This is a genomic window from Candidatus Defluviilinea gracilis (assembly GCF_057138825.1).
The window spans coordinates 1-43,670 of record NZ_DBNHEF010000005.1 but is presented as its reverse complement, the minus strand read 5'-3'; the positions used below and the strand labels follow the sequence as shown (position 1 = coordinate 43,670).

The window sequence follows — 43,670 nt, the reverse complement described above, 5'->3', positions numbered from 1 at the left end:
TAAGTGATGTTACGCAGTAGGGCTCGTAATGCGAGATTTATCTCGCCTTTCAGGTTATTCTTGTGCAAAAGCGACATGAATGTCGCGTTACGGAGACCAGACTGGCTTCAACTGCGTAACATCAGTTGGTTAAGCCAGTACGCGTTCTTCATGTACCGACAATTGGACCTGCCCAAGGATCTCCGCGATTTTTTCGCCCGCTGTGCCATCGCCAAAGATCGGCGGCTGGACAGACGGCGGCGCGAACGAATTCCATTCGTGGACGATCGCCTCCACATCCACGCCGACCAGTTTGTTCCAACCGGCGCCGACGGTTTCCGTCCATTCGGTTTCGTCGCGCAGGGTGAGGCACGGCTTTTGCATGAAATAGGCTTCGCGTTGCACGCCGCCGGAGTCGGTGGCGATCAGGCGCGCGTTCTCTTCCAATACCATCATGTCATAATACCCGACCGGCTCGATCAAGCGGACATTGCCGCCAAATTGCTCGTCGAGTTTTGCGAGCGCGCCGCGTGTGCGCGGGTGGACGGGGAAGATCACCGTCTCGCCGACCCGGCTCAAGGCGCGGACGATATTCGTCAGGCGGGCGGGGTCGTCGGTGTTGGCGGCGCGATGGACGGTGACCAAACTGTACGAAGCGGGAGCCAGCCCGAGGTCCGAAAGAACCGTCGATTTTTGTCGCGCGAGCGGACGGTTGGCGAGGTTCGCATCCAGCATCACATCTCCCACCCAAAAGACGTTCTTGGCGATGCCTTCGTTGGCGAGTTGCCGCACGGCGGTCTGGCTTACGCAAAAATACGCGGAGGATAATTGATCGGCAACGAGACGGTTGATCTCTTCGGGCATGCGGCGGTCGAAACTGCGCTCGCCCGCTTCGATGTGAACAGTCGGGATGTGTAGTTTGCTCGCCACGAGCGCGCCCGCCAGGGTGGAGTTCGTGTCGCCGCGGACGATGACCACATCCGGCTTTTCGTGGAGGACGATCTCTTCGAATCTCACCAGGATTTCGGCTGTTTGCCCCGCGTGCGAGCCGGAGCCCACTTCGAGGTTGTGGTCGGGCGCGGGGATACCGAGTTCGTCGAAAAAGGTCTGCGACATTTTATAGTCGTAGTGTTGACCGGTGTGGACAAGGATTTCACGGTGGTGTTTGCGAAGCGCGCGGCTCACAGGCGTTGCTTGAATGAACTCGGGGCGCGCCCCAACGACGGATATGATGTTCATGGCGTCCTCTGAAATTGTCGGAGTAGGTGAGGCCGGGTTTTCAAGATGCGTTGGGCAAGTTCTGCCAGCGCCAGCCCGGCAAAGGGGATCAAGACGGCGTCGACCGGCAAGCGGTAGCGGATCAACGTCCACGTGAGGATGTGCACGCCGGAGTAGACGACGGCAAAGAGCATGAGCAGTCCTTGCGGCGAGAAGAGCAGGTTGAGGAAACGATTCCCTTGCGCGCCGGTATTGGCTTTGACGCTCAACCATAAACCGTATAGCATGAACGGCAGGAACAGCCCGAAACTTCCGATGCGGGAAATGTTGCTCAGCGTGGACGAATCGGCTGAATACCAGAACATGAAATATGGCGGAATGCGACTCAACGACAGCAACAGGTATCGTCCGGGGTCGTCGGTGACGAATTGGATGCCGCGTTTGAGGAGTTCCTGGTCGAGCGCGGCTTCGTCGAGAGAACGGACTTCCTCGGGGATCATTTCTTGATAGGTTTCGGTCGGCAGGATGGGGATGAATTTTGTCCCATGGATGGGGTGGTTGCCCCAGAAGAAGGCGTACCCGGAATTCGTGTTGAGCAGGACAAACCTATCGAAGCGCGAGTAATTGTACAACGAGGCTGGCAGGATGAAGGCGATGGTCAGCAGGATGGAGACGAGGCTGGGGAGCAGAGGCAACTCGACCCGGCGGCGGATACGGACGATCCATATCCAAAGAAACAGGAAGGGGATGAAAAGCAGAAAGACCTGCCGCAGTAGAACGGTGATGCCCAGCGAGATTCCCAACGAGACGCCGAGGTTGGTATCCAGTTTTCGATCGAGGTTTTCAGATAATCGAATTCCAAAATACAGGCTGAACAAAATGGCGGTGATGTAGAACGGCTCGGTCATGAGCGCCGCGCCGTAGTAGAAAAAATAGACATACACGGCAGTGATGCCCGCCGCAACCAAGCCGACGGTTTTGGAAAATAGTTTTTCACCGATGTGAAAGGTGATGTACGGGTGCAATACGCCGACGATGACCGCTTGCGCGATGCGCGCGGCGAGCGGGTGCGGACCGAATAGGATATAGACCAACGAGAGGTAGAGTGTGTAGAGGAAACTCCAATGCGCGGTGGGCGCGTCGGCGGGCGTGATGGGCCACCACAATTCGCCGAAGGAAAACCCGTGTCCGCCGACAACGCGCAAGGCAAGGTTGTGATAGGAGACCTGGTCGAAGATGCCGGGCAGAGCCACGACGGTATCGCCCATGGCAAGCGCGATCGCCACGCGCAAGAGGACCGCCACCGTGAGGATGAACGGCAAGGGTTGCGCGGCAATCTTTTGCAGAATGTTTTTGGTTGCTGTTGGTGTCATTCTTCGTAAATCTTTTTCATGGCAGAGAGCGCCGCTTGCCAGTCATATTTCGTTTCCGCAAGTTTCCGTCCGTGAACGGATAGTTTTTCCTGTAAGGACGGATCTTCCAACAGTTGGATGACCCGGTTCGCAAAATCGTCCGCTTTGTCGGCGACGATCACGTCGCTTTCCAACTCGGCTTGAATGCCTTCCAACCCGATCGTGGTGGTGACCACCGGCATGGCGTAGGCAAACGCTTCGAGGATTCTCACGCGCATCCCGCCTCCCGCGCGAACGGGGACAACCATCAATGCGCTCTCCGCCAGATACGGAGCCAGTTCGGGAACATAGCCGGTTACGTTCACGCTCCCCGAATTGCGAGCCTGAAATTCGAGAAAATCTTGCGGCGGGTTTTTGCCGATGATGGTCAGCGTTGCCTCTGGCACTCGTTTCTGAACCAGCGGGAACACTTCGTTGAAGAACCAACGGATGCCATCCGCATTGGGCGGGTAATGCAGGGTGCCCAGGGTGACGATATTGTTCGAGGCAGGCTTGCGCTTGACCGGCGTCAACTGTTGCGTATCCACCGCGATCGGGATGGTGGAGATCGGCGCAAGTTTGTCACCGGGTTTTACTTTTGAGAAGCGCAACGCTTCTTCGAGCCCAGCCCGGTCGACATCGGTCACCGCCAGCACATGGTCGACCGTTTTGAGGAATTCGCCTTCATACCGTTTGACGCGCTGCGCTTCGACTGCCAGGAGGGGTTTCAAGAACCAGCGCGCATTTTCGCGCATCCGCTCGACGATGGACCAAACAGCATTGTGAGCGTCGAAAATCACTTTCGGTTTTTTCTTCGGCGCGGTTTGCGCGGCGCGAAGTCCGAACTGTACCATCGTCAACTGGTCGGCGTGGATGAAATCGAATTCGCCCTGTCGCGCCAGATTGGTCACTTTCTCCTGCATGGCTGGCAGATCGTCGCGTTCAACGAGAAACGGGCGTCCGGTGAGATAACTGCGGATCATGTACCCGATGTCTGCCGCGCGCGACCGTCGAATCGGCACCGCGTGGACCGCCTCGCAAACTTCAGCCAGCGCGGGCAGGTGCGGCTCTTCTTCTGGACGAACGAAGGAAACCAAAGTTACAGAATGACCCTGCCCCGCTAAAAATCGCAACACGTGCCAGGTCTTCACTTTGGGACCCGCGTCTGGGGGGAACGGAACAATTTGGGTTAGGAAAAGTATGTTCATAAGGTGTGATTAAAATTTTGCCACAGAGTCCGCAGAGATTCTGAGCCTACACACTCAGCGCGCTCTGCGATCCCTGTGGCTTGAATTCAAAAAATGGTACTGCTCACTTCAAATTAAGACACAACGCCATCACATCGATGTTCGAGCGTAATTCCTTCTTCGCCTGGTCGTTCTTCGACGGGATGACCAAGCCCACCACCCACACGAGCAGCTTCACCAGGCTCATCAAGAAGAACAACACGCGCAAGAAGAAAGCGCTGACAAAACCATAATTCTTCTTGTAGAACATCATCTTGCCGCGATAGACCATCTTGCGCCGCTTCCAACGATCCATGCTCCTGCCGCCGAAGTGAACGATGGAGGAATTCGGCAGGAACACAACCTTCCAGCCCGCCTTGTTCAAACGGTATTGCAGATCCGCTTCATCGCCATAAATGAAATAACCTTCATCGAGCAGTCCGATCTGATCCAGCGCCGCTCGCCGCACCAACAAACACGCCGAACTCATCCAGCCGGTCTCTTTGATCTCCTGCGCATCGCCATGCGAAGGATACCCGGTCCACAACAACTCGCCGATGCGCGTGACGATCAGGAATTCTTCAAGCAGGGTCGAAAACGGCGCAAACCCCGATTGGAACGAACCGTCCGGGTTCAACAACCTTCCCGCTGTTGCGCCAGCCCTGGGGTGGGCATCCAGATACTCCACCAGCACATCGAGCGCGGGAGCGTTCACAAGCGTATCGTTGTTGAGCAATAATACATGACGACCGTTCGTCTCTTCGATCCCCTGGTTGCTTGCTTTGCCCAACCCGACGTTCCCCGCATTCTGGATCACCTTCACTTGCGGGTACTTTTCCGCCAGCATCTGCTGACTTCCGTCTGTTGAGCCGTTATCCACCACCACCACATCGAACGAACTCTTCAGCCCGCCTTCGTAGAGCGATTTCAAACACGGATCGAGGTACGCCTTGTTATTCCAGCACACCAACACAATGGACATATCCACGACCTGTTCGCCGCTTCCCTCCCCGACCTGTGGCTTGCTTTCCATACCCGGCATTTATTCCTCCCCTCGGTATTTCTTGTCCATCTCGGCGATCTCATCGTACGTCCCGAGGTCGATGTACGTCCCATCTTCGAGATGGACGCCTTTGAACTTCATTCCAAGAGATATGGCGTCGTTCATGATCTTTGCAAAATCCGAGATGCCTTCCTCGAACACACATGTATGCAGATACTCGGTGAACTTCGGGCGCCAGATGACGCATCCCCACATCTCTGTGAGATCGGTCTGTTTTGGCTTGTCCACGATCTCAGCGACTCGTCCATCCTCGCCATGGCGAACCATGCCGAATTTTTCAGGGCGGTCGGTGGTGAACATGCCGAATAACACGTCATCCTCCGGCGAGGCGGCTTCATAGACTCGCTTGAAAATATCGTTCGGTTTCATGAGCGTATCTGCCATGCCGAAGAAAACGGTTTTGCCTCTGATGAGGTGGTACGCCGAATCCAACGCGTGCGCCAGCCCCGGCGAGGTGGATTTGGTCTTGCCCTCGACCACTTCCTGAACCACATAACTGATATCGCATCCGAAGCGCATCCCGCTCCCGAAGTATCCCATCAATTGATGCTTGGTCTCGTTTACGACAAACACAATGTGTTTGAGACCGGCGTTGACGAGGTTATCCACCACAAATTGCGAGATCGGCTTATAGTGATTATTGCGGATGACCGGGTATAACTCCTTTGGGTACGGTAAACCCAGCCGAACTCCCTTCCCCGCGGCGGGGATCAATCCAATCAAATCTTCCATGCAAGCCTCCCGTATTAGGTAAGTTTATTTTCCTTGCGCATTTGTTCGATGGCAACCAACCCCCCAAAGAAGATCCACGGCAAGATGCTGGCGCGGAACCCATCCAAGCCGATATTGTAGGCGAACGGCAACAGCCAATCCACCAGATATGCCGCCATCACACAGGCCGCCACGCCCGCCAGCACGCCATAAGCGTAAGCCCGCGCAAAACCATCTTTCAACTCCCGCGACAACCTCCAGCCGAGAACTCCCACTTCATACAATATCCAGATAAAGCAGACCAAGCCAGCCAGTCCGGTCTGGGCGATAATATCCACAAATTGACTGTGGGAGTTGAAGCGGATGTGGTATCCACGCAGGGAAAACAAAGGGGCGTACCAGTTGTAGTTGGCGAAACCAAGCCCCAATAGCGGGTTGGCGCGGCTGATATCCAAGACGACAACCCAGGCATCTACGCGCGTCCCCCAGCTATATTGGTCGGTGGATATTAGATCCTGCGCCAGATACGCCACACCGATCAATGCAAACGGGATGGAGGCAAAAGCGAGTTTCGGGAATTTCAACGCCACCAAAACGCCGACACCCACCATGGCTGGCACCCAGCCCGATTTCCAATCCCTTGTTTGGATGACTGCAACGAACAGCGTCAACGCGACGATGATATAAAGGAAGATGCGGATATTCTTTTTAAGATCCTGGTTGAACATTGCCTGGGCAAGCGGCAGGATCACCAGCCACGTCCAGAGCATGCTGTTGGCGATAAATCCGTTTTCAAAAATCGAATCGATGCCCGCCCATTCGACCACCCTGCCAAGAACGTATATCATGCTCAACGCAACGAACGCGATGATGATCGCCTTCAGCCAGCGGATATCTTTGATGATGTTCCCGGTCATCACCATCATGACAAGCGAGAAGAAGTAGATGGCAAAGCCGCCCAACTGCGTATCGAACGGCGCCTGTTGCGCAAGGGAAAACCACGAGACCTGCCCCATGCCGAATGCGACCACGCAAACGACCATAAAAAAGACGGCGGGGCGCACAGCCGAAGACCGCGCGAATTCGAACCGCCGTTGAACGACGAACATGTTTCCAATCCAAAGGACCGACATGAGAACGACCAACAAGACCGAGGCATTAAAGCCGCCGGGTCCTGAAAACGGGACAAACATTCCCGCAGGCATTAAAAAGATGTACGCCAATAACGGGTAACGATATAACAGTCCCAGCGCTATCAGTCCCCCAATCGCCGCCAGAGCGATAACCAACACGTTCACAGTTCCCCAAAATGAAGCGGCAACAGTGATCAGAATGGTCAATAAGCCAACGCTGTATTGAAACGTTTGCCGGGAAATCGTAACCTGCCGGTCGATGGTGAGGAATTTCAGGTTGAAATTGATGTCCATGAGTCGCGCCGAGGATGCTATTTTAACTCAATACCCAGCCACAGCAGGAAGGACATGCGCAAATCAATCCGTTCAGCCGCGGCTGGGTATGATAGCCGGTGGATGGATCCGTCCACAGGACGGAGATCCACATAATGGGGTTACGTTCGACTCAGGACATTTCGTTGATACGCCAATCCTTGATCTTGCGCTTCATATTGGCGTTCAGGGAACCAACAAGGTGGCATACATGGAGAAATGGAAGCCATCCGATGTTGACAACGCGGAATACGTAGCGGGGAGCGCGCTGAAGGTGTAAGAATAGTATCGGCCTGAACCTGATAATGCGACCCTCCCCGTGAGAGTATTGTTTTGCGGCAGGAATACCAGCCAATACGTGCCAGCGGGCATTGTGGTTTGCGTTACCACAGGTTGGGTATTCCACCCGGCGACCGGCGTGAATGCGGCAGTTTCCGCAAGGCGGGCGCCGGGGGCGTTTCCGTTATTCGCATAAATCCCCAATCGTAATTGACCTCCCGCCGTGGACACATAGTAACTCAGGCTCTGTATCGTCGCGCTCTGTGACAACGTTACCTGCTGGGCGATCAAGAGATTTCCCATGCCGGAATACGGAGTTGTCAGAACGCTCGTTTCGCCGATGGTGATGGGCGTCCCGCCCGGAGATGTCGATGTGGCTGTGGGCGAATTTGTCGAGGTTGGGGTTCTCGTGGGAGTATTCGTCGAGGTTGCTGTGAATATTGATGTGGGGGTTGCGGTTGGAGTATTGGTAAATGTTGCAGTAGATGTCGGGGTACTTGTGGCCGTAGGAGTTGAGGTTTTTGTCGCTGTATGGGTTGGCGTGGCAGTAAACAAGGGAGTGAGTGTTGCCGTGGGCGTGTATGTTGGCGTGTTGGTGATCGTGGGCGTGAACGTTCGGGTGGGTGTCGAGGTATGCGTTGGGGTATTCGTTATTGTCGGCACAGTTGTGGGTGTGCTGGTTGGCGCGGCGCCGAGCGCAAAGGTGGCGTAGAACGAGAAGCGGAATGCGCCCGAAGCGGAGGAAGCCGAGTATGTTGCCGGTAATGACCCAAAGGTGTAGCCGTAATAACGTCCAGCCCCTGCGTACGTCATGCGACCTGCCAGGGTGTTACTTTGAGGCAGGAATGCCAGCCAATAGGTTCCGGCGGGAAGCGAAGTGGGCGTGATGACCGCCTGTGTATTCCACCCGGTTACCGGAGTGAAAGCGGCGGTTTGCGCCATCAACGTGCCCGGCGCGCTACCGGAATTGTTATAGATGCCCAGCCGTAACTGTCCGCCTGCTGTAGACACATAATAGCTCAGGCTTTGAATGGTTGCGGTTTGCGACAGAGTGACTTGCTGTGCCACGAGTTGGTTGCCAGCGCCCGAATAGGATATACCAAGGACTGTTGTTTCGCCGACATTAAAGAAGGGCGATGGCGTGCTTGTCGCGGTGATGGTGGGCGTGTTCGTTGCAGTGTGAGCGGGCGTGGAGGTGAACGTGGAGGTGAATGTCGGCTGGGGAGTGAAGGTCGGAGTGTTGACAGAGGTTGCGGTGGGCGTGGCAGATGGACCCGGGGTAGGAGGCGTTCCGTATTCGAAGGCGCCCATATCGCACCCGGCGCCTTGCGGCCGGGCGACGCCGCGTTGATCATCGCTCGCGCACACGCTGTTTACGCCGGCAGAATCCAAGGCAGAACTCCCCGCGATCAAGGCGTGGGTGTTTGTAAATCCGCCATTATTTTCCAACGCGCTCAAGAGCGGATCGGTCGTGATTAGATTTGTGCAAGTCGCGCCGGCTGGGCAACCACCCTGCACGACGCTGTCTGTCACAGTAGATGAGCTGGTTTCATCATTCTTGATCTCATCGTTCGTGCCGCCGTCTGCCCACAATACGCTATTGGAAATCTGAGGAGCGCTTCCCGTCAAGTTGAGCATCGCGTCGCCTCCCGCCGTGCCGGAGGCGTTGACGCTGTTATTGCCGGTAAAGGTGACGTTATTGAAAATTGGGTTGCCATCGATATTCAGGATGCCGCCGCCGCCCCATGGCGCGACGCCCGAACTTTCAAACGAGATATTCCCGCTAAAGGTCACATTCGTGAAGATCGGATTGGCATATTCATTCAAAATTCCCCCGCCACGCCGGGTGGCGGTATTGCCGTTGAACGTCACGCGATCAAGCGTGGTCTGGCTATTGTTATTGAACAGCCCTCCGCCGCCCACGGCTGAATTGTTCGTGAAGACCACATCCACCAATGTTGGGAGGTTGGGTTCATCCACGCCGGGACCGCCCAGCGTCTGAAGATTCAAGCCGCCGCCAGCGGCAAATGTGGCGACGTTATCGATAAAGTTCACCCTCGTGATGGACACACTTCCATTTTGCACATACACGCCGCCGCCGATGCCCGCCGTGTTATTGCTGACTGTGATATCCGTGAACGAGGCGCGGCTATAGTTGGCTTCCACACCCGATGTGGAAATAATGAAGACTCCGCCGCCGCGCCCGTTGGCATTGTTCGCTGTGATGAGCAGGTTGCGAAGCGTGGGACTGGTATTTTGGATGTACATGCCGCCGCCGACGCCGCTCCCCGAATTCTGGTTGCCGCCGGTGATGGTAAACCCATCCAACACGTATGCGTCAGTAAGCGCCCCGTTTGCGGTGACCACCGAGTAGGCATTCCCGGCGTTGCCTGCGGTTTGATCGATATCGCCGCTCAACACTGTGCCGTTCGTAGCCGGGTTGGAATTCCGCTGGCTTAAAAGGCTATTGCCTACAGTAAAACCGCCATACACCGAAACGCCATTTTTCAACGCGAAGGAACTATTGCGGTCATTGTTGGACTGACTGGCGCCTTCATCGGGATAGTAAACCCCACCCGCCACCCAGACCTGGTCGCCATACGACGAAGCCGCCAAAGCGTCTTGCAGGCTTGCGTAGGCGGTAGCCCAACTGCACCCGTCCGGGCTTGGGGCGGTAGAGTTGGCATCTACATACACCACACCCGCGCATGCCGCGCCGGCGGATGACAAGATCGCAAACTGCGACAGGACCATGGCAAGAATAAATAACGGGGAAAGAATCGAACGAAAACCGATCTTCATCATAGCTCCTCAACTGTGGTCCGCTTCCATGCGCCAGATGTTCATGGCAGAGCGGAAAATAAAAATAAAAAAATCAAAAGGGATTACCCGTTGGCAATCTCTTGAATCAACTCAAAAAACTTGAGCATTACCTTCGACCAATTAAATTTGTCGGCAACCAGCGCGGTTGCATTGATGGAAATCTTTTCGTGAAGCGCCCGGTCTTGAAGCAAATTTATAACATAGGATGCAAACATTTTCGGCTCATCTGTAACCAAAAGGTGCGCCCCGTTTTGGGCGTCCAACCCCTCCGCGCCTTTGGAGGTTGCCACCACCGGTGTCCCGATCGCCATCGCCTCCAGAATTTTCAACCGCGTGCCTCCCCCACTCTGGAGCGGCGCAATAGCGACCATGGACGAGGCGATTAAGGATTTGATGTCCTCGACATACCCCGCGAGGACAATATTTTGGTTGGACGGAAGAGGCAGGTTTTCATGATCGCCGGTGATCGTCAGTTTCGCATCGGGGATCTGTTGCAACACCAAAGGAAAAACCTCGCCGACAAACCAAAGCATGGCTTCATAATTTACGCGGTATTTGAACGGACCCGCAAAGACGATGGTATTGGCTTGCTTTTTTATCTCTCGATTTGCATAGTCGTCGACATCGATACAATTGGGAATGACTTCGATCTGATCTTCTTGTCGGGGGAAATTTCTCGCCACCAAACCGCGCTCGGTTTCAGAAACAACCGTGAAAGATCGAAACCCATTGAAAAGCCGAGAAAGATAAAAACGATATTTGAGCCAGGTCAGGGCATGGCGGGGGCGAATTTTGCCGTCCGGGGAAAATGCGCGGTCATGGAACAAGCCGATCTCGAGTTCCTCGAACAACGCTGGAATCCCTTGAAAGTATGGATAGTACGCCGCCATCTGCAGTTGAGACGCGATCACGAGATCGACCTTCTGCCCAGAGATGGCTGTCGTGATCGCGCGCGCCATCTCCGCCGAGAATGTGTCGATCACCGAGCGCGGTTTCATAGACAAAAACCCGAGGCGCGCCTGCCATGCGCCGGGCTCGAACTCCTTCCACGGGACAACGACAATGTCCGAACACAGGCTTCGGATTTCGGGCGCGTCAGGACGCCCCCCGGTCTGGTCTACAAAACTCAGCAGAGTCACATCGTGATGACGGCTCAACCCGCGCAAAAGGTTGTAGATGCGCACTTTGGAGCCGTTGTTCACCGGGTATGGAAACCAACGAGAGAGAAAAAGGATTTTCATCAGTGGATCAATGATCCGAGGTAACGTTCGATCTCGTCGGTCATGCGGCGCAGGTCGAATTTGGTTCGCGCGGTTTCGCGCCCGGCGCTTCCCAGTTTTTCCCTCAGCGCCGGCGATTCGATCAACCGTCGCAATGCTTGAGCCAAACCAGTTGAATCACCAGCCTCGAACACGAGTGAGTTTTCGTCGTGGACGAGCATCTCCGCCGCGCCGCCCACCGCAGTCCCAACAACAGCCAGCCCAGACGCCATCGCTTCCACGATCACCCTCCCGAACGGTTCCTGCCAGATGGATGTGAACAAAAATATATCGGCTTGCCGGTAAAGCGCCGGTAACGTTTCCTTGGGCTGGGCAGGCAGAAACGTCACGAACGAAGCGAGGGAGGCGCGTTCGACCATCTTGTGAAGCGAATCGACATAGTCCGGTTCGCCGTCGCCTACAATGGTCAACTTCACGTTGGAGATTCTATTTTTGCCAACGAGATGCGTCACAGCCTCAATGGCGGTGTGAACGCCTTTCTCGTGCGTAAGCCGTCCAATATATAACAGGGAAATAATTTTGTTCGTCTTTGGCGTTTGCCCGCCTTCCAGATAGGGAGTGGTATCGACAGCCCCGAAGACCACGCGCCCCTCCGTCGAGACAATTCCCTGTTGCGCAAATTCTTTACGCATGAAATCGGACGGGAAGAGGATGCGGCGCAGGTTAAGGCGCGGCTTTTCCTCCCGCGCTACAATGCTCCGGGCGATCGGCTTCAACAATAATTTTGGCAAGCCCGTCATCCATGAGCGCGGGGATGCGTTCCAATAATTTTCGTATTGGCTGGGAAGCGTGGGCCAGTAATCGCCCAGGTAGTAAACCGTTCGCTCGGGCATCAGAGACTCGGCAAGGGCGGGCAGTGACCGGGGAAAATTCCACATCCCCCAAATCAGGATGGCATCCGGGTTCCAGTCTTTCACGGTTTCACGAAGCAAATCTAGATTTTCCCGCTCCCGCTTTTTTCGCCGCGTAAAGAACCACGCCGCATTTTTCAGCGAGGCAAGTTCCATTTCGAGGCGGAGTTCGCGCCGCACCCAGCGCGGGTCGGGAGATTTCAGGTGATCCCGTTCGTGGGCGCTGGTCAGGATCGTTACCTCATGTCCGCGCACTCGCAAGCCATCGCCCACTTCCTGGCACCATTGCTCGTATCCGCCGCGGCTGGCAGGCGGGTAAAAGTTGGTGAGAAACAAGAGTCTCATCAGGGGCTTCCCGCAGGGCCGACTTGTTTCAGAAACGCTTCGATGCCGTTTGTCATCTGTTGGATGGTGAATCGCTCTGAGGCAAGTTTGCGGCCAACGTTTACCAATCGGCGACTCAGTTCGGGGTCCGAAAGGAGGCGGGCGATGCGGTCGGAAAGTCCTTGCGCGTCTTCCGGCTCGAATAACATCTTCTTGTCGTAATGACGGAAGATCTCGCGGCTCCCTCCCACATTAGAGCCGATGACCACCAACCCAGCCATCATGGCTTCGACGATCGTGCGCCCAAACGGTTCGGGCCACGTGGAGGTGAACAGGAAAACGTCGAAGTCCTTTAACATGGCGGGGATGTCTTCACGGGCAACTTTGCCGGAGAAGTGAACGATGTTTTCGATTCCCAACTCGGTCACCCGCTGTTGCAGGTACTTTTTGTATTCGGGATGCCCGTCGCCTAGAACGGTCAATTCAACTTGATCGGCGAAGCCTTTGTGAGCCAGCAAGCCCAACGCTTCGATTGCCGTGTGCACGCCCTTATCAGGCACCAGCCTGCCGAAATAAAGTAAACGGGTCGCGCGACCCGTCTTTGTGGATTTCTTTTTTTGCTCGAGACGTTGAAACGGCGCGGGATCGGCTCCCGCATAGACGACCGAGGCGCGCGGCGGAAATTTACCGGCGTTCACCAGCGTATCGCGCACATATTCACTGCAACAAATGACATGATCGAACTTGAGGCGCGGCGGATACCCTTGTCGTTTGAGTCGCGCAAGCGCAAACGACCGGAGAACCCGTTTGAATGCTTCGGTGATCCGTCGATTCGCCGGGGACTTCCAGTAGGCAAGATGCAAATCTTCATCGGTGGGCCAATACGACGCCATGTAATACGTCACGCGACCCGGCATCCATTGTTCAGCCCAATACGGCAGGTTGTGCGACATGGCAAACATCCCCCAGAACATGACCACATCGGGCTTGAACACCTCCATGGCAATTTTTAATTCAGCCAGGTTTTCTTTTTCTTGCCGGGGAAGTTTGAAGAAAAAATCGAGCGGTTTGTAATAATGGATATCCGTCATCAAGTGTAGCGTGCGGGTCACATTCCCAGAGCGGGCTTCCTGCGCCGATCTCACCCCATAGCGGCTGGTGAGAACGCTCACGGCGTGCCCGCGCGCGAGCAGTTCGCGCGTCACTTCATGGCAGAGCTGTTCGTATCCGCCCAGTTCGTGCGGCGGGTATTGACTGGAGACAAACAAGATGCGCATTACTTCGATCTCCCCATCGCGCGCCGCAGGGGTTGGATCAACGTTGCGCCGAGGAAAGAACGCAACAAGGAGCCAACAAAAGATCGATTCAGAATCAGCGAAGGTTGGAAAGACAACGCGCCAAGGAAATGCCGCCGCGCCGCGCGAGTGTTGCCCTGTCCGTAAGCCAGCAAACCAAAAGCATATTCCGCGTTGGCGTAGGCGGGTCGCTTGAATTCTGTCAGACGCAATTCATGATCGGCAAACAATTTCTCCAACAACCGCAGGGTGACGCGCGTATTCTGCTCGAGGTTGATCGACGCGAACTCGCCGCGATAGCCCTTGGGCTGATCACCGCATGCCAACTCGTAGAAGGTTTCCACACGCGCCAGCAATGCGGGTCGCGCGATCGCCATCGAACGCAGACACTCAAACGCGCGGATTTCGTTCTTTGCCTGAAGATATTCCACAGCGGATACGAGGTAAGCGCGGCTGAACGCGCGACGCTGATCCTCGTTCCATTCGCCAGTGGGGGCTGGTTCGGCTCCGAAATTCTTTTTCACCACTTGCAAGCGGTTCTCGAACTGCCGCGTTGGGTCGGTGGACATACTGCCCGGCAAAATGCGGTGACGGGTTAATATCTTCGTTGTATGAATCACCTTGAAGCGGCTGGTGATCCTCAGCCACATATCCAGGTCTTCGAGGGCGCGCAAGGAGGTGTCGAAAAAACCAACGGCGTCGTAACAATGTTTGCGCACAAACATCGATTCAGGCACCAGGAAGTTGCCATCCACCAGCGCCCAGTATAATTTTTCAGGCGCGATCTCGCGCGCCTCGATCTGCGGCAACGGTTGGTTCAAATGGTCCACAAACCGATACCCGCAATAGATGCCGTCAGCCTCCGGCTGACCCCGCAACGCGGTAACGAGGGTTTCGACAAAGTCGGGTTCGTACATATCGTCCGCATCGAGCACGCCGATGAATTTCCCGCGCGAGGCGGTGAGCCCGGTATTGCGCGCGGCGGAAAGCCCCTGGTTCTGTTGAAAGATCGCGCGGACTGTATCGCCGAACGCGGCAATCACTTCGCGGCTGTTATCGCGCGAGCCGTCGTCCACGACGATAATTTCGACGTTACGATAGGTTTGCCTCAAAACGCTGTGGATCGCGTCTTCGATGTACTGGGCATGGTTGTAATTAGGGATGATGATGCTGACGAGGGGAAGGGTTTCAGGCATGGAAGCAGGTGAACGTTAGGAATGAGGCGTTAAAGAGTGTTTCTTAAGTCTTTTTTGGACACGGATCACACGGATTTCACGGAGAAAACCATATAAAAATCCGTGTTTGACCGTGTCATCCGTCAAATCCGTGTACTTAAGAAACAGTGCCTTAGATGTCTTTGACGGGTTGACGGTCGATCACGGCTTGGAAGACGCGTTCGAGGCGGGCGAGGTAGCTTTCCCATGAGAAGTTTTTTTCGGCTGTGGCGCGCGCGTTGGCTCCCAAACTCAAACGGAAATCGGAATCGGCAATCAAGCGGCATAGCGCGGCGGTCATCGCGGTCACATCTCCCGGCGGGACGAGGCTCCCGTTCGCGCCATCCTCCACCACATCCACGATCTGACCGATGGATGAAGCGACCACCGCCAATCCCGCGGACATATATTCAAAAAGTTTCAACGGCGAAAGCCACATCTCCCGATCCATCGGAGGGTATGGCACAACGGCAATGTCTGCCGCCGCCATGTAACGCGGCACATCGGAGTGAGATACGATGCCCGTAAAAATAACCGAACGTGCCAAGCCAAGTTCGGCGGCAAGCGCGCTCATGGCGGCGCGACGCTCGCCATCCCCCACTAAAACAAGCCGCGCCGTGGGCTGAGATTTCAAGACTTCGACAAATGCCGTCAACAGGGTGGGAACGTCGTGCCAGTGAAAAAAATTTCCCACGAACAAGATTACGGGGTCGTTTTGCAAACCGAGTTTCGAGCGAATATCTTCCCGCGCCTGTCGATCCGGTTTGAAGCGGTCGATATGCACCGCATTTGGAAAAACAACAATTTTTTCCGCGGGAACATTCCAATGTTTCATCAGATGCCGCTGACCGGCATTCGTCACACAGATGATGCAATCTGCCGCAGACAGGTTGTAGCGAAGAATCCCATCCGCTCGCCGGCGCAGTAGACCGGTGATCGGTTTGTTCATGATATCCAATTCCATGATCTGGTCGGCTTCAAAAAAGATCACATAGGGAAGCCGCAGGCGTTTTGCCGCCATCGCCAGTCCCGAGTTGTACATGCCGTTTCGTTCGTAGATCACATCCGCAGAGTTCAACCCGAGCGCTGCCGCGTCGAAATACCGATAGTTCGAAAAGTAATTCAGGTACGGGACGCCAATCAGCTTTTGGATTCGCCAGACGAGTTTGCTTGCCAGCGAAAACAGAGGAGAAGCCGTCCACGAGCGGCGGGCGGGCGAAACAGCCTCCACGTCCGAAGTGACCGCGAATTCGTCCACAGTCAGCGGGGCGGCAAAGGTGAGCGAATGTCCGCGGCTGATCAAGCCATGAGACAAATTCCGCTGGATGATGTAGGTGGCATCCGCGGGTTTATCTTTCATCGCGTCTTGAAACGGCGCCCATTCCGGCACGCCAATGGCAATTTTGAGTTTTCTGTTCGACCCGGAAGGCATGATCAATAATTTCGTTGAGGGATTTGAAAATGTTCGAGGCTTCGCGCTTTATTCCGATACTTCGCCGCGGGCAATGTATTCGGCTTTGCTTCCCGCGTTGCGCAGGGTGCGCGCAGGCACGCCAACCGCCAAACTATTCGGCGGCATATCTTTGACGACGACCGCATTGGCGGCGATGACACAGTGATCGCCGATGGTGATTCCGCCCAGGACTTTTGCCCCGGAACTGACGTGCACGTAGTTGCCAATGGTTGGGCGCTCCCCTTCTTCATGCTTCGCCCCGATCGCCACTTCTTGAAAGATCAGGCAATTTCTGCCTATCGCTTGCGCGTCGATATACGTGCCGTGTCCGTGCATGATGATCAAACCAGCGCCGACTGATGACGATGGGGTAATCAACAATGTTTCAAGGGGAGGCAGGAACCATGTTGCGAAGCACAGCAGGATACGATCCCACAGACGGGAAGGTTCGCCCAGCCGATAATACAGCAAGGCGCGAAACTCCTCGATATCTTTGCCATACATGAGCGCGCGAAGTTTGCGCGCCAGGGTATCGCTGGATTTCTGTTGATAAATCATCAACAACCAACGGTCGATATCCGCTTCGATCACCTTTCTGGCGGGAGAGCGTTTCACCAGCGTCAGGGCGGGATACAGTTTCAACGTCCGGTAGAATGAGCGTAGTTTTTCCAGCATGATGGATACGTGTTCACAATTCCAGGTTTGGTCGGGGGGCGCAACGATCAAGACGCCGCATGTGATTCTTTGACGCGGACGCCGTCGCGCCGGATGATCCGCGCGGGCATGCCTGCCACCGTGCAATTCGGCGGGACATCGCGGGTGACCACCGCGTTGGCGCCGATAACAGCATTGTCTCCCACGGTCACCGGACCGAGGATTTTGGCTCCGGCGCCAATATATACGTTATCGCCAATGATCGGGGGAGCGCTTTTATCATCCCTGAACCCGATCGCCACACCCGGGTTCACCCAGCAATTCTCGCCGATCTTTTGCGCGGCGATGACAGTTCCAAAACCGGCCCGGGCAAAAAAGCCGGGTCCGATATTGATCGGTTCCGCAAACCTGAGCGCCACTTTGGGATAGGGATACAATATTCTGGCAAGCGCGAATAGCGCCCGGCCGCGAAGTCCGGTAAAACGTCCGATCCGCGCGTAGAACAGATTGCGAAATTCCGGGAAGGAGTTCAACAGCCAGACGAGCATATCGGCAGGGGATTGTTTCTTTAGGCGAGGTTTATATACCTGAAACCACCTCAGCATGTCTTTCTCGATCGCATTGCGATTTGCCGAGCGTTTGAATAGCAGGAGATGAGGGATGGCTTTTAGTTTTGCAATCATTGTGTCACCATAGATAGGGTTTGAAGTTTGAAGTTTCACACACAGACGTCAATTGCGATTCAACACCGAATTGTACACATTGAGAAAGTTCTGGCACACAGAAAGCGGGCGAAACGGACCCTGTTCATAGGAGCGCCGCGACGCTCCAGCGAATTGCGATCGCAGAGCGGGATTCTCGATCAACCGATTAATTTGTTTCATTAAACAGGTCGAATCGGCGGGAGCGCACAGCAACCCATTTTCGCCGTCTTGAATGATTTCCGGTATCCCGCCCACGTTTGTTGTCACGATGGGTCGCCCGTACGCCATCGCCTCCACGAGAGAGACGGGTTGCCCTTCCAAAATGGACGGCATCACGAAGATCCCGGTGTGCTTCATGATGCGCGATAGTTCATTGCGCGAGGTAAACGCGCCGGCGAATATCCCAGCGCTATCGAGCCCCAGGTTGCGGGCATGAGCCGCCAACTCTTCTCGAAGCGGACCTTCTCCGTAAATCTTCAGGGATGCGCCGGGGTGGTTTGCTCTGATCTCCTTGAAGGCGTCCAACAGGTAGACGAGTCCTTTTGTCACAAAAAGCCTTGCAATGGCGGTCAATTGAACTTGACCGTTCTCGCCCGCAAGGTGATCGACCGGGAAGCCCAAGTCGGCGGGGTCGGGCACGAGCGGTCCCTGAACAACAATGGGGCGCGTCACGCCGCAGATCGTTCTTAACCCTTCGGCGCTTTTTTCTGAGACGGCGATGACCACATCCGCTTTGTTGATGCACTGATCGAACCCTTGCCACCAATTGAATTGCGGGTCGGGCGTTTGGTGTTCTTCATACACAATGGGCAGTTGTTTTGCATGCGCCCAATCGATCACGAACAACAAGCTGGTTGTGTAACCCTGGATGTGCAAAATGTCCGGTTGCCAGGTCGCCTTCCAATATGCCAGCATCAGGCGCGTAAAAGGTTTGCGCCAATCGGGTCCCACCACCCATTTCATCGCGCGCCCGCGAAACCAATTCCGCGCGCTTTGGAACGCGTCGCCGGGCGGCGTCCATTTTGCGACCATGATCGCCAGCCCAAGAAAAAGGATCAGGGGGATGAATAGCCACGTCAACCCGTTGAGGATCTTTTCCTTCGTCTTCCAGTCCGAGGCTGGCAAGGATACCCACTTTGGCAATTGAGTAAACCGCACCGGGGACTGACGGAGGCGGACAAGATATTGATTGTCCGAGGGCACCCAAGCCGTGGACAATACGCTGACCTCATGCCCCATTTGTTGAAGCCCCATCGCGAGCGTGATCGTGTATTCTTCCAGCCCGCCCAGTTCCTGCATATCATACAGGATCATCCCGATTTTCAATGTGACACCTGTTTCTGTAAATTAACGAAATAAGAGAGTGTTTCTTAAGTCTGAAACCCTATTCGTTTTGGACACGGATTTCACGGAACACACGGAAATGAATCACTGATGTTACGCAGTTGAAATCAAGTCGGGTCTCCTAATGCGCCATTTATGTCGTTCTTGTGCAAGGACAGTCTAAAACGCGAGATAAATCTCGCGTTACGACCTTTACTGCGAAAGGTGAGTTAATAAGCACTTTCCGTGAACATCAGTGAAAAGTCTACGATCTGCCGTTAAGCAATTTGACATGGATGCGGGATTCCAACAGTTTCAAATCTTCCATGATCTTTTCTTCCGTCGCGGCTTTCAAGACCACATGCCCCAGGCGGTCGGGTCCCAACCGGAAGGCTGGCGCTGTTTCGCCATGATCGTAATCGATCACGGTTTCAATGATCTCCAAGCCATTGCCGTCCACATCGACGCGGTCCAAGCTCCCTCCCGATTTAGACGTAATGAGGAGATTCCCGCAGGGGTTTCTGGATTCAAATTGCGCCTGAGGTCTCGATCCCAAACTCAGTTCGAGGATATAGGCATAATAATCCATTTCATAATGCGTGGAAACCAGTTCCGGCAGGCAGGTTGCGCCCGCGCGCGCGCCGATCTCCAGCACATACACATGATCGCCGCGCAGGATAAAGTCCGCATTGATCGCGCAGGTGGTCAACCCCAACGCCCTGATCGACTTATCGAGTTGGGTCCATACCAGGTCTTTCACCTGATCCGGCAGAGAATACGGGACGTAGTGACCGATCGGCACATCCGTTTTCCCGTGATACAAAATATCGCCGTGCGGCATCACGAACTGCGTCTCCCCATCGATCACCGCCGCCTGTGCGCCGAACTCCACCCCGCTGATGAATTCCTCCACCAAAAAATATTTCTGGCGCGTGGCGCGCATCACGTATTCGAAGGCATGCGGCAGATCGTCGGCGGCGTCCACGCGGATAATGCCGCGGCTACCGGAGGTGTCGACCGCTTTGCAGATCACCGGCTTTTCAAACAGATCGAATGCCTGACGTAGTTCTTCCAAACTCGACACGTCGCGGAAGCGAGCCGTGCAGACCCCGGCGGATTCAAACCGGCGCTTCATCTCCCTTTTGTTTGTTGCCAGCGCGCCGGCATTTTCTGAAATCCCGGGCAGTTCCAGCGCGTCGCACACCACCCCTAATGCGCGGACTGCCGCATCAGTGCCTGTGGTGCAGATGCAATCCACATTTTCATCGCGCGCCAACTGAACGATTGACCGCACATCGGTCGTATCGATATGACAGGCTTTGTCTGCCAGTTTGAAGCCGGGATAATTGCCCGCCGCGCTGACCACCAGCGCGCGCATTCCCATTTCTTTGGCTTTACGGATCAACGGGACCTGATAAATACCAGCCCCAAGTATGAGCGCTGTTTTCATAATTCACCTTTGGTGGTTAGGACTGACGCAGTTGAACCTGTTGCGCCGTAGTTGCACTGCGGCGGCGGCAGTACAACTGCCCGCCAACTGTGTAAGCCCTGGTGGTATGGAAAAGAGTTTGGGAACGCCAACTCAACCCTTAGACCTTATTCTTTTTGTACACGAATTTCACGGAACACACGGAAAAAAGGCGGCTTTCTAAAGATTTTTTCCGCGAAAATCCGTGAAATCCGTGGCGTCCGTGTCTGAAAGAAACAATCTCTTACCCTACGAGAGTGGAAGGAGGCGCGAGGCGATCGTTTGAACCGCTTGCAATCTTCTCAAAGGACGCACATCACGGGTGGAGGTCATCACGGCTTGAAAATCCGATTCCACTTGTTTCATATCGAACCATTCGGAGAGTTGATCCCAGGCTTCGAACAGGGGCCACACCGATTTTTTCCCATGAGCCTGCAAAGGCTCGAAGTCGACGCACAGCGATGTTTTTTCCAGCCCTTTCATGAACGGCTTCCTCAATGGAGCAGGAATCTTGTTGACGATTTTCTTTCGGAGGAAATACCTGCCGGTCATGATATACGGCTCGGAGCCGTACGTGCCGGGAATGGTGGCAAGTTTTCCGTAATAGCGGCGAAAGACATCTCCCAACAGCCTGCGATCATCCAGCACAGCCATCGGCAGGGAAAAACAAAACCGCGCGTAGGTTCGATCCAGGAACGGCGTTGCCACGCCTCTCCAATAATCCTTCAAGGTGGACAGAAAATTGATAAACGTCCTTTGCCTGCTCCACAACTCAAGGTACATTAATTTTTGGTAATTAGCGCCGGGGTAGGAATCGATCTCCTTGCGAAGGTTTGCGGCATTTTCCTCGAGCGCGTCGTTCATGGGACGCTTCATGGTCGAGCGAAGCAGGGACGGGTCCCAATCGGAATACCATTCGTGGTTTACTTGATACCGTTTGGTCGTTTGAAAGCGAACGGAATCGTTGATGGCATCGCCCGACAAAACATCGCCGATGAAGCCGGTGATCGTGGGCGCTGGGGGTTCTGCTTGAATTTCATCCAGAAAAGACATCAAGTACATGCCCTGGAAGTGCATGGCGGTTCCAAACATATCGAACCAGCGCCGTGTGTACTTCATGAGATAATCTTTCGGCAGGTCGATGTGCTTCCAGGGGAAGCCAAGCGCTTTGGCAATTTCGCGGGAATAGATCACATCGGTGTTGTCTGATGATCCCCAGGCGTACGACCGCACCTCCACACCCACATCAGCCGCTACGCCGGCGATGAGGCGGGAATCCAGACCGGCCGACAACGGCATCGCCCAGCGCGGGTGTTGTTTCAATATTTCCGCGATCGCTTTCTGGGATAGGACGTGCATCTCATCGACGAGATCATCCCAGAGCGAATTCCAACGTTCCTGGCTGGGTTGCACCGACCAAAGCCGCGATGCGCGATAGCCGCGTTCGTTCCAGGTTGTCATACTATCGGGCGGGATCGATTTCACATTTTTGTACAGCGTCCAGTCAGAGATGAAATGACCATTGAGCAGGAGCGAAGCCAGACCCGGGAGGAAGAAGTCGTCGGGGGTGAGGTTGGCTGAGGCAACTGTAACAGGCTCCAATGTGGAAGCGATGCGGCTGTGGGGTGATTCCATGTGGTAGACCGGCATGCTTCCCAGCCAGTCGTTCCAGATCGTCCATGAATCGCCATCCGCGTTGACACGCAGGAGGAGTACGCGCCCTTCCCATGGCGGGATAAAATCTTCATCGCGCTCCACTTTCAGAAGTTTTTCCTGCACAGCGCCCCAGGAGACCGAATGATGCGGGGAGCCGATCAGCGCGAGTGTCGATCCGTCGGGCATGGTGTGCGCGCAGTTGGAGATTGTGTCGCGTCCCCAGATATGTAATGTTGTTTCGCCGATCTCGAGCGAGCTTCTTTCAAGATGAGGGAAATAGGATAAGGCGCGGTCTTCGGCTTCGAATGCTCTTGTTAAGTTATTGGGGGGCAGCCCTCGACTGATAGTAAACCCTAGAATTTGGCTCATATGTTTCTCCGTGGAAAGTGTCCCGCGCTGTGGATGGCGTTGAGATTCCTGCCCGGGGTGAACGTGGTTCAGGAACGATTTCCGATGCCGAACATCGATTTAATGAACAATGAAAGCGCGCCGCGATCGGCGAGGTATTTCGGTCTTTTGCGGAAAGCGCTCAACAGCAGGCTGGGAACTTGTTTCGTTTCGCCATTCCGATATTTCTGTTCCGCGCTTTGCGCAAGGAAGTTTGCGGCCAGCCAATGGGCTCCGCGGCTTCCCAGATGTTTTTCAAGTTGGGGGGAAAGAGAATCGAGCCGGGTTAAGACCGCTTCGCCGCTGTCGCTCATGGCATACCCCATCAGTTCGTGTGTTGCCTGCAAGACAAAGGCTTTATCGGGTTGAAACCCTATTTCATCGCCGAGGGAAAAATATTTTTCAGCATCGCCAGCCCGGTCCCAGAGTAATGCGCGGATGCCTCGAACGTAATTGCCGCGGGCAACCGCCCACAGATAATTTCCAAGCGCGCCTGGCATTTCGGCGGGTAATTGTTTGAAGATGGATTCCAATAGCGTTTCGTAGTCGTGACTTTCGTCGTCGACGCAATATCCCATCAGAAACGTTGTATACAGCGACGGAACGCCATAAAACAAACCGGGAGCGCTTTGAGAAATATCCCAAAGGAATTTGCGCCCTACTGCGGTTTCACCCTGGGTAAACGCGACATTTGCCCACATGGCGCGTATGGCGGAATTTCCGAGGGGGCGCATGTTCGAAACCTCCGGCGGACAGCGAGGGTCTGAGAAGATGGCTTCCTGACAGGCAAGTTCATCTTCGCACTTTTTCTCCACTGCGCCGAACCGCCGCCCCGCTTGATAATTTCGGGAGTGTAGGACCCGGTCGATACGGGAGAATTTACACCCCGCCATAAAGAGCTTGCCGCAAACAATGATTTCCCTGCCGCGCATGGCGACTTGCGGATACCAAATTTCCTCGATCAGCGCCCATTTCCTGCGAACCACCCATGAACTGGGCGGAAGGTAAAAGCCCAGAGCGAGTTCTCCCAGCGATATATTTTGGGGAGGTATGGCAACCGTGCGAATTGAATTGGATGAATGCACGCGTTCGTAATATGGGTTGTAGGAAAAGCCCACCTCGGGGTTTTCTGCGAGGAAGTTGACGTGCGCTTCCAGTTTTTCGGGGTGAAAGGTGTCATCCTGGTCGAGAAAAGCGACAATCTCTCCGGCTGAGTGGGTGATACCGGTCCATCTTGCCGTGGAGGCGCCCTGGTTCTCTTCATGGCGGATGTATTTCACCCGCGTATCGGAAAATTGTTGAACGACTTCGCCAGTCGTATCGGGAGATTTGTCGTCGACGACGATCAATTCAAAATTGGTGTAGGTTTGGTCCACCACGCTTTGAATTGCCGCCGCGATAGAGTCTGCCCCGTTATAGGCGGGGATGATCACGCTGACCAGCGGATGATTTTTCATGGCATCCATTAGACTATATCCATTAGACTATATCTGCAAATTGGTATTCCACACGTTTGAAAAACCACACGCCAGCGATAAAGATCAACGCGGAAATGCCCGCCGCCGACCACAAATATTCGCCGGGCATGCGGCTATAGACCAGCACGTCGCGGTACGATGCGATGATTCCCGCCATGGGGTTGAGGAAGTAGAGCCATTTCCATTGTTCGGGAACAAGCGATAACGGATATAAAATGGGAGACGCATAGAACCAGACTTGAATCACCAGTTTGAGGAGGGGGTCCACGTCGCGGTAGAACACGTTGAGGGCGGCGGAGCCAATTCCCAGTCCGAGAATGAGCGCCATTTGAATCAGCAGGATGAGCGGCAGAAAAAGCAATCCCTGCGGAGAGAACGGGATCCGATAGATCAGCATCAGGATAACCAGCAGGATAAATGAAATCAAAAAATCCACCAGGCGGGCAAGAAGCGCGGCGATCGGCAATGCCTCCCGTGGAAAGTAGATCTTCCCCACCAGGTTCATGTTATGCACGAGCGAGGCGGCCATATCGGTCAACGAGGAGGCAAGCAGCGTCCAGGGGATCACGGCTGAATACGAAAAGAGAATATAGGGTATCCCGCCTGTATCGACCGGGACGATGCGCGTGAAGACAACGGCAAAGATGGCAACCGTTGCCACAGGTTGCACGATCGCCCAGAGCCAACCGAGGGCAGATTGTTGGTATCGCCCGCGTAAGGTTCGGACGGTCCACGCCCAGACCAGGTCGCGCATTTTATACAGGTTATTCCTCTGATTTAGCATCGATGCCTCAAACGGTTGAACCGGCGGCGACCCGATCGGTTTGGGAAACCCGCTTCTGTCCCCAAGTGCGGTTGGGTTCAAAGACTGCCCCGTGCGCCTCGTGCCCCTGGATGGAATTACGAACCTCGAACCATTCTGAAACACCAAAAGCGATGCCATCCGAATCGTCTGAATTCATGATCCACGTTTCGGCATAATACATACTGCCGAACAATTGCGACGGGTCTAGCTTAAGGAAGTATTCCCCCTCGCCTTTTTCGATGGACATAGGGAATTGATCGAGATGAGTGCGGATGTTGCAACACAAGAGTCCATCGGAACGGTGGATCAATATAATGGCGTTCGCTTTTCCAAAATCTTTGTACGCCGTGTATTGTACGCGGATCACCACGGGCTGATTGGTGCGCGCTTCACGAATGATGTTTCCATCAACATCGAGCACGTCCACATGGGTAACTTCAATGCCCGCGTTGGCTTCATCCATGCCTTTGTCGAGTCCGCTCATTTTTTCGATACGTCTTTTCTCAAGCACGCGATTGTACATGTCGATGATTTCGGCGCTTGTGCCGGAGGCTTGCAATTGCCCGCGCTCGATATATAACGCGCGCTCGCAAAGCGCCCTAACCAAACCCATGTCATGCGAAACAAAAATGAGGCTTGTTCCATTATTCAGCAACGCTTTGATGCGCTCGATGCATTTCTGGCGGAAGGAGGCATCGCCCACTGCCAGCACTTCATCCACCAGGAGGATCTGGGGTTCGATGCACGAAGCGACCGCAAACCCGAGACGTACTGCCATGCCGGACGAATATCGTTTTACCGGCGTGTCGATGAACTCTTCGATCTCCGAGAAGGCGACGATCTCATCGTATTTTTTGTGGATCTCCTGATACGTCAGCCCCAGGATGGCGCCGTTGAGGTAGATGTTTTCACGCCCAGTCAAGTCAGGATGAAACCCAGCGCCCAATTCGATCAATGCCGAGAGTTGACCGTTCACCTCCACCGTTCCGGTGGTTGGATTCGTGATCTTTGCCAGCAATTTCAAGATGGTCGATTTCCCGGCGCCGTTCGGGCCGACGAGGGCAAGCGACTGTCCCTTTTCCATGGCAAAACTCACATCTTGTAAAGCCCAATGGATTTTCTTGTCCGTTGCGCCTCCCTGCCGCCCCATGGCAGACTTGACCCACTGCGAAAGGATCGACGGGAGGCTGGCGCGCGTTAGACCGAGGTTGTATCGCTTTGACACATTGGCAAATCGAATCACGGGTGTCATCGAAGCGCCTCGTAAAATACTGTTTCAATTGTTGTGGAGGAAACCATACCCATTATTAAGGACGACCTTTTTGATATTTGTTGAAAAACACAAGTAGTACGATCAATATGACAATGACGGGGATTACCCCCGACGCAATTGCCGCGGCGGGACTGCTGTTCGTTCCCAAAATTGGACCATCAAGCACCCCTTTAGGAATTGGAGTACGCGTCGGAGTGGGGATACCCAAAAAGGAATCAGCGATCGCTGTCGCAGTTTCGACCGGAGTCGGGTAGGCGACCGAGGGCAATCTCATTTCTTCATCCAAGGTCTTGTAGGTGTACCAAATTCCATGCGGAGGTCCGCCGGGATCGACCCTCCATACAGCGAAAAGAATATTCCCTTGAACCACAACCGAGCGCACATCGTGCGCCGGGTAATCTGTGATAAACCGTTCGGGGCTCGACCAGAGACCGTCTTTAAATTCACTATGCCAGATACCGCCAATCACCCGTTCCTCGCCATTCTCGATCACTTGAATACGTTGAATGAATAAAGCGTGAGGAATATTGTCGCTGTCCAGCGCCATTGTATTTTCACCGCTCCTGCCTTGATGCCGGTTGAAGGGGATAAATGGGGGCGTCCAGGTATCGCCGTTATCGTTCGATACGCTCACCACCTGCATGGGGCGCCCCTGCTCCACAGGACCGTTCGGAAATGGGTTGCCGCTGTTGTACAACACAACGACCTGCTTGCCAGTATCCACCAACGAAGGATACGAAGGACCAAAGGAACCCACGCCGGCATCTGCTCTTTGGTTCAAGGTGGTCGGTTGGCTCCAACGATGTTCGCTCAGGTTATATCTCGCGTAGTGAAGAGAAACATCCGCGCCTAAATTGGTCACCACATTCCAAACCGCATGGATCGTTTTGTTCTGCCCGGGAAATATCCGCAAACTGAATGGGGTATTGCGCGAGTCGCGGGTTAAGAAAAGCGTTTCCGGGTCGGACCAGGTTGAACCTGAATCGGTGGAGTATACAGAATACACGCCTCCACCGGCAATGTTTCCCGAATAGATCACCGCCAGGTTCCCTTCATCGTCCCCCGAGATCGCGGCGTAACTTGGCTCAATGGCTTGCGTGCCAATGATCGTAGGCGTAGACCACGCCCGGGCAGAAGCGGCTTTTTCAACCCTTGCTTGAGAATAAAAAATATACTTACTGGTTCTCTCACCGCTGTAAAACAATAGATGGAACATGCCTGTTGAGTCCAGATACACGCCCTGAATCACCGCATCGCTGTCCATGGGCGAGAGCAAAATATCGACCGGGGTGGTCCAGCCTTCCTCCAGGCTCCATTTTCGATATACGACCCCGTTCCGAAACCCGGACCCGGTCCATTGAGTTGCGAACGCGTGGACATAATGATCCCGGTCGGCAACGATGAAGGGTGTATAAGTCTCATCGGCGTATCCGGGCACCCTTTCATTCGGCTTCCACGGGGATTCGGTCTTCGCCTCCACCTGAGCGGGAGTTTGCAAGCCTAACGATAGCACAATCAAAAACCCTACCAGCCCGCCAAGCCGCCTGATGGGTAGCGATACAACTTGTTTTGTGACCTTCATATGTATCAGCCCCGCTTTCGGCGGATAAAAACAAAACCTAACAGGACAACAATCACGAGAAGTACCGAGCCGATGATGTTCCTCATGGAGTTATCGGAAAAGACGGAAGATTCCTCCCCAAAGTCGAACGGGATCGTTGTGGAGACCGGCTCCACTCCGGAGCCCGGGGTTGCGTCGCCTTGATTTGGCGTTTTCCCGTTCGCCAAGACCGCAACCTGTGAAAGATCCTCAAATTGATTCGTCACCGCGCGATTGATGGCAAGCACTTCATTCTTGTGTTCGTTCTTCAGGTTCGTATACTCCACCTGCGCAAGCGCGCTTAGTTCGCCGGCGCCGGTCAACCCGCCGGCGAGAGAGTAAGTGAGTTCATCTCCTTGAATAGCGATCTGTTGCGTAAATGTGGAACTCCAGCCGCTCCCATCCCACTCCCAATCTTCCACAACCAAGTTTGATTCTTTGAGGAAAGTGGGGCTGTCTTCTTCAACGATACGCAGAAGGTGTAAATCCCCGTTATTTTGCGCCAGAGCCACCGGGGTTATATTACCGGCAACGCCAGTGATCTCCATTGGCGCAGACCATGTGGCGCCGCCATCCGTTGAAATTTGATCAAAATTAGAGACCACCTCGTCGTTATCTTCCTGCCAGAGCCGGTGAACCACCCGATCGCCATACGAAATAGTATCGAGCCAGATAATCGGCTTTTCGCTAACCAATTCCGGTTCGCTCCATGTGCTGCCGCCATCCATGGATTGAACATATTTCAATTGATTCTCGGTTTTCGATTGGTTTGAATTCACGAAAATCAGATGCAACGTTCCGTCACTGCTCAGGCTGATCCGGGGTTTTTGAGTGATATCCCAGCCGCTCGTCACGCCATCCACGACCTTCACCGGAGCAGACCACGTATCCCCTCGATCCGTTGATTTCACGAGGTAGACGCCCCGTTCTTCATTGAAGGGAACCGCGTATACAACAAGAACCGTGCCGGTCCCGTCTACCAGAATATCGGGTGAGTTATTAATAGTGGACGGCGAGGGCAAGCTTTTGGGGTCGACCCAATCGGTTGTATATCCGGCGCGACTCGCGTCGACCACCGAATAAATTACCGAGCCTGTATCCTCATTGACCCAGGTCACAAATAGATTTCCCTCCTGGCTGATCGCCATGGAGATATCGATCGGTCTGCCATTCAAGCCCCACAACAACCCGCGCGTCGCCGCCCAACTTACACCATCCCAACGGGCATAGGAAAGAGAATGTTTTACCCCGCCGGGTCCTGGGAGCGTGCTTTCGGACCAGATCGTGTGCAACAGCTTCCCATCGGAAACCTGCGCTAGAGAGCCTACTTTCGCCTCGGTTTCATCAAGCAATGGAAAAGGAAAACTCCACGATTCGGTAGAACCAAACCATTGATCCAACGGCTCGAGGGAACGCGAGGTGACCCAGCTATCTCCGCCGTTGCCGAGGTCGCAACCGATCAGATACAGTTTGTCTTTATACAAGGCGTCGTCTTCGCAACGGAACACAATGGGATCGTAGGTCAATGGGTTCGAAAACAACGCGATCTCTCGCTGGAACTGCAGACTGCCCCAACGCCCATCCTTCCAAGCCATAATGGCGGGGTCGTTCCCATCATAGCGGATCAACGTCATGTAGAAGTTATCGCGCTTGATAATGAATTCGACGCTGGTGGGGCATTGCGACAGCGTATCCAACATCAACCGCGGGTTGGTCCAGGTGCCGCCGGCGTCTGAAGAAGTCTGGCTATAGTACACACACTGGCTTGCCCCCGCTTCACCGACCTGATAGAGCAAGACCACATTCTTTTTGTTGACGCCCATTTCGACATTCAAGGGGATGCCATACCCGCCCGTGTCTTCCGGCCCTTTGAGTTGCGCCGCCTCTGTAAACTTAAAACCGCCATCCTCCGAAACAGACGTGAAGATGCGCTTCAACGTGCGCACATCCCAGCCGACGAGCACCGTAGGCTCATCCACATCGTCCGAAGCCGACACGCGAACATGCGCATCGCCGATCTTGATCGACGGTTGATTTTCCACTATGACCGATTCGAAGTACTTGGAGACAAACAATGTAATCGTCTTCTCCCACACTCCGCCGTTTTGCGACCTACGGTAATACACGCCCGCCTTTTCATCTTTGCGAATGAACGCAAGGTGGAAAACACCCGCATCGGTAATATCCACATCATAGTTCAACACATCGTCACCGACGCGTTCTTTGCTTGCCCAAGAGGTGGGCACAGGTAATGTATCCGAGTTCGCCCGCCCCATCATCAAGTTCCCTTCAGGGCTGACCCAAAAAATATTGAGCGCCCCATCCGGGCTGGGGATGATCTTGAATGGTTTGTCGTCTTTTTCCGAAAACGGAAACGTGGAGGTACGCGGAGCCGACCAAGTTGCGCCGCCGTCATTACTGCGCGAATAACGGAACCCGCCGCCGATAGGTCGCCAAATTGCGTGAACGATCCCATCATTGCCAATCACGATCACAGGCTTGTCCGTAGAGCCCGAATTCGAAATGTTGACCGGGTCGGACCAATCGCGCGACGATTGCGCCTCGCCCACCGTCACACTGCCGAATAATTGCGCAACGAGCGCAAAGATGAAGAACGTGAGAAAAAAGGAATTCCTGGTTTTCATAATCATGCGTTTCCAAATCAAGGTTGAATTTGAGACTGGTCCAAGTCGGCGGCAAGCGCCGATGCGTTGTTCGAAAACTCCGTATAGCCCTGCGCCTGCCACCACCGAACGTACTCCGAAAGTTCCTTCCCGGCCTCCGGCATCGAATGCAGCAAGGTCTTTGAACTTTCCAGATCCCCAAGCCACGCATAGCAATACCCAAGAGATTTCGTGATGCCGCGATGGGCAGGATCAAGCAAATGAGCGTTTGAAAGATATCCGCAAGCCGAGGGGATATCCCTGCGGAGGAGGGCGATCAAGCCGAGGCGGTGATTGGCTGTCCGATTGGCTGAGTCAGCCGCAAGGGAGGCATGAAGCGAGGCTTCAGCATCCTGTAAGGTATCCGCAAGAGCGGGTCCAGCCCACTCGTTCGTGGGAAAACCGGCGAGTTCCACGCGAGCCATTTGCGCCGCGCCGATGTTCGCATACCAAAGCGAGCGAAAGGTCTTCCAGTACACTGCCCCAAGAACAAGGAGCAGAACAGCTATGGAGCCGAGGACAATTATATCTGCCCGGTCAAATTGTTTTGGAAGAAGATTGAGCGGTTTCGCTTCGAGCCCGCGAACTGCCAGCCCGGGCAAGAACAAACCCAGCATGGCGCCCATGGTATTGTACAAATAATCATCCACCAAGCCATGCGCGAACGCGATGACCAGCGCGGCGAGAAGCAGGCGATCGAACAATGGATGGCGAGAACTATCTTCCCCCACAGAGTTCGAGGCGATCAACCAAAGACTCGCCAAAAAAAGGATCAGGAAGGCGACCCCGCCAAACATTCCCTGTTCGATAAAGACATCAAGAAAAGTGTTGTGCGCGTTGGGCAGGTAATAATTTGGGATTCCAAGAATATATTGCGAATAGAGACCGGGGAATGCGCCCAAGCCCCCGCCGGTAAAAGGGAAATCTGAAACGAGGCGCAGGCTTCTCCAGAACAATTCGGCGCGCGCCCCGGTGCCGTATGAGTCGTTGCCGCTGACGCTTCCGCCAATGGATGTTGGTCCGACATAGAGCAGGAGAATCAGCGCCGCCAGAACGATCAAGACGAAGACGGGAAAGACCGCTTCACTTCTCCATTTCAATTTGATTCTCGTCGTGAGAAGGATTCGCCCCGCGAACCAGATTCCGCCCGCGCTTGCCACCGCCATCCACACCCCGCGCGAGGTGGCTAAAAAAATCACGAGGGCTTGAAGAAGCAATCCGAAAATCACCCAGGCAAACGCGCCTCGACCCAAGCCTTGCCATGCCAGGTAAATGCCAAACGGCATCATGATCGCAACGAGCCCTGCCGCGTAATTGGGGTGTATCTGCGCCCAGCCGGTGGAAGGTCTCGCTTGCATGAATACCTTTCCCACCTCATTGGCGATTTGTAATTTGCGCGGATCGGCAATAAAATCCTGCGTGAGCAGAAAATAAAGCGCCACGCCAACGCCCACGCAAAAAAATAGCGCGGCTACCCAAACGAGATTCTCGCCCGGTTGAGCGCTCAACGCATAATATAGCAGAGCCGACAGAACGATCAGTTGAAGTTTTTGCAACCCAGTGGACGGGTCGTACGCCGCCCAATAACCGGCAACTGCCGTCAGCACATAGACCGCTACGAACAGATCAAAGCGGGTTCTGCGAAACGGAGCCAAGCCCGCAAAGACACGGGCGCCCCATGGAATTAGCGAGGCGGCGATGGCATACATCCCCAGATCGGGGCGAATACCAACCGCCGCCCCACTCAAAAGCACAAGACACAAATCGAACAACGCAAACCTGGGGCCTCCCACCGATTCGCGCGTTAATGCCCGGGTCATTGACGAATTGAATCTTCGCCTAGCCCGCGCCACCCACTGGCGCGCCCTCATCGGAAGACGCCCAGAAGATGTGTTGCAAACCGACATTGAGGGCGGTTTTCATCGTTGACCAATCGTACATCAACATTTTTAAATATGTGAGAGCCGGACCCGGACGGAACGCCCATTCGCGGAAGGCGCGTTTTTGCCAGTACAACAACTTTTCTGCCGGCATGTTCGGGTAATCGAGCACAGTGCCTTTGTCCATATCCACTTGTTCCCAGCGTGTTCCGGGGCGGAACCATTTATTTTTCACCACTTCAAAGAAGAAGGGCGTGCCGGGATAGGGCGCGGCAACGTGGAAGAGGGCAATATCGAGCGGAAGTTTCTTCGAGAAGTTGATCGTGTCGCGGATGGTCGCTTCGGTTTCGCCGGGCAAGCCGATGATGAAGTAGCCCCAGTTCATGATGCCGGCTTTCTTCGCCCAACGCAGGGCGCGTTCTGCCTTGTCAGGATAGGCGCCTTTGCGGGCATGCTTGAGGATCTGTTCGTTGCCGCTCTCGATGCCCCATGAGATCAGCCGGCAACCCGCCTTGCCCATGAGCATGAGCATTTCCTCATCCACGTAATCGACGCGGCTGTTGCACGTCCATTTGATGCCGATCTTTTCGTCGATCATCATCTGGCATAGTTCCACCACTTGATCGCGGCTGACCGTGAACAAGTCGGCGTACATATGGATGTTGTTGATGCCGAGTTTCTTGAGATACCATAACTCTTCCATGATCAATTTGGGCGAGCGCAGGCGCGTGGCATATTGATAGCTGACGTGCTTGATGCAGTAGGTGCATCCCGCGGGACAACCGCGGCTGGTGACAATAAACGTGAAGGGACCCTTGATAAGCGGCATGCGATAGGATTGCAATGGCAGAAGTTCATGCATGGGAATGGGCATATCGTCGAGCTCTGCCACGAACGGACGCGGGAAGTTGAGGATGACCTCTTCGCCTTTACGCCAGGCAATACCCTTGATGCCGTGCATGTTTACAGTCCCGTCTCCGTTGAGGGATGGGCGGTACGTTGCGTCGTGCTTGGTGAACATCTGCGTGATCTGCGGGGAGCGCTCGCCGATCTTGCCTTCAAGGTGGTCGAGAAGGTCGCGGATGGTCAGGTCTGGTTCGCCCACGAGGGCGAAATCAAGGCTGGGATACGGGCGCATCGTTTCCACCGGGATGGGCGTGATGTGCGTGCCGAAGGCGATGGTCTTCGCCCCCCGCGCGTGAGCGAGGAAACAACCGTAAATGTCATTTTCGAGGGTCGGCGCAGTCATTTGCGTCAAATAATATTTTGGCTGGTATTTGTCGAGCAGTTGGGTAAATTCATGCCAGCCCATACGCTCGGCGTTGCAATCCACCACTTTGACCGTGTATATGGGATGCAACAACGCCGCCATTTGCGCCAGTGAGACCTGGGGCCATACCATGTTCTCGCGCGTGCGGCGACCGACGCGATGCTGGGTGCGAATCCACAACCCTCCGTCGGGGGTGGGAGGATTCACCAGCATGATATCCACAGCCTCAGGGGAGCGTGAAGCGGCAAGCAGTCCCTCGTGCACGATCGCGTCGGCGTTCGGAAAATCCGCATTGCGTAGCTTCGGAATGTTACGCGCCCCCAGGTTGATTGTTTTTATATCCAGGTTTTTGTTTTCCATTTTATTGACTCCTTCTGCCAAACCTACATACCCATATCCTGCTTTGTGAGTGATTCGCGCTGGCTGAGTTCTTCGAGGATTCTCAAGAGCATCCAGTACACCACAAGTTGGATTCCAACGAGGAAGATCATTGCGCTTCCCAATAAATAAAACCACAAGCGTTCGATCGCCCACCCTTGTAAACCGAGCGCAAGACTAATCGCCCCAAGGGCAAACCCTGCCAGAATTCCCAATAAACCCATCCATCCAAATTGTTGGTCGAGAGGCGTTTTGAAAATGGGTTTCCCAAATAACCCTTGCTTAATCGGTTTTTTGTAGAACAACGCCACGAGATAGTTGAACGTGATGCCCAGGGCAAAAACGTTGATGCCGGCTACCGTCGAGATCATGCCCAAAAACAAGGCGGCGACGCTGGCAGAATCGAGGGTAGTGACTCCGCGCGCGCGCAAGTAAACCAGCCACAACGAGACGAGCCCGGCAACGCCCAAACTTCCCAGCCCGATCAACCCAAGGATGCGAACCGGGTTGTAAGACATGGCAGTCCACACCATGCTTTGCAAGAAGATGCGCCCGTCGCGGATGGCGCTGAGTTTCGACCGCCCTACGCGCTCGCTATACGGAATGGGCACTTCTTCGATCTTGATGCCTTCATGCAGGGCGCGCGTGCTCATCACGGGCGTGAGGTTCAATCCATCGGGTAACGGATAAATGTGCTCGAGGATTTCGCGCCTGAAGACGCGCATCCCGCTGGCGCTGTCGGTCACCTTTTGTCGACCAAGAATGGTCAACAGGGTGGCAAAGAAGAAATTACCGATGCGCCTCACGAGCGGCATTTCGCTTTTTTCTCCCGCCATACGAGAGCCGATCACCAACTCGGCGCCGCGCAATGCCGATTGGCAAAGCTTGGGAAAGTATTCCGGCGGGTAGGTGCCATCGGCATCGAGAAAGCCGATCAATTCCCCTTTTGCCTGGGCGAAGCCGGTCTTCAACGCCGCGCCGTATCCTTTATTTTTGGGGTGGCGAACCAGCGTAACACCCTTGATGTTCGATGCGACCTCTGCCGTCTTGTCCCGTGAGCCGTCATCCACCACCAACAGTTCCATTTCTTCCACGCCCGCTTTTTTCAGGTCGGGCGCCACCGCCAGCACGCGGGTCGCAATTTCTGTAATGCCATCCTCCTCGTTATAGGCGGGGATGACTACCGATAATATCGTCATGTATTTTTCCTCTCACTCATAAATGATAGATCGTTCGATCTGCTTTGATCGTTTTACCGTCGATCTCGCGCAGTGTTTTTGCCGGCACGCCCCCAACCACTGTGTGCGGGGGAACATCCTGCGTGACCACCGCCCCGGCGGCGACCACCGCCCCCTTGCCCACGCGCACCCCATCCGTGATGATGGAGCCAGCGCCCAGCCAAACGTCGTCTTCGATCACGATTCCCTCCGCCGTGATGCCCTGCTCCACAAATGGACGGTTCGGATCGTCGAAGATGTGGTTGACCGAGATGATCTGGGTGAACGGTGAAGTGTACACCCGGTCGCCGATCGTCACGCCGCCCTGCCCTCGAATGATGGAATATTCGCCCACGAGACTATCGCGCCCGATCCTGATCCCGGAATTCGGCATCCCGCGAAAGTTATAGACGTGTAGGATCGCGCCGTGCATCACAATGCTCCGTTCGCCGATCTCGATCCCGTTCGGGCAGGCATGGAGGTAGACGCCATGATCGAGGTAGGAACCATTCCCAAGTTTGATATGATCCGCAAACCGAAGACGGACATTGTTCTCAATGGCGGCAAAACCGTCCATCCGCACGATCAGCTTGTACAAAACGCTTCGTATGGCGATCCCAACAATGGTCGGAATCCAACCGAGCAAAACAATAAAGAACTGCTCGTAGAAATAACGAACGATCGACGATGCCTGCCGGCTGAGATATAAACGAATATTGGCTATCATAAGGGTTGGCGCTTGGCGCGCTCCGCCATCTCGACATGGATCGAGTTCATCATGGGACTATGTCCGATTCCAGACTCACAGGTAGTATATAATAAATACATGTACCCGGCAGTGTTTCTGGATCGTGATGGCGTGCTCATCGAAAACCGCGAGGATTATGTTCGCGAATGGTCCCAGGTTTTCGTCTACCCCAAGACGTATTTATCCCTGTTAAGAATACAGGCGGCCGGTTACAAAATCGTGGTCGTGACCAACCAATCTGCAGTCGGGCGGGGTCTACTCTCCATTCAAACCGCGGAAGCCATTAACGACAAACTCATCGAAACCATCCGGGAGAACGGCTCACATGTCGACCGTGTCTACATGTGTCCGCATCAACCGGACGAAGGATGCGACTGTCGTAAGCCAAAACCGGGGATGATTCTGCGCGCGGTTCGCGAACTGGACCTGGACTTGAGTCGCTCGTGGATGATCGGCGACGCCTGGAGCGACTTGCTCGCCGGTCAATCGGCGGGCGCGCGAGGCTTGATCATGGTAAAAACCGGGCGCGGCTTCGATCAGTCTCGCACCTCGAAACCTGAAAGCCTGCAAGGTTATTCACTCGTCGATGATCTTGAAAAAGCGGTAGATACTCTACTCATCGATCAAGGTCGCAACGACTAGACCTTCGCCAGCGATTCAGCGACCGCGATATCTTTGATCGCCTTGACGATCATATGCTCGAGCATCAGGTGGATATCCTCAACGTGCTCGATCACATAACTATCCACATGGACTTGAATATCCACAAGCGAGGCAAGTTTTCCGCCGGTAAAACCCGTAAAGCCGACCGTAACAGCGTTGTATACTTTTGCCGCTTCCATTGCCTTCACCACATTGGCAGAATTACCGCTGGCAGAGATCGCGATCACCACATCTTCGGCTTCCACCAGGTTGGCAAGCTGGGCGGCGAACACATTATCGTAGCCCTCATCGTTGGCATACGCGGAAAAAATTGCCATGTTATCCGTCAAGCCGATCACGCGGAAGTGCGGCAGGCTGTCGTGCCGCGTATTCTTTGCCAGGTCGCAGACAAAATGAGTGGCGGTCGAGGCGGAGCCTCCATTACCCATGATGAAGACCTTTCTCCCCTCCAACCGCGCGTTTTGCAACGTCGCCACCACGCGAGTGATCGACTCTACCGGTAGTTTCCCCACCGTGTCTTGCAACACAGAAATATATGAAGTGATCTGTTCCATGGAAAATACCTTCCTCATCTTCGATAATTAAAGATGACCTTTGTGCCGTCTGGTTCGAGTTGAAACGGAAGTTCCTGCAAACCGTTCAATGCCTGGCGAATGGCTTGATGTTTTTCATGCGGCGCGCACAGCAGGATGAACCCCCCGCCTCCCGCCCCAGTGATTTTGCCTCCGATCGCCCCAGCCCGGCGCGCCGCGTCGTACATTTCGTCGATCGCGCCGTTGCTAATCTGCCCCGCCATACGCTTTTTCAACTCCCACGACTGATGCAACAGCGAACCGAACGCGTCGAATTGCCCCGCCTGCAAATCGGATTTCGCCTGATACGCCATATCCCTGATTTCTCGCAGAACGTTCATGCGGTCTTTGATGTTGCTCTTCTGTTCGGTGAGCACCGAATCCGCTTTGCGGCTGATCCCCGTGAAAAAAAGCAGAAAGCGGTCGTTCAGTTCGCGCCGCAAGTCTGCGTCGAGGATGACTTTCTGCACCTTCACCTGCCCATCCGGGCAAAACTCAAAAAAACGGAGGTTGCCATACGCCGCGATATATTGGTCCTGGATTCCGATCGGTTTGCCGAGCCTGCCAATCTCGATATCACAGGCTTCGCGCGCCAGTTGCTCCATGGTGACAATATTGCCTAAATAGGTATGCAGCGCATGCACGGCGCCAACCGTAACCGTGCTCGAGGAGCCAAGCCCGGAACCCTCGGAAGGGATATCGCCCATGGTGGTCACTTCGATGCCCTGCGAGACGCCGGTCAGGAGCAACGCCTCGCGGATCATCTCGTGATGGATCTGGCTGACATCGTCCACCATTTCAGTTTGGGTATAACCAATGCGAAGTTTGCGGTCGAAGCGTTTTTTGACCGTGACAAAAATATATTTATCGATCGCGGAACTTAAAACACACCCGCCCTCCTCCATGAAGAAAGACGGGAAGTCGGTGCCTCCGCCGAAAAAACTGATTCGTAATGGCGTTTGGACAATGATCAAACCGGTTGCTCCGCAACTTTAAAGTATTCGACCGTTTTGCGCATGCCTTCGTCGAGTCCTATGGTCGCGCTCCAGCCAAGATCGCGCCCGGCTTTTGAGGCGTTCAGGTAAATGTGCCGCGTCTCGCCCAGCTTGGCAGGTCCGTGTTTCACCGGTAATGTGTAATCGGTCGCTTCTTTCACCGCCGCGTAAATTTGGTTGACGGAGGTGGGGATCCCCCACCCGATGTTATAGATGCCGGGTTGGTGATCAACCGTAACGGCGAGGAGATTCGCGCGGGCGCAGTCTGTCACGTAGACGAAATCGCGGCTCTGTTCCCCATCGCCATTGATCGTCACCGGTTCCCCGGCGAGCATCTTGCCGGTGAAGATGGCAACCACCCCGGCTTCGCCATGCGGGTCTTGCCGCGGACCGAACACATTCGGGTAGCGCAATACCGTATAGTTCAAACCGTAGTTAACGTGATACATAAAGAGGTAATGCTCCACGGTGTGTTTGCTGGCGCCATACTGGCAAATCGGGTTGATCGCGTCGGTCTCTTCACAGGGAACGCGCTCTGGCTCGCCGTAGACCGCGCCGCCCGTGGAAATATAGACGAAACGTTTGACGCCAAATTCCTTCGCGCATTCAATCAGGTTGATCGAGCCGAGGATGTTGACGTCGGCATCGAACAGCGGTTGCGCCACCGAACGGCGCACATCCATTTGCGCCGCATGATGGCTGATGAAATCGGGGCGTTCCGCCGCGAACAGGTCGCGCACCTTCGGGTCGCGGATATCCATTTTGTAGAATTTCGCGGCTGGGTTCAAATTTGATTCACGCCCCGTGGAGAGATCGTCAAGAATAACAACCTCGAATCCATTTTCAAGGAACACGTCAACGACGTGAGACCCAATGAAGCCAGCCCCTCCCGTAACAAGTATTTTTGCCATGCAATCAATCCTTTGGTGGTTTTAGTATGCGCCGCGACTTCTCAAAACCGCGGGGATGGTTTGGAAGAGCAACTGCAGATCGAGCCAGATGCTCCAATTGCGGATGTAATACATATCCAAGCGAACGCGCTCATCGTAGGAAATATCTGAGCGCCCGCTCACCTGCCATAAGCCGGTGATGCCGGGCTTCACCGTCAACAAGTTCATATCGAACTGCTTATACATCGCCACTTCTTCCGGCGAGATCATGCGCGGTCCCACCAGCGACATGCTCCCCATCAACACATTGAACAACTGGGGCAATTCGTCGAAACTGATCTTGCGGAGGTAAGCGCCGATCCAGGTCACGCGCGGGTCATTCTTCAATTTATGATTGCGCGCCAGTTCTTCTTTTAGTTCCGGGTGACGATCCAGAATTTCATCGCCGTTCACATGCATGGTGCGGAATTTCAAAGCGTAGAATTTGCGACCATTTAACCCCATGACCCGGCGTTTGTGAATGACGGGTCCTCTCGGCGAGGTAATCTTTACCAGGAGCGCAATCAACAAAAAGACAGGGGTCAAGAGAATCACGCTGATGATCGCCAGCACATAGTCGAGGATCGTTTTTAGCATGATGTCTGTTCCGGTCAACCGCACTTTATGCACGTTGACAAGCGGAACATAAGCAAACTCGTTGACCGTCATGCCGGTCGTAATGACTTCATATAGCCCGGACGACATGCGAAGATTTACCGTATCGGAAATCCCATACTTTTTGAAAATTTCCATCAGGTAATCTCGCGTAGAGAACGCGCTGGATGCCAGAATCACTTCGCCGATCTGAAATTGTTCAATGATCTCACCCAACTGATCCACAGAACCGAGGTTTACAAGATTATTGAAGAGCGGCGTAGTGGCGGCAAACTTTTTGTCCACAAAACCGACCACATGCAAGCCGGAAGTTTCCCACTTTTGCAATTGCTCGGCGAGCCATCTCCCTTCCTGGTTGGCGCCGACGATCACGGCGGGTGTCAGGAAGAAACCGTGTCGGCGCAGGAAGTAGACCACCCGTCGCAGGGTAAATCGCCCAATGATGACAAAAATAACCGTAAGGACCCACGCCATCGCCAGCCACCCGCGTGAAACGATCACCCAGGAAAATGTGAAGCCGGCAATGATAATAAATAAAACCCCTTCCGATGAAGCGCGGAACACCTTTGAATATTCGCGCGTGCCCCCGAGAAGGTTCTCGCGGGCATATAGACCGTGTGCCGCAAAAATCACAAGCCATAATATGGCGGCGCGAATGCTTAATTGGTTGTAATGCGGCAATGACACGAACGCGGTTTCATCAAAAATTCCAAAGGGGACGTTAAAGCGGAGAACATACGAAAACCGGAAGGCAAGCAGGATCATCGCCAAATCCAGCAGAACCAGAGCGGCGCGAAAGAGCGCCCACTGGGTATGCCTGGGTATGACCGAGTTTGCTTTCCCGATTTTCTTCCCCAGCGACATGATGTGCATTTTCTCCATATTCGGTCCTGCGGTTACCATTCTGTCTGCTCCTCGAATTCATTAGCCAGATGAACTGTTGCAAAATGAGCCATACCGCTCGGGCTATTTCCATGTTTAGGTTTGGTGGTTTCGCTGTTGCATGACGATACGTTTTCCAAAAAGTTACTTTGGATTTACTCGTCCTACTCCCCCAAAGCGGTGATGGTTGGATTCTGCCTAGCTCCGCTTCACGCGACTGATTTGACTGCTCCCCAACTCTACAGAGACTTGCCTCTTCTGCAAAAAATTCAAAAGCACTCGAACGCGTTCCTGACCGGAGACTGTTCCGTCGAAAATGGCTTCGTATCCCGCGAACAAACCTTCTTTGATAAGGATCGCGTCGCCGGGTTTTAGATCGCTTAGCCGCGTGTTACTGGATGAGTTAATCTCTGCTACTCGCTTTTGCAGGGTGGAAATCAACGGTTCGGGGACGGGAGAAGGCTCCCCGCCGAAACTGACGAGGTTGGCGGCGCCAGGCATCCACTGAAGAGTCGAAGCGTTGACAATGTCCAAATCGACCTGAATGAATAAGTATCCGGGAAAATACGGCTTGAATTTCCTCGAACGCGGGTTGACAGGCGAAACGCGCAGGCGCGGGTAAAAGACCGGCACATCAGCCGCTTCGAACTGTCGGGCAAGGAAATCTTCTTTGTTGGGTTTGCTTCGAATCGCGTACCAGAATGCTGTCACGTGCGCCTCAAAGGGTTGGTTAAAATTGTTACATATACGCAATGTTCGCGTCTTATATTTGTGCTTTTCGCGAAACCTTGCCCATTATAATAGGGTTAATTTTCCAATCTCAATTGTTTATCCCATACAAGGAATCAATTCAATGAAGCGACCAAATAAATTAGCGGGATTTTTTACAACACTAGCGATTTTGCTTTTGTCCTTGTTTTCAACTCCAAAATCTGCGGGAGCGTCTTGCGCCCCAAACCATATTATCTATGTGGCTTCCAGCGGTTCAGGCGCGGGGGGATGTACCTGGGCGACTGCCTTTCCATTCTTACAAGATGCGATCACGCTGGCAACCAGCGGCGACCAGATCTGGGTGGCAAGCGGAACGTACTACCCGGATGAAGGAGTGGGGCAGATCAATAATGATCGCAACAGCACATTTACCCTGAAAGACGGCGTTTCGGTTTACGGCGGTTTCACTGTTGGCGATACCTTGTTGGCTGATCGAGATTCGAATCCGGCAACAAATGGCACCGTGCTCAGCGGCGATATCGATCAGGTTGCTGGTAATGCAAACAATGCGTACACGGTGGTCACTACCAATGGTTTTCTCACCGATACCTACGTATTGGATGGGTTCACCATCACCGGCGGTAACCAAAATTCAGGGAGCGGGGTCGGCGGCGGCATGTATATCCAAAATACCAGTCCCACGCTTGCGAATCTGATCATCACAGCCAACAATGCGAACGGACGCGGCGGCGGCGTATTTCTTATTTCTGTTTCAGCCGTGGAAGCCAATTACAGCAATGCATCGTTCACAGATGTGACCGTCAGCAACAACACAGCCGGTATTGGCGGCGGCATGTATGTGCAAAATGGAAGCCCTGCCTTCACACGAGTGACCTTTACGGGGAATTCTTCGACGGGCGGCGCGGGCGGCGGTTTGAATGTTCAGACCCTGGGCGGTCCCGGCGTGGACGAGCCAAACCTCCCGACATTGTTGGATGTGGTCTTCGCGAACAACACCTCGGTCGGGGGCGGAGGCATGTTCAACAATAACAGCCAGTCCACATTAAACCGCGTGACCTTCAGCGGAAATACCGCCACACGGCGTGGCGGTGGCATGTTGAATGAGTTTTCCAGCCCTACGTTAACCAACGTGACTTTCAGCGGGAACACATCGACTGAAGCATCCGGCGCCACCCCTTGGGGCGGAGGCGGCATGATGAACATTGGCGCAGACCCGGTATTGAACAACGTTACTTTCAATGGGAATAACAGCGTCAACGGCTCCGGTACGGCGGGTGGCGATGCCATCAAAAACGTAACCTTGACCGGTAATGCCAGCACGCCGGTGATTGAAAATAGTATTTTATGGGGTGACGGCGGGATCAACGATGAAGTGCGCAGTGAAGGCACAAGTTCCGCCACGATCGAAGACAGCATCGTGCAAGGCGGTTGCCCGGCATTGGCAACATGCGCGAATGTCATTAATTCAGACCCGGTGTTGAGCGCGTTGGCAAACAACGGCGGGTATACGCAGACCATGGCGATCAGCGTCACCGGCGCCGCGGACGATGCGGCAGATACAACTACAGCAGACTGCGCCGCTACCGATCAACGCGGGACGGCGCGTCCGCAAGGCGTGGCATGCGATATCGGAGCCTATGAGATCGATGATACTGGGACGCCCACGTTGATCTCTTTCACTCGATTTAATCCAGCGACATCGCCCACAAATGCGGATACTTTGGTTTTCAGTGCAACCTTTAGCGAGACCGTGATCAATGTGAGCGTCGGCGATTTCGCCGTGAACGGGACAACCACCGCGACCGTCACTCTCGTCACACCCATTAGCGGAAGTGTGTACGATGTCACCGTCTCGGGCGGCGACCTGGCGGGATTCAATGGAGTTGTCGGGCTTGATCTTGCTGGCGGGCAAGACATTACCGATTCTGTTGGCAATGCACTCCCCGCCGGCGAACCTGCCACCGATGAAACCTACACACTGGATAATTCTGCGCCGGCATTGACCGCGTTTACCCGTCAAACACCCGCCACCAGCCCAACCAATGCCAATACGCTCGTGTTCCGCGCTACTTTCAACGAAACCGTTGTCAATGTGAGCGTCGGCGATTTCGCCGTGAACGGGACAACCACCGCAACCGTCACTCTCGTCACACCCATTAGCGGAAGTGTGTACGATGTCACCGTCTCCGGCGGCGACCTGGCAGGATTCAATGGAGTTGTCGGGCT

At 54.4% G+C, this 43,670-nt stretch carries 33 protein-coding genes; 2 read left to right on the top strand and 31 right to left on the bottom strand.

Annotated features, from left to right (window positions below; translation table 11 throughout):
• Positions 1–129 precede the first annotated feature (129 nt).
• From wecB to AC16KF_RS00480, 26 genes are all read right to left on the bottom strand, one after another.
• Entirely contained in the window at positions 130–1,218 is a 1,089-nt protein-coding gene (wecB, locus tag AC16KF_RS00605) for a non-hydrolyzing UDP-N-acetylglucosamine 2-epimerase (RefSeq protein WP_484035339.1), read from the bottom strand.
• Positions 1,215–2,570 carry an ArnT family glycosyltransferase gene (locus AC16KF_RS00600; RefSeq protein WP_484035338.1) on the bottom strand — a complete coding sequence of 452 codons (1,356 nt, stop codon included), beginning with the start codon at positions 2,568–2,570 and terminating at the stop codon, positions 1,215–1,217. Before AC16KF_RS00600 ends, wecB begins: the two co-directional genes overlap by 4 nt.
• Positions 2,567–3,796 carry a glycosyltransferase family 4 protein gene (locus tag AC16KF_RS00595; protein WP_484035337.1) on the bottom strand — a complete coding sequence of 410 codons (1,230 nt, stop codon included), beginning with the start codon at positions 3,794–3,796 and terminating at the stop codon, positions 2,567–2,569. The genes AC16KF_RS00600 and AC16KF_RS00595 overlap by 4 nt, the downstream gene beginning before the upstream one ends.
• Positions 3,797–3,899: 103 nt before the next feature.
• The gene (locus AC16KF_RS00590) at positions 3,900–4,847 is read right to left on the bottom strand and encodes a glycosyltransferase family 2 protein (protein WP_484035336.1); all 948 of its coding nucleotides are present in this window, start codon (positions 4,845–4,847) and stop codon (positions 3,900–3,902) included.
• A gap of 9 nt (positions 4,848–4,856) precedes the next feature.
• Entirely contained in the window at positions 4,857–5,609 is a 753-nt protein-coding gene (locus AC16KF_RS00585; protein ID WP_484035335.1) for a sugar phosphate nucleotidyltransferase, read from the bottom strand.
• 14 nt (positions 5,610–5,623) lie between these two features.
• Positions 5,624–7,015 carry an O-antigen ligase family protein gene (locus tag AC16KF_RS00580; RefSeq protein ID WP_484035334.1) on the bottom strand — a complete coding sequence of 464 codons (1,392 nt, stop codon included), beginning with the start codon at positions 7,013–7,015 and terminating at the stop codon, positions 5,624–5,626.
• A 204-nt stretch (positions 7,016–7,219) separates the two neighbouring features.
• Positions 7,220–10,114 carry a choice-of-anchor Q domain-containing protein gene (locus AC16KF_RS00575; RefSeq protein WP_484035333.1) on the bottom strand — a complete coding sequence of 965 codons (2,895 nt, stop codon included), beginning with the start codon at positions 10,112–10,114 and terminating at the stop codon, positions 7,220–7,222.
• An 83-nt stretch (positions 10,115–10,197) separates the two neighbouring features.
• A complete protein-coding gene (locus AC16KF_RS00570) occupies positions 10,198–11,376 on the bottom strand; it encodes a glycosyltransferase family 4 protein (protein WP_484035332.1) in 1,179 nt (392 codons plus the stop codon).
• Entirely contained in the window at positions 11,376–12,611 is a 1,236-nt protein-coding gene (locus AC16KF_RS00565) for a glycosyltransferase family 4 protein (RefSeq protein ID WP_484035331.1), read from the bottom strand. The genes AC16KF_RS00570 and AC16KF_RS00565 overlap by 1 nt, the downstream gene beginning before the upstream one ends.
• Positions 12,611–13,867: a glycosyltransferase family 4 protein gene (locus AC16KF_RS00560; protein WP_484035330.1), complete on the bottom strand. Its 1,257-nt coding sequence runs from the start codon at positions 13,865–13,867 to the stop codon at positions 12,611–12,613. The genes AC16KF_RS00565 and AC16KF_RS00560 overlap by 1 nt, the downstream gene beginning before the upstream one ends.
• Entirely contained in the window at positions 13,867–15,081 is a 1,215-nt protein-coding gene (locus tag AC16KF_RS00555; protein ID WP_484035329.1) for a glycosyltransferase, read from the bottom strand. The genes AC16KF_RS00560 and AC16KF_RS00555 overlap by 1 nt, the downstream gene beginning before the upstream one ends.
• Before the next feature lie 151 nt (positions 15,082–15,232).
• Positions 15,233–16,531 (bottom strand): glycosyltransferase family 4 protein, encoded by a 1,299-nt coding sequence (locus AC16KF_RS00550; RefSeq protein ID WP_484035328.1) that lies wholly within the window; start codon positions 16,529–16,531, stop codon positions 15,233–15,235.
• A 48-nt stretch (positions 16,532–16,579) separates the two neighbouring features.
• Complete coding sequence (locus AC16KF_RS00545) at positions 16,580–17,227, bottom strand: serine O-acetyltransferase (protein WP_484035327.1); 648 nt, start codon at positions 17,225–17,227, stop codon at positions 16,580–16,582.
• A gap of 47 nt (positions 17,228–17,274) precedes the next feature.
• Positions 17,275–17,889, bottom strand: coding sequence for a serine O-acetyltransferase (locus AC16KF_RS00540; RefSeq protein WP_484035326.1), 615 nt, complete (start codon positions 17,887–17,889; stop codon positions 17,275–17,277).
• Between the two features lie 48 nt (positions 17,890–17,937).
• Positions 17,938–19,236: a glycosyltransferase family 4 protein gene (locus tag AC16KF_RS00535; RefSeq protein WP_484035325.1), complete on the bottom strand. Its 1,299-nt coding sequence runs from the start codon at positions 19,234–19,236 to the stop codon at positions 17,938–17,940.
• Between the two features lie 262 nt (positions 19,237–19,498).
• Positions 19,499–20,683, bottom strand: coding sequence for an ATP-grasp domain-containing protein (locus AC16KF_RS00530; protein WP_484035324.1), 1,185 nt, complete (start codon positions 20,681–20,683; stop codon positions 19,499–19,501).
• A gap of 267 nt (positions 20,684–20,950) precedes the next feature.
• Entirely contained in the window at positions 20,951–22,726 is a 1,776-nt protein-coding gene (locus AC16KF_RS00525) for an asparagine synthase-related protein (protein ID WP_484035323.1), read from the bottom strand.
• A 68-nt stretch (positions 22,727–22,794) separates the two neighbouring features.
• Positions 22,795–24,210 (bottom strand): glycosyltransferase family 2 protein, encoded by a 1,416-nt coding sequence (locus AC16KF_RS00520; protein WP_484035322.1) that lies wholly within the window; start codon positions 24,208–24,210, stop codon positions 22,795–22,797.
• Between the two features lie 13 nt (positions 24,211–24,223).
• Positions 24,224–24,976 carry an ABC transporter permease gene (locus AC16KF_RS00515; protein WP_484035321.1) on the bottom strand — a complete coding sequence of 251 codons (753 nt, stop codon included), beginning with the start codon at positions 24,974–24,976 and terminating at the stop codon, positions 24,224–24,226.
• Between the two features lie 37 nt (positions 24,977–25,013).
• Positions 25,014–26,279 carry an ABC transporter ATP-binding protein gene (locus AC16KF_RS00510; RefSeq protein ID WP_484035320.1) on the bottom strand — a complete coding sequence of 422 codons (1,266 nt, stop codon included), beginning with the start codon at positions 26,277–26,279 and terminating at the stop codon, positions 25,014–25,016.
• Between the two features lie 55 nt (positions 26,280–26,334).
• Positions 26,335–27,882, bottom strand: coding sequence for a sialidase family protein (locus AC16KF_RS00505; protein ID WP_484035319.1), 1,548 nt, complete (start codon positions 27,880–27,882; stop codon positions 26,335–26,337).
• A 5-nt stretch (positions 27,883–27,887) separates the two neighbouring features.
• A complete protein-coding gene (locus AC16KF_RS00500; RefSeq protein ID WP_484035318.1) occupies positions 27,888–30,545 on the bottom strand; it encodes an exo-alpha-sialidase in 2,658 nt (885 codons plus the stop codon).
• A gap of 17 nt (positions 30,546–30,562) precedes the next feature.
• Positions 30,563–32,383 (bottom strand): O-antigen ligase family protein, encoded by a 1,821-nt coding sequence (locus tag AC16KF_RS00495; RefSeq protein WP_484035317.1) that lies wholly within the window; start codon positions 32,381–32,383, stop codon positions 30,563–30,565.
• Between the two features lie 19 nt (positions 32,384–32,402).
• A complete protein-coding gene (locus AC16KF_RS00490; protein WP_484035316.1) occupies positions 32,403–34,073 on the bottom strand; it encodes a B12-binding domain-containing radical SAM protein in 1,671 nt (556 codons plus the stop codon).
• Positions 34,074–34,096: 23 nt separating this feature from the next.
• Entirely contained in the window at positions 34,097–35,290 is a 1,194-nt protein-coding gene (locus tag AC16KF_RS00485; RefSeq protein WP_484035315.1) for a glycosyltransferase family 2 protein, read from the bottom strand.
• A gap of 16 nt (positions 35,291–35,306) precedes the next feature.
• On the bottom strand, positions 35,307–36,035 hold the full coding sequence (locus AC16KF_RS00480; protein ID WP_484035314.1) for an acyltransferase: 729 nt from the start codon (positions 36,033–36,035) through the stop codon (positions 35,307–35,309).
• A 99-nt stretch (positions 36,036–36,134) separates the two neighbouring features.
• Here AC16KF_RS00480 and AC16KF_RS00475 point away from each other — a divergent pair, with 99 nt between their 5' ends.
• On the top strand, positions 36,135–36,698 hold the full coding sequence (locus AC16KF_RS00475; RefSeq protein ID WP_484035313.1) for a D-glycero-alpha-D-manno-heptose-1,7-bisphosphate 7-phosphatase: 564 nt from the start codon (positions 36,135–36,137) through the stop codon (positions 36,696–36,698).
• Here the strand turns inward: AC16KF_RS00475 and AC16KF_RS00470 are convergent.
• The 5 genes from AC16KF_RS00470 to nusG form a co-directional block, all read right to left on the bottom strand.
• The gene (locus tag AC16KF_RS00470) at positions 36,695–37,273 is read right to left on the bottom strand and encodes a D-sedoheptulose-7-phosphate isomerase (RefSeq protein ID WP_484035312.1); all 579 of its coding nucleotides are present in this window, start codon (positions 37,271–37,273) and stop codon (positions 36,695–36,697) included. The two genes, AC16KF_RS00475 and AC16KF_RS00470, sit on opposite strands and share 4 nt — an antisense overlap.
• Positions 37,274–37,287: 14 nt before the next feature.
• Complete coding sequence (locus AC16KF_RS00465; protein ID WP_484035311.1) at positions 37,288–38,265, bottom strand: GHMP family kinase ATP-binding protein; 978 nt, start codon at positions 38,263–38,265, stop codon at positions 37,288–37,290.
• Positions 38,262–39,197 carry an NAD-dependent epimerase/dehydratase family protein gene (locus AC16KF_RS00460; RefSeq protein WP_484035310.1) on the bottom strand — a complete coding sequence of 312 codons (936 nt, stop codon included), beginning with the start codon at positions 39,195–39,197 and terminating at the stop codon, positions 38,262–38,264. Before AC16KF_RS00460 ends, AC16KF_RS00465 begins: the two co-directional genes overlap by 4 nt.
• 21 nt (positions 39,198–39,218) lie before the next feature.
• Positions 39,219–40,733, bottom strand: a complete 1,515-nt coding sequence (locus AC16KF_RS00455; protein WP_484035309.1) for a sugar transferase — start codon at positions 40,731–40,733, stop codon at positions 39,219–39,221.
• A 177-nt stretch (positions 40,734–40,910) separates the two neighbouring features.
• Positions 40,911–41,423, bottom strand: a complete 513-nt coding sequence (gene nusG, locus AC16KF_RS00450; protein WP_484035308.1) for a transcription termination/antitermination protein NusG — start codon at positions 41,421–41,423, stop codon at positions 40,911–40,913.
• Positions 41,424–41,565: 142 nt separating this feature from the next.
• On the opposite strand from nusG, the gene AC16KF_RS00445 reads away from it, so the two are divergent.
• Positions 41,566–43,670, top strand: a 2,105-nt coding sequence (locus AC16KF_RS00445; RefSeq protein WP_484035307.1) for a choice-of-anchor Q domain-containing protein, incomplete at its 3' end; no start/stop codon positions are given.

What these genes read in the sequence shown, in the direction of transcription:
- AC16KF_RS00585 (WP_484035335.1), bottom strand. Translation starts at nt 5,609, where the DNA reads ATGGAAGATTTGATTGGATTGATCCCCGCCGCGGGGAAGGGAGTTCGG.
- AC16KF_RS00600 (WP_484035338.1), bottom strand. Translation starts at nt 2,570, where the DNA reads ATGACACCAACAGCAACCAAAAACATTCTGCAAAAGATTGCCGCGCAA.
- AC16KF_RS00575 (WP_484035333.1), bottom strand. Translation starts at nt 10,114, where the DNA reads ATGAAGATCGGTTTTCGTTCGATTCTTTCCCCGTTATTTATTCTTGCC.
- AC16KF_RS00515 (WP_484035321.1), bottom strand. Translation starts at nt 24,976, where the DNA reads ATGCGCGACCTGGTCTGGGCGTGGACCGTCCGAACCTTACGCGGGCGA.
- AC16KF_RS00590 (WP_484035336.1), bottom strand. Translation starts at nt 4,847, where the DNA reads ATGGAAAGCAAGCCACAGGTCGGGGAGGGAAGCGGCGAACAGGTCGTG.
- AC16KF_RS00520 (WP_484035322.1), bottom strand. Translation starts at nt 24,210, where the DNA reads ATGGATGCCATGAAAAATCATCCGCTGGTCAGCGTGATCATCCCCGCC.
- AC16KF_RS00545 (WP_484035327.1), bottom strand. Translation starts at nt 17,227, where the DNA reads ATGCTGGAAAAACTACGCTCATTCTACCGGACGTTGAAACTGTATCCC.
- AC16KF_RS00460 (WP_484035310.1), bottom strand. Translation starts at nt 39,197, where the DNA reads ATGGCAAAAATACTTGTTACGGGAGGGGCTGGCTTCATTGGGTCTCAC.
- AC16KF_RS00555 (WP_484035329.1), bottom strand. Translation starts at nt 15,081, where the DNA reads ATGCCTGAAACCCTTCCCCTCGTCAGCATCATCATCCCTAATTACAAC.
- AC16KF_RS00475 (WP_484035313.1), top strand. Translation starts at nt 36,135, where the DNA reads ATGTACCCGGCAGTGTTTCTGGATCGTGATGGCGTGCTCATCGAAAAC.
- AC16KF_RS00485 (WP_484035315.1), bottom strand. Translation starts at nt 35,290, where the DNA reads ATGACGATATTATCGGTAGTCATCCCCGCCTATAACGAGGAGGATGGC.
- AC16KF_RS00580 (WP_484035334.1), bottom strand. Translation starts at nt 7,015, where the DNA reads ATGGACATCAATTTCAACCTGAAATTCCTCACCATCGACCGGCAGGTT.
- wecB (WP_484035339.1), bottom strand. Translation starts at nt 1,218, where the DNA reads ATGAACATCATATCCGTCGTTGGGGCGCGCCCCGAGTTCATTCAAGCA.
- AC16KF_RS00530 (WP_484035324.1), bottom strand. Translation starts at nt 20,683, where the DNA reads ATGAAAACAGCGCTCATACTTGGGGCTGGTATTTATCAGGTCCCGTTG.
- AC16KF_RS00480 (WP_484035314.1), bottom strand. Translation starts at nt 36,035, where the DNA reads ATGATAGCCAATATTCGTTTATATCTCAGCCGGCAGGCATCGTCGATC.
- AC16KF_RS00595 (WP_484035337.1), bottom strand. Translation starts at nt 3,796, where the DNA reads ATGAACATACTTTTCCTAACCCAAATTGTTCCGTTCCCCCCAGACGCG.
- AC16KF_RS00570 (WP_484035332.1), bottom strand. Translation starts at nt 11,376, where the DNA reads ATGAAAATCCTTTTTCTCTCTCGTTGGTTTCCATACCCGGTGAACAAC.
- AC16KF_RS00455 (WP_484035309.1), bottom strand. Translation starts at nt 40,733, where the DNA reads ATGGTAACCGCAGGACCGAATATGGAGAAAATGCACATCATGTCGCTG.
- AC16KF_RS00500 (WP_484035318.1), bottom strand. Translation starts at nt 30,545, where the DNA reads ATGAAAACCAGGAATTCCTTTTTTCTCACGTTCTTCATCTTTGCGCTC.
- AC16KF_RS00565 (WP_484035331.1), bottom strand. Translation starts at nt 12,611, where the DNA reads ATGAGACTCTTGTTTCTCACCAACTTTTACCCGCCTGCCAGCCGCGGC.
- AC16KF_RS00525 (WP_484035323.1), bottom strand. Translation starts at nt 22,726, where the DNA reads ATGAGCCAAATTCTAGGGTTTACTATCAGTCGAGGGCTGCCCCCCAAT.
- AC16KF_RS00560 (WP_484035330.1), bottom strand. Translation starts at nt 13,867, where the DNA reads ATGCGCATCTTGTTTGTCTCCAGTCAATACCCGCCGCACGAACTGGGC.
- AC16KF_RS00550 (WP_484035328.1), bottom strand. Translation starts at nt 16,531, where the DNA reads ATGCCTTCCGGGTCGAACAGAAAACTCAAAATTGCCATTGGCGTGCCG.
- AC16KF_RS00510 (WP_484035320.1), bottom strand. Translation starts at nt 26,279, where the DNA reads ATGACACCCGTGATTCGATTTGCCAATGTGTCAAAGCGATACAACCTC.
- AC16KF_RS00490 (WP_484035316.1), bottom strand. Translation starts at nt 34,073, where the DNA reads ATGGAAAACAAAAACCTGGATATAAAAACAATCAACCTGGGGGCGCGT.
- AC16KF_RS00470 (WP_484035312.1), bottom strand. Translation starts at nt 37,273, where the DNA reads ATGGAACAGATCACTTCATATATTTCTGTGTTGCAAGACACGGTGGGG.
- AC16KF_RS00505 (WP_484035319.1), bottom strand. Translation starts at nt 27,882, where the DNA reads ATGAAGGTCACAAAACAAGTTGTATCGCTACCCATCAGGCGGCTTGGC.
- AC16KF_RS00495 (WP_484035317.1), bottom strand. Translation starts at nt 32,383, where the DNA reads ATGACCCGGGCATTAACGCGCGAATCGGTGGGAGGCCCCAGGTTTGCG.
- AC16KF_RS00540 (WP_484035326.1), bottom strand. Translation starts at nt 17,889, where the DNA reads ATGATTGCAAAACTAAAAGCCATCCCTCATCTCCTGCTATTCAAACGC.